The organism is Castellaniella caeni NBRC 101664, assembly GCF_001592225.1.
In the GTDB taxonomy this organism is placed as follows: domain Bacteria; phylum Pseudomonadota; class Gammaproteobacteria; order Burkholderiales; family Burkholderiaceae_B; genus Castellaniella; species Castellaniella caeni.
The window spans coordinates 1-54,876 of the sequence record NZ_BCWN01000004.1 but is presented as its reverse complement, the minus strand read 5'-3'; the positions used below and the strand labels follow the sequence as shown (position 1 = coordinate 54,876).

53 protein-coding genes and 1 tRNA gene (1 of these 54 only partly in view) are annotated in these 54,876 nt (G+C 65.5%); 22 read left to right on the top strand and 32 right to left on the bottom strand.

Translation table 11 applies throughout. The features are described from left to right. The 4 genes in view from fliI to fliF are tightly spaced (each overlapping or abutting the next) and all read right to left on the bottom strand, a layout consistent with a single transcriptional unit that may run on beyond the window. Positions 1–1,174: the 5' portion of a flagellar protein export ATPase FliI gene (fliI, locus tag CCA01S_RS03635; RefSeq protein WP_066454253.1), read on the bottom strand. It extends 290 nt beyond the left edge of the window; 1,174 of the gene's 1,464 nt are visible here — the first part of the coding sequence; its start codon is at positions 1,172–1,174; its stop codon lies off the left edge, out of view. Next, positions 1,171–1,944: a flagellar assembly protein FliH gene (locus CCA01S_RS03630; protein ID WP_146030653.1), complete on the bottom strand. Its 774-nt coding sequence runs from the start codon at positions 1,942–1,944 to the stop codon at positions 1,171–1,173. Before CCA01S_RS03630 ends, fliI begins: the two co-directional genes overlap by 4 nt. Then, complete coding sequence (gene fliG / locus CCA01S_RS03625) at positions 1,928–2,932, bottom strand: flagellar motor switch protein FliG (protein WP_066454243.1); 1,005 nt, start codon at positions 2,930–2,932, stop codon at positions 1,928–1,930. Before fliG ends, CCA01S_RS03630 begins: the two co-directional genes overlap by 17 nt. After that, complete coding sequence (gene fliF, locus CCA01S_RS03620) at positions 2,919–4,562, bottom strand: flagellar basal-body MS-ring/collar protein FliF (protein ID WP_232304964.1); 1,644 nt, start codon at positions 4,560–4,562, stop codon at positions 2,919–2,921. The genes fliG and fliF overlap by 14 nt, the downstream gene beginning before the upstream one ends. Positions 4,563–4,931: 369 nt before the next feature. Between fliF and fliE the strand changes: the two genes are divergently transcribed. Continuing rightward, on the top strand, positions 4,932–5,267 hold the full coding sequence (gene fliE / locus CCA01S_RS03615; RefSeq protein WP_373278685.1) for a flagellar hook-basal body complex protein FliE: 336 nt from the start codon (positions 4,932–4,934) through the stop codon (positions 5,265–5,267). Between the two features lie 46 nt (positions 5,268–5,313). On the opposite strand, the gene CCA01S_RS15970 is transcribed toward fliE, so the two are convergent. From CCA01S_RS15970 to CCA01S_RS03585, 6 genes are all read right to left on the bottom strand, one after another. Beyond that, the gene (locus tag CCA01S_RS15970) at positions 5,314–5,640 is read right to left on the bottom strand and encodes an EscU/YscU/HrcU family type III secretion system export apparatus switch protein (protein ID WP_066454236.1); all 327 of its coding nucleotides are present in this window, start codon (positions 5,638–5,640) and stop codon (positions 5,314–5,316) included. Next, positions 5,637–7,058 (bottom strand): flagellar hook-length control protein FliK, encoded by a 1,422-nt coding sequence (fliK, locus tag CCA01S_RS15965; RefSeq protein WP_066454234.1) that lies wholly within the window; start codon positions 7,056–7,058, stop codon positions 5,637–5,639. The genes CCA01S_RS15970 and fliK overlap by 4 nt, the downstream gene beginning before the upstream one ends. A gap of 3 nt (positions 7,059–7,061) precedes the next feature. After that, the gene (gene fliT, locus CCA01S_RS03600) at positions 7,062–7,397 is read right to left on the bottom strand and encodes a flagellar protein FliT (protein WP_084386439.1); all 336 of its coding nucleotides are present in this window, start codon (positions 7,395–7,397) and stop codon (positions 7,062–7,064) included. A gap of 18 nt (positions 7,398–7,415) precedes the next feature. Continuing rightward, on the bottom strand, positions 7,416–7,847 hold the full coding sequence (fliS, locus tag CCA01S_RS03595; RefSeq protein ID WP_066454230.1) for a flagellar export chaperone FliS: 432 nt from the start codon (positions 7,845–7,847) through the stop codon (positions 7,416–7,418). 8 nt (positions 7,848–7,855) lie between these two features. After that, positions 7,856–9,226 (bottom strand): flagellar filament capping protein FliD, encoded by a 1,371-nt coding sequence (gene fliD / locus CCA01S_RS03590; protein WP_066454228.1) that lies wholly within the window; start codon positions 9,224–9,226, stop codon positions 7,856–7,858. An 88-nt stretch (positions 9,227–9,314) separates the two neighbouring features. Then, on the bottom strand, positions 9,315–9,722 hold the full coding sequence (locus CCA01S_RS03585; RefSeq protein WP_066454225.1) for a flagellar protein FlaG: 408 nt from the start codon (positions 9,720–9,722) through the stop codon (positions 9,315–9,317). 262 nt (positions 9,723–9,984) lie between these two features. Between CCA01S_RS03585 and CCA01S_RS03580 the strand changes: the two genes are divergently transcribed. From CCA01S_RS03580 to trmD, 7 genes are all read left to right on the top strand, one after another. Next, entirely contained in the window at positions 9,985–10,731 is a 747-nt protein-coding gene (locus tag CCA01S_RS03580; protein ID WP_066454213.1) for an RNA polymerase sigma factor FliA, read from the top strand. Between the two features lie 178 nt (positions 10,732–10,909). After that, positions 10,910–11,338, top strand: a complete 429-nt coding sequence (locus CCA01S_RS03575; RefSeq protein ID WP_066454207.1) for a hemerythrin domain-containing protein — start codon at positions 10,910–10,912, stop codon at positions 11,336–11,338. 166 nt (positions 11,339–11,504) lie between these two features. Next, entirely contained in the window at positions 11,505–14,129 is a 2,625-nt protein-coding gene (gene alaS, locus CCA01S_RS03570) for an alanine--tRNA ligase (RefSeq protein WP_066454206.1), read from the top strand. Further along, the gene (locus tag CCA01S_RS03565) at positions 14,129–14,383 is read left to right on the top strand and encodes a sulfurtransferase TusA family protein (RefSeq protein ID WP_066454203.1); all 255 of its coding nucleotides are present in this window, start codon (positions 14,129–14,131) and stop codon (positions 14,381–14,383) included. Before alaS ends, CCA01S_RS03565 begins: the two co-directional genes overlap by 1 nt. Before the next feature lie 131 nt (positions 14,384–14,514). Then, entirely contained in the window at positions 14,515–14,775 is a 261-nt protein-coding gene (gene rpsP, locus CCA01S_RS03560; protein WP_066454200.1) for a 30S ribosomal protein S16, read from the top strand. A 5-nt stretch (positions 14,776–14,780) separates the two neighbouring features. Beyond that, on the top strand, positions 14,781–15,428 hold the full coding sequence (rimM, locus tag CCA01S_RS03555) for a ribosome maturation factor RimM (RefSeq protein ID WP_439951496.1): 648 nt from the start codon (positions 14,781–14,783) through the stop codon (positions 15,426–15,428). A gap of 8 nt (positions 15,429–15,436) precedes the next feature. Then, positions 15,437–16,231, top strand: a complete 795-nt coding sequence (gene trmD / locus CCA01S_RS03550) for a tRNA (guanosine(37)-N1)-methyltransferase TrmD (protein WP_066454195.1) — start codon at positions 15,437–15,439, stop codon at positions 16,229–16,231. A 74-nt stretch (positions 16,232–16,305) separates the two neighbouring features. On the opposite strand, the gene CCA01S_RS03545 is transcribed toward trmD, so the two are convergent. The 3 genes from CCA01S_RS03545 to CCA01S_RS16185 form a co-directional block, all read right to left on the bottom strand. Next, positions 16,306–17,229: a PIG-L family deacetylase gene (locus CCA01S_RS03545; RefSeq protein ID WP_084386438.1), complete on the bottom strand. Its 924-nt coding sequence runs from the start codon at positions 17,227–17,229 to the stop codon at positions 16,306–16,308. Positions 17,230–17,292: 63 nt separating this feature from the next. After that, entirely contained in the window at positions 17,293–18,774 is a 1,482-nt protein-coding gene (locus CCA01S_RS03540; RefSeq protein WP_066454190.1) for a methyl-accepting chemotaxis protein, read from the bottom strand. Between the two features lie 114 nt (positions 18,775–18,888). Then, complete coding sequence (locus CCA01S_RS16185; RefSeq protein WP_066454185.1) at positions 18,889–20,937, bottom strand: methyl-accepting chemotaxis protein; 2,049 nt, start codon at positions 20,935–20,937, stop codon at positions 18,889–18,891. 277 nt (positions 20,938–21,214) lie between these two features. Here CCA01S_RS16185 and CCA01S_RS03530 point away from each other — a divergent pair, with 277 nt between their 5' ends. Further along, entirely contained in the window at positions 21,215–21,646 is a 432-nt protein-coding gene (locus CCA01S_RS03530) for a PAS domain-containing protein (protein WP_066454182.1), read from the top strand. A gap of 66 nt (positions 21,647–21,712) precedes the next feature. On the opposite strand, the gene CCA01S_RS03525 is transcribed toward CCA01S_RS03530, so the two are convergent. Genes CCA01S_RS03525 through CCA01S_RS03515 form a run of 3 tightly spaced genes read right to left on the bottom strand, consistent with a single transcriptional unit; the run spans position 21,713 to position 26,288 of the window. Then, positions 21,713–23,104 carry a SpoVR family protein gene (locus CCA01S_RS03525; RefSeq protein ID WP_232304963.1) on the bottom strand — a complete coding sequence of 464 codons (1,392 nt, stop codon included), beginning with the start codon at positions 23,102–23,104 and terminating at the stop codon, positions 21,713–21,715. 1 nt (position 23,105) lies between these two features. After that, positions 23,106–24,302 (bottom strand): DUF444 family protein, encoded by a 1,197-nt coding sequence (locus tag CCA01S_RS03520; protein ID WP_066454179.1) that lies wholly within the window; start codon positions 24,300–24,302, stop codon positions 23,106–23,108. 33 nt (positions 24,303–24,335) lie between these two features. Then, positions 24,336–26,288: a prkA protein gene (locus CCA01S_RS03515; protein ID WP_066454176.1), complete on the bottom strand. Its 1,953-nt coding sequence runs from the start codon at positions 26,286–26,288 to the stop codon at positions 24,336–24,338. Between the two features lie 320 nt (positions 26,289–26,608). Between CCA01S_RS03515 and CCA01S_RS03510 the strand changes: the two genes are divergently transcribed. The 3 genes from CCA01S_RS03510 to CCA01S_RS03500 all read left to right on the top strand — a co-directional run bounded on the left by CCA01S_RS03510 (position 26,609) and on the right by CCA01S_RS03500 (position 29,783). Continuing rightward, complete coding sequence (locus CCA01S_RS03510) at positions 26,609–28,693, top strand: hypothetical protein (RefSeq protein ID WP_066454173.1); 2,085 nt, start codon at positions 26,609–26,611, stop codon at positions 28,691–28,693. Positions 28,694–28,950: 257 nt separating this feature from the next. Next, the gene (locus CCA01S_RS03505; RefSeq protein WP_066454170.1) at positions 28,951–29,280 is read left to right on the top strand and encodes a type II toxin-antitoxin system PrlF family antitoxin; all 330 of its coding nucleotides are present in this window, start codon (positions 28,951–28,953) and stop codon (positions 29,278–29,280) included. Continuing rightward, positions 29,277–29,783 carry a type II toxin-antitoxin system YhaV family toxin gene (locus CCA01S_RS03500; RefSeq protein ID WP_066454167.1) on the top strand — a complete coding sequence of 169 codons (507 nt, stop codon included), beginning with the start codon at positions 29,277–29,279 and terminating at the stop codon, positions 29,781–29,783. The genes CCA01S_RS03505 and CCA01S_RS03500 overlap by 4 nt, the downstream gene beginning before the upstream one ends. A 221-nt stretch (positions 29,784–30,004) precedes the next feature. On the opposite strand, the gene CCA01S_RS03495 is transcribed toward CCA01S_RS03500, so the two are convergent. From CCA01S_RS03495 to CCA01S_RS03480, 4 genes are all read right to left on the bottom strand, one after another. Then, positions 30,005–30,361: an XRE family transcriptional regulator gene (locus tag CCA01S_RS03495; protein WP_066454159.1), complete on the bottom strand. Its 357-nt coding sequence runs from the start codon at positions 30,359–30,361 to the stop codon at positions 30,005–30,007. After that, positions 30,342–30,731 (bottom strand): type II toxin-antitoxin system RelE/ParE family toxin, encoded by a 390-nt coding sequence (locus CCA01S_RS03490; RefSeq protein WP_066454157.1) that lies wholly within the window; start codon positions 30,729–30,731, stop codon positions 30,342–30,344. Before CCA01S_RS03490 ends, CCA01S_RS03495 begins: the two co-directional genes overlap by 20 nt. Positions 30,732–30,980: 249 nt before the next feature. Next, positions 30,981–31,223: a hypothetical protein gene (locus CCA01S_RS03485; protein WP_066454155.1), complete on the bottom strand. Its 243-nt coding sequence runs from the start codon at positions 31,221–31,223 to the stop codon at positions 30,981–30,983. Between the two features lie 126 nt (positions 31,224–31,349). Next, positions 31,350–31,425, bottom strand: a tRNA-Ala gene (locus CCA01S_RS03480). A 162-nt stretch (positions 31,426–31,587) separates the two neighbouring features. Here CCA01S_RS03480 and argG point away from each other — a divergent pair. Then, positions 31,588–32,931, top strand: a complete 1,344-nt coding sequence (gene argG, locus CCA01S_RS03475; protein WP_066454153.1) for an argininosuccinate synthase — start codon at positions 31,588–31,590, stop codon at positions 32,929–32,931. Positions 32,932–33,022: 91 nt separating this feature from the next. Here argG and CCA01S_RS03470 read toward each other — a convergent pair whose 3' ends face one another. Continuing rightward, positions 33,023–33,346 (bottom strand): DUF3579 domain-containing protein, encoded by a 324-nt coding sequence (locus CCA01S_RS03470; RefSeq protein ID WP_066454145.1) that lies wholly within the window; start codon positions 33,344–33,346, stop codon positions 33,023–33,025. A 133-nt stretch (positions 33,347–33,479) separates the two neighbouring features. Between CCA01S_RS03470 and argF the strand changes: the two genes are divergently transcribed. Next, positions 33,480–34,421, top strand: coding sequence for an ornithine carbamoyltransferase (argF, locus tag CCA01S_RS03465; RefSeq protein WP_066454143.1), 942 nt, complete (start codon positions 33,480–33,482; stop codon positions 34,419–34,421). Positions 34,422–34,553: 132 nt separating this feature from the next. Here argF and rpsT read toward each other — a convergent pair whose 3' ends face one another. The 9 genes from rpsT to CCA01S_RS03420 form a co-directional block, all read right to left on the bottom strand. Further along, positions 34,554–34,817 carry a 30S ribosomal protein S20 gene (rpsT, locus tag CCA01S_RS03460; protein WP_066454141.1) on the bottom strand — a complete coding sequence of 88 codons (264 nt, stop codon included), beginning with the start codon at positions 34,815–34,817 and terminating at the stop codon, positions 34,554–34,556. A gap of 67 nt (positions 34,818–34,884) precedes the next feature. Further along, a complete protein-coding gene (murJ, locus tag CCA01S_RS03455) occupies positions 34,885–36,441 on the bottom strand; it encodes a murein biosynthesis integral membrane protein MurJ (protein WP_066454138.1) in 1,557 nt (518 codons plus the stop codon). Positions 36,442–36,458: 17 nt separating this feature from the next. After that, entirely contained in the window at positions 36,459–37,217 is a 759-nt protein-coding gene (locus CCA01S_RS03450; RefSeq protein WP_066454136.1) for a 3-hydroxyacyl-CoA dehydrogenase, read from the bottom strand. 12 nt (positions 37,218–37,229) lie between these two features. Beyond that, positions 37,230–37,898, bottom strand: a complete 669-nt coding sequence (gene adk, locus CCA01S_RS03445; protein ID WP_066454133.1) for an adenylate kinase — start codon at positions 37,896–37,898, stop codon at positions 37,230–37,232. A gap of 74 nt (positions 37,899–37,972) precedes the next feature. Continuing rightward, positions 37,973–38,743 (bottom strand): 3-deoxy-manno-octulosonate cytidylyltransferase, encoded by a 771-nt coding sequence (kdsB, locus tag CCA01S_RS03440; RefSeq protein WP_066454130.1) that lies wholly within the window; start codon positions 38,741–38,743, stop codon positions 37,973–37,975. Beyond that, positions 38,740–38,928 (bottom strand): Trm112 family protein, encoded by a 189-nt coding sequence (locus tag CCA01S_RS03435; protein ID WP_066454127.1) that lies wholly within the window; start codon positions 38,926–38,928, stop codon positions 38,740–38,742. Before CCA01S_RS03435 ends, kdsB begins: the two co-directional genes overlap by 4 nt. A 37-nt stretch (positions 38,929–38,965) precedes the next feature. After that, complete coding sequence (gene lpxK, locus CCA01S_RS03430; RefSeq protein ID WP_084386436.1) at positions 38,966–40,057, bottom strand: tetraacyldisaccharide 4'-kinase; 1,092 nt, start codon at positions 40,055–40,057, stop codon at positions 38,966–38,968. Continuing rightward, positions 40,054–40,467: an ExbD/TolR family protein gene (locus tag CCA01S_RS03425; protein ID WP_066454124.1), complete on the bottom strand. Its 414-nt coding sequence runs from the start codon at positions 40,465–40,467 to the stop codon at positions 40,054–40,056. Before CCA01S_RS03425 ends, lpxK begins: the two co-directional genes overlap by 4 nt. Next, positions 40,464–41,072 (bottom strand): MotA/TolQ/ExbB proton channel family protein, encoded by a 609-nt coding sequence (locus CCA01S_RS03420; RefSeq protein ID WP_066454122.1) that lies wholly within the window; start codon positions 41,070–41,072, stop codon positions 40,464–40,466. The genes CCA01S_RS03425 and CCA01S_RS03420 overlap by 4 nt, the downstream gene beginning before the upstream one ends. 376 nt (positions 41,073–41,448) lie before the next feature. Here CCA01S_RS03420 and xseA point away from each other — a divergent pair, with 376 nt between their 5' ends. Then, on the top strand, positions 41,449–42,819 hold the full coding sequence (gene xseA, locus CCA01S_RS03415; RefSeq protein ID WP_066454120.1) for an exodeoxyribonuclease VII large subunit: 1,371 nt from the start codon (positions 41,449–41,451) through the stop codon (positions 42,817–42,819). Positions 42,820–42,867: 48 nt separating this feature from the next. Then, positions 42,868–43,446 (top strand): superoxide dismutase [Fe], encoded by a 579-nt coding sequence (gene sodB, locus CCA01S_RS03410; protein WP_066454119.1) that lies wholly within the window; start codon positions 42,868–42,870, stop codon positions 43,444–43,446. A 51-nt stretch (positions 43,447–43,497) separates the two neighbouring features. On the opposite strand, the gene CCA01S_RS03405 is transcribed toward sodB, so the two are convergent. Both CCA01S_RS03405 and CCA01S_RS03400 read right to left on the bottom strand, forming a co-directional pair. Beyond that, positions 43,498–44,010, bottom strand: coding sequence for a DUF192 domain-containing protein (locus tag CCA01S_RS03405; RefSeq protein ID WP_232304962.1), 513 nt, complete (start codon positions 44,008–44,010; stop codon positions 43,498–43,500). A gap of 63 nt (positions 44,011–44,073) precedes the next feature. Then, complete coding sequence (locus tag CCA01S_RS03400) at positions 44,074–44,313, bottom strand: cold-shock protein (RefSeq protein WP_066454117.1); 240 nt, start codon at positions 44,311–44,313, stop codon at positions 44,074–44,076. 133 nt (positions 44,314–44,446) lie between these two features. Here CCA01S_RS03400 and clpS point away from each other — a divergent pair, with 133 nt between their 5' ends. From clpS to putA, 6 genes are all read left to right on the top strand, one after another. Next, positions 44,447–44,773: an ATP-dependent Clp protease adapter ClpS gene (clpS, locus tag CCA01S_RS03395; RefSeq protein WP_066454569.1), complete on the top strand. Its 327-nt coding sequence runs from the start codon at positions 44,447–44,449 to the stop codon at positions 44,771–44,773. Positions 44,774–44,908: 135 nt separating this feature from the next. Continuing rightward, complete coding sequence (gene clpA, locus CCA01S_RS03390; RefSeq protein ID WP_066454115.1) at positions 44,909–47,227, top strand: ATP-dependent Clp protease ATP-binding subunit ClpA; 2,319 nt, start codon at positions 44,909–44,911, stop codon at positions 47,225–47,227. A 95-nt stretch (positions 47,228–47,322) separates the two neighbouring features. Beyond that, positions 47,323–48,462, top strand: coding sequence for a paraquat-inducible protein A (locus CCA01S_RS03385; RefSeq protein WP_232304961.1), 1,140 nt, complete (start codon positions 47,323–47,325; stop codon positions 48,460–48,462). After that, on the top strand, positions 48,452–50,137 hold the full coding sequence (locus CCA01S_RS03380) for a PqiB family protein (protein ID WP_066454109.1): 1,686 nt from the start codon (positions 48,452–48,454) through the stop codon (positions 50,135–50,137). The genes CCA01S_RS03385 and CCA01S_RS03380 overlap by 11 nt, the downstream gene beginning before the upstream one ends. Before the next feature lie 23 nt (positions 50,138–50,160). Then, positions 50,161–50,811: an ABC-type transport auxiliary lipoprotein family protein gene (locus CCA01S_RS03375; protein ID WP_180984218.1), complete on the top strand. Its 651-nt coding sequence runs from the start codon at positions 50,161–50,163 to the stop codon at positions 50,809–50,811. Positions 50,812–50,949: 138 nt separating this feature from the next. Beyond that, positions 50,950–54,735: a trifunctional transcriptional regulator/proline dehydrogenase/L-glutamate gamma-semialdehyde dehydrogenase gene (gene putA, locus CCA01S_RS03370; RefSeq protein ID WP_066454105.1), complete on the top strand. Its 3,786-nt coding sequence runs from the start codon at positions 50,950–50,952 to the stop codon at positions 54,733–54,735. Positions 54,736–54,876: the final 141 nt, after the last annotated feature.

The window sequence follows — 54,876 nt, the reverse complement described above, 5'->3', positions numbered from 1 at the left end:
CCGGGTAGTGGCCGGATTCCGCCAGGGTTCTGGAGAGCACGATGTGGCCGTCGAGAATGGCGCGGGCGGAGTCGGCGATAGGGTCTTGCTGGTCGTCGCCTTCGGTCAGCACCGTATAAAACGCCGTAATCGATCCTGCGGCCCGGCCTCCTTGCGGGGCGCCGTTGCCGGCGCGTTCGACCAGCGCGGGCAGCTTGGCGAAGACCGAGGGCGGGTAACCCTTGGTGGCGGGCGGCTCGCCGATGGCCAGGGCGATTTCACGCTGGGCCATGGCGTAACGGGTGAGCGAATCCATGATGAGCAGCACGTGCTTGCCCTGGTCGCGGAAATATTCGGCCAGCCGCGTGGCGTATACGGCCCCCTGCAAGCGCAGCAGCGGCGAGACGTCGGCGGGCGCGGCTACCACCACTGAGCGCGCCAGGCCGTCGCTGCCCAGGTTCAGCTCGATGAATTCCTTTACTTCACGGCCACGCTCGCCGATCAGGCCGACGACGATGATGTCGGCTTGCGTGTAGCGCGCCATCATGCCCAGCAGCACACTCTTGCCCACGCCCGAACCGGCGAAAAGCCCCATGCGCTGGCCGCGGCCCACCGTCAGCAGGCCGTTGATCGCGCGCACGCCGACGTCCAGCACGGTATCGACGGGGGCGCGCGCCAGGGGGTTGATGTGGATGGCGCTGAGTGGCGCGAGGTCGAGGTCGGTGGGCAGGGGCTTGCCGTCGAGCGGGCGACCGGCCCCGTCCAGCACGCGTCCCAGCAGCGCCCAGCCCACGGGCAGGTGGCGGGCCTGGTCGGTGCCCACGGGGTGGCTGGGTTCGGGGCTGGCGCTGGAGGGCAGGGCGACCGGATCGAGCTGCAGCGTTTCAGCGGGCACCAGGCGGGCGCCAGGCCGCAGCCCCGTGGTATCACTTTGCGGCATCAGGTACAGGGTGTCACCGTAAAAGCCCACGACTTCGGCGTCGGCCCAGAGGTCGCGCCCGGGGGAGACCTGCACCTTGCAGGCGGCGCCCACGGGCAGCTGCAGGCCGGTGGCTTCAAGCACCAGACCCGTGGCGCGCGTCACGCGGCCCTGGCTGCGCGTCGCCTGGCGCGCTTCGATGCGTTCTTCGCACAGGCCCAGCTGGGCGCGCCAGCGCGCGCCGACCGAGTCCAGGGGCTGATCCGGGGCGCTCATGGCTTGGCGGGTTTCTGGCCCAGTGCCGAGATGATACGGTGCCAGCGGGTTTCGAGGGTGGCATCGACCGAGCCCAGCGCGGTTTCGGCGATGCAGCCGCCGCGGGTGATGCGTTCGTCAGCCACCAGGCGATAGCCGGCGAAGTCGGGATTTTGCGCGAGAAAAGCCTCGACCAGCGCCACGTCGTCCGGGTGCAGGCGCAGGGTCAGCGCGGTGCCCGGTTCGGGGCGGGCCCGCATGACGTCCTCGACGAGTGCCAGAACGTGCCCGGGGTGCGCTTGCAGCTGGGTATGCAGCACCTGTTCGGCAATGCGGGTGGCCAGACTGATGAGCGACTGGCCGACTTCGGCTTCGAGCTGGTTGAGGGCCGTGGCGCAGGCTTGCGCCAGGTGGGCCAGCTGCGCCGCCTGCTCTTGCACCAGAGCCCGACCTTCGGCCTGTGCTTGCGCCAGACCCAGGGCATGGCCTTCTGCGCGCCCTTCGTCCAGGCCCTGGGCGTGTCCCTGCTGGCGCCCGGTTTCCTGCCCCTGGACGCGGCCTTCGCGTTCGCCCTGTTCGAACCCGGCCTGGTAGCCCTGGCGCAGGCCTTCTTCGCGCGCCTCGGCCAGGGCCTGGGTGCGCTGGCGGGCGAGTTCGGCCCGGTGCGCTTCGCTGTCGGTGACTCGCCGGTTCTGCGCGCGTTGGCGGGCTTCCAGTGAATCCATCTCCCAGCGCTGCCAGCGGGCGCGCGCCTGGAGACTGCTGGAGGGCTTTTCAGACGTACTGGTCATTGCCCATGCTCAGATTGATCTGCCCGGCATCGGCCAGTTTGCGCGCCACCATGAGAATGGCTTTCTGCTCGGTTTCCACGCGCGACATGCGCACCGGGCCCTGGGCTTCGAGGTCGTCGCGCAGGATTTCGGCGGCGCGGTTGGACATGTTCTTGAAGAACTTGGCGCAGAGTTCTTCGCTGGCACCTTTGAGGGCGATGGTGAGCGAGGCGGTGTCGATCTCTTTGAGAATGAGCTGGATGGCGGCGTCTTCCACGTCGGCCAGATTGTCGAAGACGAACATCTCGTCCACGATGCGCTGCGCGAGATCGGCGTCGATTTCGCGCAGGCTGCTGACCACGGCTTCTTCCTCGGTCGTGTTCATGAAGTTGAGGATCTCGGCCGCGGTGCGCACGCCGCCCATCTTCGAGCGCTTGGCGCCCTGGCCCGAGAGCACTTCGTTGAGCACTTGAGTCAATTCGTGCAGCGCCGAGGGCTGTACGCCGCCGAAGGTGGCGATGCGCATCATTACGTCGTTGCGCAGGCGTTCGTTGAGCAGCGCCAGGATGGCCGAGGCGCGGTCGCGTTCGAGGTGCACCAGAATGGTGGCGATGATCTGCGGGTGCTCGTCGGCGATGAGTTCGGCCACGTTGCTGGGTTCGAGCCAGTTCAGGGCGTCGATGCCTGTGCTGGTGCCTTCGCTGCCCGATTCGAGGATGTCCTCGATGAGGCCCGCAGCGCGGTCGGTGCCCAGCGCCTTGGTGAGCACCGAGCGGATGTAGTCGTCCGAGCCCAGCGTGACCGCCATGAACTGGTCAGCCTCGCGACGGAAGTCTTCGAGCACCTGATCGACGTCGGCGCGCGTGACCTGCTTCAGGTTGGCCATGGCCGAGCCGATCTGCTGCACCTCGCGGGATGACAGGAACTTGAAGACCTCGGCGGCGGCGTCCTCGCCCAGCGACATCATGAGAATGGCGCAACGGGTGAGATCAACTTCAGGATTTGGCATTTTTGGGGTCCATCCAGGATCGCAGAACCATGGCGACGGCACGCGGATCGCGCTGTGCCAGCTCGCGGGCGGTGTCCAGGTTTTCCTCGTAGCGGTTCATTTCGGATTGGCGCAGCTCGTCCTGGCGGCGCTGCTCGCGCATGGTCTCGAGGTGCGCCTCGTTCTTCACCCGCTCGACCTGCGCGTTGGCAAAGCCTTGCACGATGGGCCGGATGACCGAACGCCAGATGAAGAACAGGACGGCCAGGATCAGCAGCACCTTGCCGATTTGCAGGGCCAGGTCGCGGTAGACCGGATCTTCCCAGGGCTTGACGACGGGTTCCTGGCTGGTGAATTCGCTGTTGACCACGCTGAGCGTGTCACCGCGTTCGGCCGAGTAGCCCATGGCCTGTTTCACCAAGGCGTTGATGTTGTCGATTTCGGCGGGGTCGAGCGGCTTGGGCTCGCCGTCCTTGTCGCGATAGTTGACGACCACGGCGACGGACAGGCGCTGCAGCGTGCCCAGCTCGTGCTTGACGTGGCTGATCGTGCGATCGACTTCGTAGTTGACGGTGGCGTCGTTGCGCGCCGAACCGTGCGCGGCGCTGCTCGTGCCAAGGGTGGTGTTCTGTGCCGCGCCAGCGGCATTGGCGCCGTTGTTGGCCGCGCCGGGGGCGGGCGGATTGGCGGGCGCGGTCTGGATGGGCGCGGTGGCGTTGGCCGGCGCCTGGTTGCTCAGCGCGCCCGGCACGCCCTCGGGCGGATTGACCCCGTTTTGCAGGGAGTCGCTGGTCTGTTTGCTGCGCACGGCGGCGGTGCCCGGCGTTTCATTGGGCTTGTAGACCTCGGAGGTCTGCTCGCGCTGCGAGAAATCGACGTTGGCGCTGACCTGGGCGCGCACGTTGCCGGGGCCGACGATGGGGTTGAGCAGCGTGAGGATGCGCTGGGTGGTGCGCTGCTCGATGTCGCTGATGAAGTTGCGCCGGGTGCTGTCCAGGCCGGCTTCGCCCCCGGGGTTGGACAGCAGACGGCCATCCTGATCGACGATGGAGACGTTTTCCGCGTTGAGCTTGGGCACGCTGGACGAGACCAGCCAGGTGATCGCCGAGACCTGGGCTTCGCTCAGGCTGCGCGAGGGATAGAGGGTGACGAGCACCGAGGCGGTGGGCGCCTCGTGGTCGCGCACGAACAGCGACTGGCGTGGGATGGCCAGGTGCACGCGCGCGGACTTGACCGGCTGCAGGCCTTCGACGGAACGCGCGAGTTCGCCTTCCAGCGCGCGCTGGTAGGTGACTTGCTCGGTGAACTGGCTGGCGCCGAACTGCGGCTTGTCGAGCAGTTCGAAGCCGACGCTGCCGCCGCGCGGCAGGCCTTGTTCGGCCAGCTGCAGGCGCAGGGTGTAGACCTGATCGGCGGGGACGAGGATGGTGTTGCCGTTGTCGGCAAATTTGTAAGGAACGTTGCGCTGGTTCAGCACGGAGACGATGGCGCCGCCGTCGCGCGATTCGACGTTCGAGAACAGGGTCTTGTATTCCGGCTCGCGCATCCACAGGCTGGCGACGACCAGGACGGCGACGAGCGCGGCGCCCAGGCCGAGCAGCACGGGGCGCGGGAGGGCGGTCAGTCGCGCCAGGGCGGGATTTTTGTTCATCCAGTCGGCAATCGGGTTCATCGGGCAGGCAGTGCGGAAAAGGCCGTCAGGCGGTGCCCTGGCCAGAAACCGGGGATCTGGATGGTGTGCATGCTCATGCGGCAGGAATAGGGATTCAATGGCCGCCATTATGGCGGTGATTAGCGTGGAGGCAAGCGCCAAAAAGCGCGGCTTTTGGGGCTTAGTTGTCGGATATCGATGGTTACACCGCGGCCCGCAATCGGCCAAACTACCTGGCTTTGAGCCCGTTATTGGCCCGCTGCCCGGCGCGCGGCGCAGCGTATATTACTGCAGAGGCCTCTCGTGCGCCTGCCGCCCCGTGAGGCCTTCCCGGATTCCGCCTTTCTATTCTTTTGCCCCTTGACCATGATCACCTCGCAAGCCCTGGCCAGTGTCGAAAACCTGCTTTCCCAGATGCGCGCCGTCGCGCGCGCCTCGCAAGGCATGACGGCGCAGCCCCAGACGGCTGCGCTCGAGGGGCAGGGCAGCTTCGCCGCCGAACTGGCCCGTTCGCTCGATCGGGTTTCGCATGCCCAGAACGCCGCCAACGCCCAGGCCCGCGCCTTCGAACTGGGCGACCCCGACGTGTCGCTCAGCAACGTGATGATCGACCTGCAAAAAGCGGGGCTGTCGTTCCAGGCCACGGTGCAGGTGCGCAACCGCCTGGTCGATGCCTACAAGGAAATCGCCAATATGGCCGTCTAGCGGCCCTGCGTCTGGCCGGGGCCCCCCGGCCCCGTGTCTTTGTGTTTCAGGCGCCGGTGTCCGGCGCCGTTTTTTTGCTGACGCCCTGGCCGTCGTTGTCCAGGGCGTACAGCCAGGCCAGCAGTTCGGCGATGGCGACGTAGAGTTGCGGCGGAATGTGGGCGTCGAGATCGACTTGCATCAACAGCCCCACCAGCTCGGGCGATTCGTGCACGTACAGGCCGTGTTCCTGGGCGGTACGGACGATCGTGTCGGCCAGGTTGCCGTAGCCCTTGGCGACCACGCGGGGCGCCTGGTCGCTGGGGTCGTAGGCGATGGCCACGGCGCTGGCACGCTGTGCGTCGGCCGCGTGGGACGTGGTCGGTTGCGTCATGGGGTGTTGCCTTCGAACGTATCGATGCTGGACATGGCGTGGGCGGCTGCGATGTCGTCGGCGCCGCCCCTGGCCGTCGGCGTGTTGCGCCCGGCGTGCGCCGTATCCGGGTCGGCGGGGTCGTGCGCCATCACCGACAGCTGGCTGGCTTGCAAGCCCTGCGCGGACAGGCGCGCGCGCAGGGGTTCGATGGCCTGGCTCAGGCGCGCCGCCGATTGCGGCGCGGTGATGCGCATCACCAGCTGCGTGCCCGACAGGCTCAGGCGCGCCTGAACCTCGCCCAGCGTGGGCAGCCGCAGCTTGAGCTGCGTCGCCCAGTGTTCCTGGTCGGCCTGGGGCATCTTGCCGTCGTCGGGCTGGCGACGCTGTACCTCCCAGTGCATGTCGGCGCCGGGCCAGGCCTCGCCCTGCCAGACGAACCCCTGGTTGGCCAGCACCTCGAGCTGCTGGCGCACCAGCAGCTGGGATTGCGGATCGATGCCCGGGACGGGAACCGGAGGCGGGGCATTGCCGACGGCGGCGTTTTGCGTGCCCGCGGTGCCGCCCGCCGTCGCCGTGCTGGCGGCATCGGGCGCGCCCTGGCCCTGGCCGCCGACCGTGTCCGGCTGGGCCTGCTGCACCAGCGCGGCCAGCGAATTGGGCGGTGCACCCGCGGGGCGGGCGGCGGTATCCGCCCCGCCGGCGGGATCGGCCTGTGGCCGGATCTGCCCCTGTGGTTCTTGTTGCAGGGCCTGCGCGGTGGTCTTGCCGGCGGCCAGTTGCGCCAGGTGCGACTCGTAGAACAGGCCGCTGGTCTGGATCGACTGCGACAGCGCCTGGGCAAACTGCGCGCTGAGTGCGCCGGGCTGGTTCAGGGCGCTGGCGAGCTGGGCCCAGAGCCGGGTGGCGCTGCCCAGCGGGCCGGGCGAGCTGGCCGCCGCGGACTGTGCCGCCGGGGGCGGCGGCAGCTGGCCCGTGGCCTGTGCGCCGCCGCTGGCGCCGGTGCCGCCGCCTGTATTGCCGCCGGATTGCTGCACGAGCGGGTTGCGCCCCTGGATGGCCTGATTGGCTTGCGGGAATTCGTTGAGCAAGGCCAGGATGATGCGGGCGGCGTAGCCCAGCGTGGTGGGCGCCGACTGGGTGGCCCCACGAAACGTCGTGGCGCGCCCCAGCAGGTTGTCCAGCTGCATCTCGCGCACGGCCTTGCCCACTGCGGCGCGCTGTTGTCCCTGGCTGCCGGCCCGGTCGACCGATTCTTTCGGGTCGCGCTGGGCCGGGTTCCGCAGTGCGGTGGGGTTTTCCGGAGTGCCTGGCTGAGGTACGGCCTGCGGCCCGGCGCCCGATACGACGTTGGCTTGCTGGCTCAGCGTGGTGCCCAGCGTCTGGTCGAGCCGCTGGATGAGCAGAGTGCCGAGGTTGGAGGGGGCCCCGATACTCATGGCTTACCGGGGCCGGACGGTACTGTAGTAGGTTTCCAGGACGGTGCGTTGGCGCTTGATCGTGCCCAGCAGGTGGCTCAGCCGGTCGAGCTCGGGGGCGACCAGCTGACGGATGTGGGCGTCGTCGTCGAGGATGCGCGCGAGCAGGTCGCGTCGTGCGGCTTTTTGCTCGTCGTCGAGTGGCGCCATTTTTTGCAGCCGTTCGACGGCCTGGTGGTAGTGCGTGCCCAGCTCGACGAGTTCGTCCCAACGCTGAGACTGGGCCAAGGCGCGCATGCGCGACGAGATGTCAGCGATCGCCTGGTAGTGCTGCAGGAGAGTATCAGGTGGCGCGCTCAATGGCTGTACCCCTATGGATTAGTGGTTTGCAGAAGGGGTCTTGAATTGGGGATCGACTGCGGTGTACCAGGCGTCGGCCAGGTCGCCGAGCTGCTTGGTGGCCGCCGCCAGCTTGTCCGCGTCGTTGTGCAGGTTGGCCAGCATCAGGTCGCGGGTGATGACTTCGTATGAGGCGATCAGCAGTTTCGCGACGTCGCCGCCGCGTTCGGTATCGACGCCGGCCTTCAGGCCGGAGTCGATGATGTCGATCGCCTTGGACAAGGCCTTGCCGCGTTCGGCGATGTTGCCGCTTTCCAGATGGTAACGTGCCTGGGACAGCGCCGTCAGCGCCCCGCGAAACAGCAGCGAGATGAGGCGCTCGGGCGAGGCGCTGAGCACCTCGGTTTCGAGGCCGATGGTGGCATAAGAGCCGGTGGCCCGCGCCGTGCGGGAGCGAGGTACGTAGGTCATGGCGTGTTTCAGCCCTTGCTGGCGCTCAGGGCGCTGAACTGCTGCGACAGATAGCTGGTGAGCGAATTCATTTGCGACACCATGGTGTCAAGCTGGGTGAATTGCGCCCGGTAGGTTTCCATGCGCTGGTCGATGCGATCGGATTCTTGATCGTATTGTTTCTTGATGTCGGCGATGGTCTTGTTCAGGCCGTCGGTGGCGTTGGTGAGCTTGCCGTCGAACTTGATGAAGGAGTCGGCGGCCTGGCTGACCCGCTTGCCTGCGCCCAGGTCGCCCGAGAACAGGGACTTGACCGCGTCGGGGTTGTCGCTCAGGGCCTTGTCCAGCTTGGCGTCGTCCACCGAGAGCCGACCCGTCTTGGGGTCGGTGGTGATGCCGGCCTGGCTGAGGTTGAGGCCCTGTGTGGGGTCGAAGGCCCCGGAGATTGCGTCGCGCATGCTGGTTTGCACCGAGCGGGTGACGGAATCGCCCGTGAGCGGTTGCGAGGTCTGGCTGGTGGTGTCGTACTTGGTTTGCGCGTCGATGGTGTCCAGCAGGCTGTTGTAGGCCTTGACGAAATCGCTGACGGCCTTCTTGGCAGCCGTGTTGTCTTGCGTGAGGTTGAGGCTGGTAGCCTCGGTGGTGGTCTTGTTCAGCGTCAGTTTCACGCCGTCGATGACGTTGTCGATGACGTTGCTGCCGCTGTGGATGGCGATGCCGTTGATGGTGAGTTCGGCGTCTTGCGCCGCCTGGCCCTGGGTGACCGTGGCGGTGTCGCTGCCGTTGTATTGCAGGAACGTGTTGAGGTCGTCGTTGCCCGTCACGGAAATGGACGTCGCGGCGTTGTCGGCCCCGGTTTCGCGGCCGGTGAGCAGCAGGCGATAGGGCGTGCCGCTGCCGTCGTTGACGATGGTGGCGTTGATGCCAATGTCTTTATCGGCATTGATGGCCTTGGCCAGGCCATTGAGCGACGTGTCGTCGCCTAGATCCAGTGTTTTGGTTTCGCCGTTTGCCAGCGTGACCGACAGCGTGCCGCCTGTGCCGATGCTGGTGGTGCGGTCGGTTTGCCCGGCATACACCAGGGTTTGCGAAGTGGCGAGCTGATTGACGTTGACGGAGTACTGCCCGGCGATGGCCTGGGGGGTGGTCGTGACGGAGAAGGCGTCCGACCCCGTGGTGGCGGCCATCGCGCCGAAGGCTTCGGGTTTGACCACGGCGTCGGCGGTTTTCTGGAAGGCGGAAATGGCGTCTTTGAGCTTGCCGTAGGCCGAGAGCTTGTTCTGGGCGTCGGTCTGGCGGTTCTTGATCAGTACCAGCGACTGGCTTTCGTTGTTCTGCAGGTTGGTGAGCAGATCGGTGAGGGGCAGGCCCGAAAGGCCGAGCGAAGAGACTGTTGCCATGGTGTGTACTCCGTTTGAGCCATTATGATCTGGAATCGCTTGCGGCAAAACCGGTGAGTGTGGCTCGATTCAATTACTGTTTGGTTTTTCAGGCCTGGGTATCGACGCCGGTGCCCTGGAACTGGGCGATCATCCGGGCGATGCGCAGCATGGCCTCGGAGGGGATCTTGCGCAGCACTTTGCCCGTTTCGCTGTCGACGATGGACACCACCAGCTGGTGGGCGTCTTCATCCATGTCAAAGCGCATGCCGGTGGACCAGGCCTTGAGGCTGTCGTTGACCGCGTCGAGCGCCTTTTCCAGTGATGACTTCGGGGGCTCGGGCTGCTGCTTCAGCAGCGAGTTGTCCTGGCTGGCGTCCTGAAACAGGCTGGATTGGGTGTCGCCGGGGGGCGCGACCTGCTGGGCCGCCGGGGCCCGGACGGCGGGGTAGTCGGAAGCCGCGGGATTCAACCCCAGATTGGCGGGGGTGAGCTGGTTGCCGATGGGGTTGATCATGTGCGTTCCTTTGCGGAATTCGTTGCTGTGTCCTGAAAAGAATGGCTGGAACAGACGCGTCGAGCCATTCGTCTGAAATGCTCCTGCACCTGTAACGGCAGGTCTGGACAAAAGTTTAGGGCTTGTTTGGGGGCTTGTTCGCGGCTTTCGTCCAGGTGGGAAAGCCCGTGAAAACCCAGGTGAAAGCCGGTCTTCTTCGCGGGACGCGGGCAGGCGAGCTGGTGCATACTGCTGCTTTGAATCGTTCGTCACGGGTTGTCTGATGTTTCCGTCCGAGGGCCAGCTGATCGCTCAGTATGCACCGCTCGTGCGCCGTCAGGCGCTGGGCCTCATTGGCCGCCTGCCCGCCAGCGTCGAGCTCGACGACCTCATGCAGGCCGGCATGATCGGCCTGCTCGATGCCGTGCGCCGCTACCAAGAGCAACCCGAGGCCCAGTTTGAAACCTATGCCATCACGCGCATCCGGGGCGCCATGCTCGACGAGCTGCGCGGCCAGGACTGGCTGCCGCGCAGCGTGCGCACCAAGGCGCGCAGCATCGAACAGGCCGTGCAGGCGCTGCACCACCAGCTGCTGCGCCCGCCCACCGAGACCGAGATCGCGCAGGAAATGGGGGTCGGGCTGGCCGAATACCAGACATTGCTCGAAGAAGCCCATGGCGTGCAGGTGCTGATGGTCGAGGACCTGGTGCAGCACCGCGAGGGTCTGGACGGCGGCGCGCTGCTCGACGCGGCGGGCGGCGAGGGCAATCCGCTCGACTGGCTGATGCGCGATGGCTTGCGTCGGGTGCTGGTGCAGGCCATCGAAAACCTGCCCGAACGCGAACAGCTGCTGCTGTCCCTGCAGTTCGAGCAAGACCTCAATCAAAAGGAAATCGCCGCCGTCCTGCAGGTGACGGAAGGGAGGGTGTCGCAATTGCGCTCGCAGGCCGTGGCGCGCATCCGGGCCTGGCTTGCCAGCCACTCCTGGGAACCCGAGGCAGGCCAGGAAAATTACGAAAATCTGCTGTGACCAGCCCCTGCGACGGCTTGACAGCGCGTGTTGCTTGCCGTGATTGGACAATATAAGCACTTGAATATCAATTGCTTAGGGTTTTCACTGATTATTTTGTTGTCGGCTTTAAAAGATTCATTTAATATGCATCTTATCCGGCTGAAACAGCCGGGCCGTTCGACGAGGGAAACTCACCATGAATATCGATCGCTTCAAGAATCATCACGTTGAAATCCTCAGCGGCATTGCCACGCTGCGCAAGCTGACTCACCAGGGGGTCGCCGATTACGCGGTCGATATCGCCCACGAGCTGAAGGCGTTGGCGCAGGTGGTCACCCAGCACCTGGCCATCGAAGACCGCATCCTGTATCCGTCGCTCGAGCGCAGCGGCGACGACCACATGGCACGCATGAGTCGCGCCTACCAGGACGACATGCAGGGCATCGCCACGTCCTTCATCAACTTCGCCCGCCGCTGGAGCAACGCCACGCTGCTCACCAAAGACCCCGATGGCTTTCGCGCCGACGCCAATACGGTGCTGAAAAGCGTACATACCCGGATGGTGCGTGAAAATCACGAGTTCTATCCCGCCATCGAAGCCATGCACGAACCCGCCTACGCCTGATGCGCGGTGGCACGCGGCCCGGCGCAGTGGCCGGGTCGGCGGGTGGTGGGGCACAGCCATTGGTAACGCGGGGCGGCGGTGCGGCAGCAGTGCGGCAACGACCGCCCAAGCGCTGGTGCAAAAGCCATTTATAATGGCGGGCTGGTTTCCCCTTGCGGTCAAACGAATGAAAACCTCCGAAATCCGTCAGAAGTTCCTGTCCTTTTTTGAATCCAAAGGGCATCAGATCGTGCCGTCGTCGCCACTGGTGCCGGGCAACGATCCCACCCTGCTGTTCACCAACGCGGGGATGGTGCAGTTCAAAGACGTCTTCACCGGCAAGGACACCCGGCCTTACCATCGGGCCACGACGGCGCAGCGCTGCGTGCGCGCCGGGGGCAAGCACAACGACCTCGAAAACGTGGGCTACACGGCCCGGCACCATACGTTCTTCGAGATGCTGGGCAATTTCAGCTTCGGCGACTACTTCAAGCAAGACGCCATCCGCTACGCCTGGACGCTGCTCACCGAAATTTACGGTCTGCCCAAGGAAAAACTGTGGGTGACCGTCTACCAGGAAGACGACGAGGCCTACGACATCTGGGCCAAGCAGGTGGGGGTGCCGGTCGAGCGCATCATCCGCATCGGCGACAACAAGGGCGCGCGCTACGCGTCCGACAATTTCTGGCAGATGGCCGACACCGGCCCCTGCGGCCCCTGTTCGGAAATTTTCTACGATCACGGCCCCGACATCTGGGGCGGCCCTCCGGGTTCGCCCGAAGAAGACGGCGATCGCTACATCGAAATCTGGAACCTCGTGTTCATGCAGTTCGAGCGCGACGCCCAGGGCAACATGAACCCCTTGCCCAAGCCCTGTGTCGATACCGGCATGGGGCTGGAACGCATTGCCGCCGTCCTGCAGCACGTGCATTCCAACTACGAGATCGACCTCTTTCAGAACCTCATCCGCGCGGCGGCGCGCGAGACCGGTGCAACCGACCTTGGCGACAATTCGCTCAAGGTCATCGCCGATCACATCCGCGCCTGCAGCTTCCTGGTGGTCGACGGCGTCATTCCCGGCAACGAGGGGCGCGGCTACGTGCTGCGCCGCATCATCCGCCGCGCTCTGCGCCATGGTCACAAGCTGGGCCAGAAAGGGGTGTTCTTCTATCGTCTGGTGGCCGATCTGGTTGCCCAGATGGGGGCGGCCTATCCCGAACTCGCCGCCCAGCAGGCGCGCGTCGAGCAGGTGCTGCGCCAGGAAGAAGAGCGCTTTGGCGAAACCCTCGAAAACGGCATGCGCATCCTCGAGGCGGCCCTGGCCGAACTGCCCGTGGGGCAGGCGCTGGATGGCCAGACGCTGTTCACCCTGTACGACACCTACGGCTTCCCGGTCGACCTCACCGCCGACATCTGCCGCGAGCGCAAGATCGCGGTCGATCTCGACGGCTTTGAACACGCCATGGCGCATCAGCGCGAGCAGGCCCGCGCCGCAGGCAAGTTCAAGGCGGCCGCCGGCCTGTCCTACGACGGAGTGGCCACGCGCTTCGACGGCTACGAACACCTGCAGGGGCAGGCCAGCATCACGGCGCTCTACGTCGATGGCACGGCCGTGCCCTCGATCGCACAGGGCCAGGATGCCGTCGTCGTACTCGACGCCACGCCGTTCTATGCCGAGTCGGGCGGCCAGGTGGGCGACACTGGCCTCATCAGCAACGCCGCGGCGCGCTTCCAGGTGGCCGACACGCAAAAGATTCAAAGCACGGTCTTCGGGCACCATGGCAGCCTGCTCGAAGGCACGCTCTCCGTGGGTGACGTCGTCGGTACACAGGTCGATGAACAGCGCCGCGCCGACACCATGCGCAACCACTCGGCTACGCACCTGATGCACAAGGCTTTGCGCCAGGTGCTGGGCGAACACGTGCAGCAGCGCGGCTCGCTGGTCGATCCCGAAAAAACCCGCTTCGACTTCGCCCACGACGCGCCCATGACGCCCGAGCAGATCGCGCGGGTCGAGGCCATCGTCAATGACGAAGTGCTGGCCAACCAGGCGGTGCGTACGCAGCATCTCAGCTACGACGAGGCGGTCGCGGGCGGGGCGATGGCCTTGTTTGGCGAAAAATACGGCGACGTCGTGCGTGTGCTCGACATCGGCTTTTCGCGCGAGCTGTGCGGCGGCACCCACGTGGCGCGCACGGGCGACATCGGCCTGTTCAAGATCGTCTCCGAGGGCGGCGTGGCCGCCGGCATCCGCCGTGTCGAGGCTATCACCGGGCGCAATGCGCTGGCCTGGGTGCAACATACCCAGGGGGTGCTGCACGCGGCGGCGGGCCTGCTCAAGACGCAGACGGAAAACGTGCCCGACCGCATCCAGGCCTTGCAGCAGCAGGCGCGCCACACCGAACACGAGCTCGCGCGCCTGCAAGACAAGCTGGCCGCGGCGGCCGGTTCCGACCTGGCGGGGCAGGCGGTCGATGTGGCGGGCGTCAAGCTGCTGGCCACGCGCCTCAATGGGGTCGATCCCAAGGCGCTGCGCGGCATGATGGATCAACTGAAGTCCAAGCTCTCCAACGCGGTCATCCTGCTGGCGGCCGTCACCGACGACAAAATCAGCCTGGTGGCCGGGGTCAGCGCCGAACTCACCTCGCGCGTCAAGGCGGGCGATCTGGTGGGCGCCGTGGCGGCCCAGGTGGGCGGCAAGGGCGGCGGGCGCCCCGACATGGCCATGGGCGGCGGCTCGGACGTCGCCGCGCTCGATGGCGCGGTGGCGGGGGTGGCGGCCTGGCTGCGCGCGCGGCTGGGGGCGGCCTGATGGCCGACGCCCTGCCGCAGGCCGACCAAGAGGTCGATGCGCGGGGGCTGAACTGCCCCCTGCCCATCTTGCGCACCAAAAAAGCCCTGGCGCGTCTCGAGGGCGGCCAGGTGCTGGCCGTGCTGACCACCGACGCCCATGCCGGGCGCGATTTCCAGGCGTTTTGCCAGCAGACGGGCAACCCTCTGCTGGCCCAGCATGCGCGCGACGATGGCGTGACGGTGCACTACGTACAGCGGCGTCCGGCCTCTTGAGGCCCGGCTCGAAGCGCTGTTCTGTTGTTTTTCATGGCCTGGCGCCAGGTGTATCCAGACAAGCCATTGCGAAGTCTGGATGCGAGGTGCTAGAATTTCGTGTTTTACACCGATTTATCAAAGGATTATCAATGGTTGTGATTCGTCTGGCCCGCGGCGGCTCGAAGAAGCGTCCCTTCTACAATGTCGTTGCTGCTGATTCGCGCAATCGCCGCGATGGTCGCTTCATCGAGCGTGTGGGTTTCTATAACCCGGTGGCCGGTGAAGGCCAGGAAGGCCTGCGCATTGCGCTCGATCGCGTGCAGCACTGGGTGTCCAACGGCGCACAGCTGTCGGGCACGGTCGATCGTCTGGTCAAGGAATACTCCGCCAAGGTCGCGGCCGCTGCTTAAGCGGCATGCCGAGCATGGTCAGCCACGCGTCTTCCGGCCCGCTCGTCCCTGACGATCTGGTCGAGGTCGGGCGCGTGACGGCAGCACACGGCGTGCGCGGCGAGCTCAAGGTGCAGGCCTATTCGCCGCAGGCGGATGCCCTGTTCAATGCGCCGACCTGGTGGCTCAAGGCGCCCGATTCATCATTGGATCCGGGCGCTTTGTCGCGTGCGCACGAAAACCCGCGCGCCCTGACCATCCGCAGCTGCCGCCACCAGGGCGGCCAGTTTCTGGTGGTGCAGGCCGAAGGGTTGGCCGATCGCGATGCGGCCGAGGCGCTGCGCGGCCAGACGGTCTGGGTGCCGCGGACGGCGTTTCCCGCCGCCGAAGCCGATGAATACTACTGGGTCGATCTGATCGGCTGCGACTTCTACGGCCTGTCGCAGGCTGGCGCTCTGACGCTGCTGGGGCGGGTCGACCAGGTGCTGGACAACGGCGCGCATGCCCTCTTGCAGGTGGTGCGCGGGCAGCTCGATACGGCGGGCCAGTGGCAGGCGCAAGCGGATGCCAAGGGGCGTCCGCTGCAGGTGCTGGTGCCATTCGTCGCCGCCCACGTCCAGCACGTGGACATCGCCGGGCGGCGCATCGAGAGCGACTGGCCCGCCGATTTTTGAGTCGCGGCATGCGCTTTGATCTGATCACCCTGTTTCCCGAAATGTTCGCGGCGCTGTGCGACCACGGCGTCACCGGGCGTGCGCATCAGCGGGGCCTTTGGGCGCTGCACACCTGGAACCCGCGCGATTTCACCACCGACGTGCATCGCACCGTGGACGACCGCCCCTTTGGTGGCGGGCCGGGCATGGTGATGATGGCCGAGCCGCTGGCCCAGGCCATCGAGGCCGTGCGCCAGGCGCGCCTGGCCGCGCGTGCCGACCCCGATGCGCACGCGGCGCCCGTGGTGCTGCTGTCGCCCGCGGGACAAACCCACGATCAGGCGCGGGCCCAGGTCTGGGCCCAGGGCAGCGGGGCCATTTTCATCTGCGGCCGCTACGAAGGGGTGGATCAGCGCCTCATCGACCAGTACGTCGATCTCGAAGTCTCCCTGGGCGACTTTGTCCTGTCGGGGGGGGAGCTGGGTGCCATGGTGCTTATCGACAGCGTCGTGCGCCTGCTGCCCGGCGTGCTGCACGATGCCCAGTCGGCGGTGCAGGATTCCTTCAATCCCGCGCTCAACGGCTTGCTGGACAGTCCGCACTACACGCGTCCGGAGGTCTGGCGCGACCTGCCCGTGCCCGACACCCTTTTATCGGGCCATCACGCGCGCATCGCCGAATGGCGTCGCGCGCGCTCGCTGCAGCTGACGGCGCAGCGCCGCCCCGACCTGCTCGAAAAAGCCCGGCAGGCGGGCGAACTGAGCCGCAAAGACCTGGCCGTGCTGACGGTGTGTCAGCCGCCCGGCCAGGACAAGCCCCTTTAAGCAAGCTTTAAACAAACCCCTTTAAACAAACCCCTTTGACTTGCCGCTGTCTCGCGGCCGCAGCCACAGCCGCTTCAGCGGGGCGGCTTGCTTGCCGGGATGGGGTACTGGCGCCAGACCCAGGCGGCTTCGGGCCCTTTGGGCCGCGAGCAGGGTGCCTGGGGCCGACAGTAGCGCGGGTCGTTGGCCATGTAGTGCAAGAACGTGCCCGTTTTCAGCGCCTTTTGCGTGGCGCGCAGATTGGCCGGGCGTTCCTGGCTGGGGTAGCCCAGGTAGGCCTGGGCGCGGTACGGGCCCGGCGCCTGGCGCATGGCGTCGATGACCAGGCGGGCGCTGGCGATATGGTCTGGGTGATCGTGGCCGACGCAGCGCCAGCACAGCTGGGTATACGGAATCGCGATCGAGGCGTCCATCAGACGTATGACGCTGGGCTGCTGCGCGCGGATGAGGCCCGCCAGCAGATCCACCAATGCTGCGCGTGTGTAGTGCTCGGGGTAGGGCGCGTAGGCCCGCACCTGGGTTCCGGCGACGGATTCCAGGCGGCTGAGCGGCGTGAGGCTGCCCCAGCCGCGGCCCAGCCAGGGGTCGGGGATGCGCAGCATGATGAGCTGCACCTCGGGGTGGGCCCGCAAGGTATGGCGCACCAGGTGGTGGCCCGCGACGTCCAGGCTGTCGGTCGTCCAGCGGTTGGCCGCGCCCGCCATCTCGGCGTAGGCGGCCATGAGGCCGCGTTCGCGCGCCCGTGTGTACGGCAGGCCTTCGCCCCGATCGCCCGCCGTCAGGTACACCGTGTGCAGGCATTGGTCGCGCGCGATGCTGGCCTGCTGATCCGGGTTCATGAACAGCAGGTCGTCGTCCGCGTGGGCCACGAAGGCCAGCACCGTGCCCGCCGCGCAGTGGGCCGTCGCCGAGGCTGGCGCGCCCGCGGCCAGCAACAGGCAGGCCAGCCCCCAGAGCGCGAGGCGGCGAATCGACAAATGGAGGGACGTGGGTGTCATGAAAGCGACCTTTGAGGCCGCTATTCTAGAACCGATTGGATACGCGCGTTTACATCGTTGCGTTCATACTGCCATCCGGCCCACGGCCAGCCTTAGCCGCCGGGCGCCCAGGCCCAGCTGTTGCACCTGCTCTTCGGCGTCCTGCGCCTCGCGCAGATTGTCTTGGGCGATGGTCTGCACCTGGGACATCGATTGTTCCAGCTCCAGAATCTGTTCGCCCTGGTCGCGGTTGGCCTGGAGAAATTGCGACAGCGTGTGCGACAGCCCCTGAACGCCTTCGGCAAGCTGCTGCATGATGCCGCCGCTGCGCTCGATGAGCGCCGTGCCTTCGCCGACCTGCTGGCTGCTGGAACTGATCAGCTTGCGAATCTGCTGCGAGGCCTCGGCACTGCGTTGGGCCAGCGTGCGCACCTCGCCCGCTACGACGGCAAAGCCTCTGCCGTGCACGCCCGCGCGGGCGGCTTCCACCGAGGCGTTGAGCGCCAGGATGTTGGTCTGGAACGCGATACCGTCGATGAGCGTGGTGATGTCCTCGATCTGTCGGGAGAGTGTTTCCATGGCGTGCATGCTGTCCACGGACTGGCGCATGATGCGGCTGCCTTCCTGGGCCAGAACCGTGGTCTGCAGCACGGCCTGCTCGGCGCTTTCGGTGCGTTCGCGGTCAGCGCTCAATGAGTCGGTGAGTGCGCGGATGGATTCGACCGCCTGGGCGATGGCGTCGGCCTGGTGGTCGGCACCCTGGCTGACGGTTTCGTTGCCGTCGCGCAGGCGCCCCAGCGCCTGGTCGATGGACAGCGCCTGGGCCTGCACATTGGCGACTGCGGCGGCGATGGCCTGCAGCACCTGATAGAGTACTGTGGCAGCCGGGCTGGCGGGCGCCTGTTCAGACAGCGCGAGGCGGATCTGCCCGGCGTCCATCAGCTGGCTCACCATCTGGGTCAGTTCGTCGGCCTGGCGGGCGTCCTTGCGCATCCAGTGGGCGATGTAGCACAGGAATCCGGCTTCCACCACCACGTAGGCGGCGTGCGCCAGGACGCGGCCCAGGCCGGGCTGCGTGAAGCAGTAAGTCGGGTAGCCCAGCGTCTGCAGGGTGTTGAAGCTGAGGTGGTGCAGCGCGACCACCGCAGCGGCGATCAGGATCACCGACCAGTCGCGGTAGCACAGCAGGACGGCCAGCAGTACGAAGATGCCGAAGTGCAGCTCGATGGTGCCCATGGACTGATGAATTTGCAGAGCGCAGAACAGCATGAAGACGACGGCCACGGTGACGCGGGTGGCCTTGTGTCCCGGCAGCCACAGGATGAGGGCGGTGGGCACGAGGGCCAGTGGCAGGCCGACCAGCAGGGCCAGCGTCCAGGTATCGTGCCAGGGGGCCAGGCCCAGCGACGTGGCGAACAGCACCCACAGTAGCGGCAGCATGACCCGGTCGGCATGATGGGCGCTGCGGTTGATGGAAAAAGACTCTGGGTGCGGTTGATTCATGTCGTCGTGCGGGGAGGGTCGGGGCGTGGATGCGATGAAGTCCATGGAACCGGGCGGATCCATGGACTTCAATCAAACGTCTGTTTGATTTTTAAAAATTATAGAATTTAAGGGTAAACCCTGTATCAACCCCTGGTGTTTCGCCCGTGATCGACGCTTGAATCCGTTGCGATTTTGTCACACGGCCTCGGCGCTGAGGGCCAGCCGCGCCGTGGCCCTGGTGGCGGGTGCGCGGACTGCGTCGTCGGCCGCGTGGGGCTCGTCCAGCCCGCCCAGATGGAAGAAAGCCATCAGCCGCGCCAGGTGCTCGGCCTGGTCTTTCAGGCTGGCGGCGGCGGCCACGGATTCTTCCACCAGGCTGGCGTTCTGGCGCGTGACGTCGTCCATCTGAGTGACGGCGACGTTGATCTCTTCGATGCCGGTGGTCTGCTCGCGGCTGGCCGCGCTGATGTCTCCCATGATGTGGGTGACGCGCTGAACGTCGGCGACGATCTGCTCCATGGTGCTGCCCGCCTGGGCGGCCTGCTGGTTGCCCAGGGCGGTTGCCTGCACCGAGGTGTCGATGAGGCCCTTGATTTCTTTGGCGGCCGCCGCACTGCGCTGGGCGAGCCCGCGCACCTCCGCGGCCACCACGGCGAAGCCGCGGCCCTGTTCGCCCGCGCGGGCCGCCTCGACCGCCGCGTTGAGTGCCAGGATGTTGGTCTGGAAGGCGATGCTGTCGATCACGCTGATGATTTCAGTCACCTGGGCCGAGCGGCTGTTGATGTCCCGCATGGTGGCCACCAGCTGGTGCACGATGGCCCCGCCTTCGGTGGCCGACTGCGCCGCCGCCGCGGCCAGCGTGTTGGCCTGCTGGGCGTTCTCGGCGTTCTGGCGCACGGTGGATGTGATCTGTTCGGTGGTGGCGGCGGTCTCAGTGAGCGAACTGGCCTGCTGTTCGGTGCGCGAGGACAGATCGAGGTTGCCCGCCGATATCTGCGCCGAGGCGCTGGCGATGGAATCGGCCCCGTGGCGCACGTTGCCGACGATGGCTGCCAGGTGGTCGCGCATGTCCTGCATGGCAAAGAGCAGGCTGGATTGGTCTCCCGTTTGCAGGGTGATGGGGACGGCCAGATCACCCTCCGAGATGCGGTTCAGGATCGAGGCGGCGTAGGCGGGTTCACCGCCCAGCTGGCGCAGCAGGGCCCGCGTGATGCGCCAGTTGACATAGGCGGCGATGAGGCTGAGCAGGACGATGAGCCCGCCCAGCAGGTAGCGACTGGCGACGAGCGCGTCGGCGCGGCTGGTGAGCAGGGCCTGCAGCTGCACGAGCACGGCCTCGTTCAGCTGGAATTGCGCGTCGATGGCACTCGTGAACTGCCGCATGTAGTCGTTGGCGGGAAATTGCAGCGTGCTGGCGCGGATGATCTGTGCCTGAGCCAGGGCGATCGCCTGCCTGGCGCTGTCGAGCGCCGCCTGGCTGCTGGGTTTGAGCGTATCGCCCAGGCTGGGGTTCAGTCGGCCTGCGTTGGCCAGTGCGTTGCTCAGGGCTTGGTAGTGCTCTTGCGCGCGATCCATCAGCACACGCAGCTCGATGCGCTGCTCGGGCGAGGCCTGGTGTTGGGCCAGCAGACCGACGCCAAACCCGCGCGTCTGGCCGAACAGCTCGGTCAGACGAGGGGCTTCGTCCAGCGCCGCCGTGATGAGGTAATAGCCTTGGGCATCGGGATCGAAGCTCAGGCCGTAATCCTGCATGAGCAGCGACTTCAGCTGCAGCAGGTCGGCGTTGAGTTGTGTATGGGCCGCGTAGCTCTCCGCACTCGAGATCTGGCCTTGGTCGATACCGCCCTTGAGGTACTGCCAGTTGTTGCGCACAACCTGCCAAACCGCATCGAGCATCGGGTTGTGTTTGACTTGCTGCAGCGACTGGTTCAGCGTGTCGAGGGCCTGATCAACCTCGCGCTGCTTGCTCTGGCGCGCGGCGCGCGCGCTGGCGTCGCCATTGAGCGCCAGTGCCGACAGGCCGCGGTGCTGTTGACTCAGCTGCAGCAACGTGAGTGTGTCATGCAGCGGCCGCAGGCCTTGCGTTTCGAGCCGGGTTGCGTCGATGACTTTGCCCGATTCGTGCAGATAGAGGATGGAGGGCGCGGCGACCAGCACGACCCCGAACAGGGCCAGGACGGCGAATTTCTGCCAGAGGCGCAGGCGGTTGAGATAGGTATCGATGCGATTGGGAGCGGGCGACATTGTCATCCTGATCAGGGTGGCGTTTGCTTGACGAAAGGCGCATGCCCGGATGGGGCTTGCTGCCGTCATCGTACGGGTAGCGGCAAACGCCCGATTTGTCTTACATCAAGAATCAGCGGCATCCCTTTGTCGCATTCGCTGCGTGGCGCGCCGCGCGTGGGTGGGGAGACACAGCGATTTGGTGTACCGGGAGGGCGGCGGTATAAAGAGAGGGAGTGTCGGCCAGCGTCGCGCAGGGGCTGTGTCGGCGTCCCTTTCTTCTTTCGGAGCCCCGACCATGCATGAATCCCCCCAGCTGGCTGAATGGATCATCGAGCAGACCACCGATGCGCTCATCTATGCCGACCGGGCAGGCGACATCCAGCGCTGGAACGCGGCGGCCACTGCCTTGTTCGGTTTCCCAGCCAGCGAGGCACTGGGGCAAAACCTGGATCTCATCATCCCCGAGCACCTGCGCGCGGCCCATTGGGCGGGGTTCGAGGCCGCCATGGAGCGCGGCCGCCTGAAGCTGGGGGGGCGCCCCACGCTGACGCGCGGCCTGCACAAGGACGGGCGCAAGCTCTATGTGGAAATGACTTTCGCCCTGGTGTGCGATTCCGCGGGTGAAGCCGTGGGTGCCGTCGCCATGGCCCGGGACGTCACCGAGCGCACCGAGCGCGAGCGCGCGGCGCGCAAGGCCGCGCAGGGTGGCGCATCCGCTCAGGTTTGATGTCTGAAGAGGCTGGGCGGGGCGCGCACCGGGGTGCGGCGCTGGCCCGTGGCCTGTCTGGCCCGCTTAGCGCGTGCTCAGCGTCTTGGGTTTGCCCTGTGCGTCGATGGTCTCCAGGGCCAGGGGGCGCCGCCAGACCCGCCCCAGGTATTCCAGCACTTTCTGGGCGCGTTCCAGATCCAGGCCGCGCCCGTCCGACGCGTGGTCGTGGCGCAGGGCGAGGCTGCCGTCGTTGCTCAGGCTGACGGCCTGGATGCGCGGTGCGGCGAAATTGAATTTCGGCGCGATCAGCTGTTCGCGCAGCGTCTTGATGTCGGCGTTTTCGATGCGGATGCGCGTGCCCGTCGCGGGGTCGTCGCGTACGCGGTAGCTGAGCAGCTGCAGCTTCTCGGCCAGGGCTTCGTCCAGGTGGTTGCGGATGAAGCTGAAGTCATCTTCTTCGCTGCGGATGCGCAGGGCCGCTTCCAGACCGTGGCGCTCGATGATGTCTTCCCACATCGTGAAGCCGACGTGGTAGGGGTTGAGCGACAGCGAGAGTTCTTTGCCCTGCGCGTAGGGGCGGATCACGTCCGAGTGCGACTTGATGGCGTCCAGGTAGAGGTCGTTGGGCAGGAAATCGGCCTCGCGCAGCAGTCGCGCGTGCCAGTAGCTGGCCCAGCCCTCGTTCATGATCTGGCAGGCAAAGACCGGGTAGAAATAGAACGACTCTTCGCGCACGGCCAGGAAGATGTCGCGCTCCCAGCCGTCCATGTCGGGTGCGTAGCGCGCGATGAACCACAGCAGGTCGGATTCCGGGTAGGGCGGAATGGGCGCGCGCGTGCGCCGCCGGATGGGGGGCGCCTGCTCGCCGGGCAGCGCGGCGTAGCGCGAGCGAAAGCCCGAGGGCTTGGGGCCGGACTTGGGCAGGATGTGGGTCGGATAATCGGGCCGGTGAATCGGCTGATTGATGTCGATGTGTTGTTCCAGCGCCAGCGCGGCGTCCAGCACGGCCTCGACGCGCTGCTGGCCGTGCTCTTCGATGGCCGCCTGGATGTTGCGCGCCCGTTCCGCCGCCTCGGCGACGATGTGGTAGCCCACCTGCTGCTGCATGCGGGCGAACAGGGCGTTGTTCTTGGAAAAATCGGCATGACCCAGGACGTGGGCCGTCACCAGGGTGTTTTGCGCCAGGCCGTTGTCGGTGACCAGGTAGGCGCGGTTGGGGTTGCCGGGAAACACCACCTCGAAGATGTGCGAGCCGCCCATACGGTGCTGCACCTGCTGGTGGATGTAGCGCACGCCGAACGACCAGTGCGGCATGCGGATCGGCAGGCCGTAGACGGCCACCTCCATCATGAAGGTGTTGGGCACCAGCTCGAAATCGACCGGATCATAGTCCAGCTTGTTGCGCGCGGCCAGTGCCTCGATCTTGGGCATATAGCGTGTCAGCTGCTCCATGCCCTGGGTATGAGCGGCTTGCATGTCAGGCCTCCTGGCGCAGGGCCGCGCTGGCCTCGTGCTGGAAGAAGCGGCGCACGGCGTTCCAGACGTCGCCGCGTTCGTGCATGGTGTAGGTGCCGACCGGGTAGTTGCGCGCGGCCAGCGCATGAAACAGGCGGCCCGTTTCGGAGAGCCCCGCTTCGTTCGGGTTTTGCGGCGTCTCGACGAAGCCCATGAAGTTGACGATGTCGCCCAGCTGGCACAAGAGTTTGTCGGCCTGGTTGCGGTCTTCGGGGAAGTTTTCGCCGTCCGAGGCGTAGAACAGGTAGTGGTTGTAGCGCCGCGTGGGATAGCGCTTGGCGAACACGTCCAGCGCCAGCTTGAAGGCGCTGGAGGCGGTGGTGCCGCCAGTGGCGGTCACCTGGAAGAACTGTTCTTCGGTGATTTCCCACGCCTGGTCGGTATGCGCGATGAAGACGATTTCCAGTGCGCTGCCGTACTGGCGCCGCAGGCCTTGCACCACCCAGAAGAAGAACGACTTGGCCAGCTTGCGCCGCTCTTCGTCCATCGAGCCCGAGACGTCCAGCACCAGCGCCACCACGGCGTCGGTAGCGGGGCGCTGGCGCCGCGCCAGCTGGCGAAAGCGCAGGTCTTCGTCGGAGAATGGGGCGGCGTCTTCGGCCTGGGCGTGGCGCCGCTTGATGGCTTCTTTCAGGGTGAGGCGGCGATCCAGGCGCGAAATGGGGCCGTGGTGGCTCCAGCCCTCGCGCACCAGGTCTTCGTCCTTGAGGGCGTCGCTGGTGCGCGGCTTGAGATCGGGCAGGTGCAGCTCTTCCCAGATCCAGTCAACGATGTCCTCGATCTTGAGTTCGAGCAGGAAGCGCAGTTCGCCGCCGCCGTTGCCGCCCGCACCGGCCTGGCCGCCTTCGCCGGGCTGGCCCTGACCTTGCTGGTATTCGTCGCCCGGCTGGCCGCCGCCCTGGCCCACGCCGGCGGCCTCGTCCGGCGTGTTCAGGCGGAAGCGGTAGTGTTCAAGAAAACGTACCGGCACTCGCACCGTGTGGCTGGACGGGCGGCTGAGGATGTCCGCCCCGGCGATCATGTCGGGCAGCTGCTCGCGCACGGCCTCGCGCACTTTCTCGTTGTGCCTGAGCCAGTCGCGCGCCCCGCGCGAGAACAGGTCGTACCAGTGGTGCGCCTGGGCCAGGTTGGACAAAGGCCGTTTGGCTGGCTTGGTCATGATGGCGACCTCGCAGGTAATGGCTACTCTCGGCTACTCTTGCGCCAGCAGCGTCGTGACGTAGTTGAGCGCTTCGTGCGCGCTGTGGGCGTCGTAGCCGTAATCGTTGACCAGCCGTTCTTCCACCGCCGAGATTTTCTTCAGGGTCTCGGAGTCGGCGCGGGCGCTGGACGTGACCAGGCGCAGCACGTCGCGGCGTTCTTCGAACAGGTATTGTTCGATGGCTTCGCGCAGGCGCCCGTGTTCGGCCAGCGTGAACTTGGTGCCGCGCTTGTAGGCGTTGAGTGCCTTGCGCACGATCTCCTGGCGGAAGGACGTCTTGCCGGAGTCGGAAATGCTGATCTTGGTCTCGACGCTGCGCAGGAAGCGCTCGTCGGCGTCGTGTTCTTCGCCGGTGATGGGGTCTTCGACCTTGCGGTTTTCGAGCACGGCCTCGACTTCGTCGAGGTATTTGTCGAGCAGCTCTTGTGCCTCGTCCTGAAACGAGACGAACAGGGCCTTGTGCACGTCTTCCTTGACCCAGCGGTTGTAGAACTCTTTGCGCGTGGTGACGAGGAAGTCGGTCCATTGCTTCTTCACTTTGGCGTCCATGCGGGCGTCGAGCTCGATGGCGTCTTTCAGCGCCAGCATGACCTCCATGGCGGTGAGGCTCTTGCTTTCGGACTGGCTGATGGCCCCGGCCAGGGCGTTGACGATGAAGCGCGGCGAGACGCCGTCCATGCCTTCGTCGGGTTGTTCGCGGATGATGCGTTCGGCTTCGGTGTCGGAGATGCCCTCGACGGCCTCGTGGGCGTGGATGCGCAGCTTTTTGCTGAGGTCGAGGTCGGGCCGCTCGGACGGCTTGAGCCGTGTGAGGATGGCGAAGACGGCAGCCACCTGCAGCGCGTGCGGATCGAGGTGTACCTGGCGAAAGGACGGCGTGGCCGACGTGAGCTTGTGGTAGATGCGGGCTTCGTCGGTGTAGCACAGCGTATAGGGCACTTGCACGATCACCATGCGGTCGAGCAGGGCCTCGTTTTCCTTTTCCTGCAGGAAGCGGCGAAATTCGGCCATATTGGTGTGCGCCACGATGGTCTCGTCGATGTAGATGAGCGGAAAACGCGAGACCTTGACCACCTGTTCTTGCGTGAGGGTGAGCAGCAGGTAGAGAAATTCGCGCTTCACCTTCAGGATTTCGATCATCTCGAGCAGGCCGCGGTTGCCCGCGTAGACCGCCCCCGACCACGACCAGGCGCGCGGGTCGCCCTCGTCGCCGTATTCGGCCACCCGCGAGAGATCGACCGAACCCACGAGGTCGGCGATGTCGGCCGTGGTGGGGTCGTGCGGCGCATAGGTGCCCACGGCGCGGCGGTCGGCCTCGTCGATGAAGATGCGGTGCACGGGTACGCGGGTGAAGTCGCCGCCGTACTTTTCGTCCAGCAGGGTGCGCGTGAAGGGGGAGAGCTCGCCATTGAGCTTGACGCCGTAGAAGTCCTGGAATTCGGCCTGCTTGCCGTGCGGGATGAGCAGCAGGGGCGATTCCTGGATGGGGCTTTCCTGGATGGCGTACAGCGCGCCTTCGTCGGTACGGCTGTAGGCTTCCAGCCCGCGCTTGAGCAGCGTCACCAGGCTGGACTTGCCGCCCGACGGGGGGCCCAGCAGCAGCAACAGGCGCCGCCCGACTTCGGAGCCCTCGCTGGCCGCCTTGAAGTAGTTGGCAACGCGTTCGAGCGCCTGGTCGATGCCGAAGAGTTCGTCTTCGAAGAGCTTGTAGCGGGTGGGCGCGTCGGCCTGCTTTTGCACTTCGAGCCCGCGCCAGCAGATCATGTCCCAGATGTACTGGTGGCTCGAGCGGGCGGCTCGGGCGGGATTGCTGGCGACGACGTCGCGCAGGTAATCGTTGAAACTGCCTTCCCAGCGCTGTGCCTGTTGCTTGCGTGAATAATCGACCAGCGACTCGACGAACTCCGAGCGTTGCCGCTCTGTGTTTTGATTGTGATCGGCCACGGCTTTCTCCCGACGTGCTTTGAGCGAGCTGCCGACAGACAGGCTGGCTGCGAACCGGTCTACGTCAGTCGCTGTCTTAACGGTAGTCGCTTGGCGGCGAAATGTCCAACCTCGCTGACCATCTTTTGACGGCTGAAGTTGTTCCTGTCGTTCAGGACAAAGTCAGGAATCAAAAAGGACACTGAAATTGCAAATATCCATGTTTGAAACATAGGTATCCGGCCGTGGAAAGCTGGTACGCGCCCGCAACCGCTGCCTGACGGTTTCATCAGTCGTCTTGCCAGGAAACTCCAAAGTTGCTCCATCACCAGGAGAACGCAATGGACGTGTCATTCACCACCAAAATGAGTCTGCTGGCCGGTGGCCTGCTGCTCACCTTGTCAGCCTGCAGCGATCCACAACAGGCTGCCCAGAAATCACTGCAGAAAATCGCGGCATCTTTGCAGCAGGAAAAAACCGACCTCGACCCGCAAAAGCAGCTGGCCGCCTATCAGCAGATGGTCACCGACGTGCAGGCCATCACCAAAGACTATGCCGACTCGGCAACGGGCAAGGCGCTGGCGGCGGGCCAGAGCGTGGACGGCATCTCGGTGGCAGGCCTGACCAAGCTGCGCGATGCCATGGCGGAGCGTGCTCCGTGCTATGCCAGCCCCACCTCGGCCTGCCTGCGGCCCTTTTCACATCATCCATCCGGCCCGACGCAAGCGCGGGGCGGGGCCGCCGCTTCGGGCAGTGCGCAGCAGGCGGCTGAGCAAATCTGCTCTCAGGGCTTTGCCGCGGCCGACAAAGCGCTGGAGGGCATGAAGATCAACAAGCCCGCCTACGCCAAAGAGGTCATTCAGCTGGGGTTGGCGGCCGGACAATGCCAGCGCCCGGACGACGTCAAGGCGGCGGTCAATGCGTTCATGGCCATTTATCCTGGCGCGGACGAGCAGCAGGTCAATTCGCTGCTGAGCATCCTGGCCACCCCTGGGCTGCAGGCAGCCTGGCCAGAAGTCATGGCCCAGCTGGAAAAGGGCTTGCAGTCGGGACAATACGGCAAGAACGCGACAGCTTCGGTGACGCTGAACCTGGCCCTGGGCTACGCCAACGCGGGCAACAGCGCAAAGGCTTTGGAAAAATATCGTGATTTCACCGATACGCTGCATTACCGGGCCGATCCATCCACGCAGCAGCAGCTTGCCGCAGCCATCATGGCCAGTGGCGATATCGATTCCGGCTTGAAGATCATGGGAGCCACCGCCAACCAGGACGTCCTGGCCGTGGCTCTGAACCAGGGGATCAACGCGCTGGCGACCCGGTTGGGCCTGTTTCAGCCGGGCATCACGACCCGCTTGCCGTTCAATGAGAACACCACGCTTCACGATTACCTGTCTGCCGTGTCGGCTGATGTGAAACCCGCTTATCAGTCGGCCACCCAGGCGTTCGAGGGCCAGATCGACAACATGGCACCTACCGTCAGGCGCAGCAACCAGACTGTGGGGCTGATCGGCCTTGATCGGGACTATGCGCTGCTGGCCTTGATCCACCAAAAGCTGGGTGAGCCACAGCTGGCGACGGCAGCCTTGAAAAAAGGGCAGGCGTATGGCGCCCGCATGCTGGGCCAGCCAGAGAACAGTCCAGACTACCCCAGCATTGCCGCCCCCGGTGCGGTCGTCCTGATCGCGCAAGGTGACTATGCCGGGGCCGCCCACCTGATCCAGGCCGGCAATCTGTCTTCGGATGCCTATGGAGCCTTGCTGATGAAGGCGGCGGGGCAAACGATGAATGCGGAACAGACGCTGGACATCGCCAACACCATCAGTCGGCAATATGGCCTGTACAACACGTACACCGTTGTGATTCCCGAAATGGCCCAGGCCGGGCGCATGGACGACATCGACAAGCTGATTGCGGCCTGGGCGGGAAACCCGGCACAGAAGCGACTCTTCTACGGCCTGATTTTGGATGGTCTGGTTGCTCATGGCGATGCGGATGCCGCCAAAGAATACGCCCAGAAGCAGCACTTGGCCGACGACGATCTGGGCAAGCTTCGCCTGGACGCGCAGCTGTTGAAAATTCCTGCGATCGCCACCAGCCAGGCCAAGGCCGAGCCCCTGATTCGTGAGATGTTCCAGATCGGCCAGACGCTGGACAAGGGGCAGGGCGTGCAGTATAGCGGGGGCTCCGACCGGATGATTGCCCAAAACGCGGCTGCCGCCGCATTTCGCAATGGCTATGTCGATCTCGGGATCGAACTGTACCGGGCTGCCGCCAACAAAGATCAGCGCCCCTTGCTGGCGGCATTCGAGAAAAAGATTGCTCCGCAGGACACGACCCGGGTGTTGATGCTGGCTAATAACCAGCTTTCTGGAGATCGCATGAAGACGGTCGTTGACCACGCCATCCGGGCCTTGGACAGCTGATCGGGACTGGGCGGGCCCTTGATACGCCGGCCCAGGCTTTCGCGAACGAAATCCGCAGCTACGTCGGCCAGGTGGATTTGCCCCGGGGCTGCCATGTGCTTGCGCCCTGGCGGGGCTGGGCCGAAAGTGGCGGGCGAAAAAAGCCGACTGAAGCGTTAGGTGATTTTTGGGTAATTCAAGACAATGCATTTGCATTGGAACGATAAGGAAATTGCATTATCATGCAAAGCATCCTCCATCCTTAACCGGAGCGCGCCATGTCAGCCATCTTTGAAGTCGAATCCACCCTGACCGACCGCTATCAGACCACGGTGCCGGAAACCGTGCGTCGCGCTCTTCGCCTCGGCAAGCGCGACAAGATCCATTACATCATCCGCTCCAGCGGCGAAGTTGTGCTGACACGCGCCGATGCCGCCGAAGTTGATGACCCGGTGCTTGGTCAGTTCTTGGGCTTCCTGGCACGTGACATCGCCAGTCACCCGGAGCGCCTGCAGGCCATCGACGCCACCTTCGTGCGTCGTCTCCAATCCTTGACCGGCGACATCGAAGTCGATCTCGATGCCGCCCTGCCAGCAGACGGTGAATGAGCGTGAGCAAGCCCGCGCCTTTGGTCATTCATGGCTGGACGGTTTTCGCTCATCCGCTGTTCCTCGCGCAGATTGAAGCGCTGGCGCGGCAAGTCGAAGCTTTCAAGCAGAAAGATCCGGTCGGGTATGTAAAGAAGAACGCCAGCAAGCGGCTGGCGGCAATCGCCAAGCTGGCTTTTGACGTCATCCCGCAAGACCCGGCACGGCAGGAGTACCGGCAAGGCAACACCTTGGGCGACGAGCATAAGCACTGGTTTCGGGCGAAGTTCTTCCAACAGTACTGGTTGTTCTTCCGCTACCACGCGCCCAGCAAGGTAGTCGTGTTTGCATGGGTCAATGATGAGGACACCAAGCGTGCCTACGAGAGCAGCGGCGACGCCTACCGGATGTTTCGCAAGATGCTGGAAAGCGGCCATCCTCCAGACGACTGGAACCAGTTGCTGGTCGAAGCGCGAGCCGAAGGCCAGCGCCTGCAGCAGTTCGCTGCGGGCATTGCACCGTAACACTTTTCTTGATGGCGAGATTCGACAGCGGCCGTTCGATCTCCCGGTCAGACAGTCTGCTGCCCTCGATACGGGGGGGCAAATGCCCGAATCCGCGCCAGCACTGGCGTTTCGAGCAAAAAAATCCCAACCGATAAGGGTTGGGATTTTGGGTATTGGTAGCAAATCCGAATATGAAGCTACGTCCGCGTTTTGCCGGAAACGTATCCGCAATCGTGGCTTTAAATCGCCGCTTGGGCCCTGCGCCCAGCGCCAGCGGGCTTGTGCTCAGGAGTGGCATCCACACCCAGATGCTCTATCACTACAGGGGGACGGTTTGGGAACTGCGCTACCAGCTCGAGCTTGCCGCCCATGCTTTCAATGTAGTGACGCAGCGTCGAGAGCAGCATGTCACTGCGCTTTTCCAGACGAGAAATGGTGTCCTGACGCACGCCCAAGGTGGCGGCCAGTTGTTCCTGCGTCTGCTGCACGGCCTGGCGCAGGTCTTTGAGGGTGGCGAGCTCCATGGCGCGTGCTTCTACCCGCTGCTGGCGGGCTTTGGGCAGCGCGGCCATAACGTCATCGAGTTTTCTTGCCATGATGGCTCTCCTTGCTCTGCTGGGCCAAGCCGCCCACGTGTTCGTCGTAGCGTTCATCAGCGACCTGAATCAGGCGCTTGTAAAACCTGCGCTGATCCGCACCGCCTTTGTCACCGCCTGCCAGCAAGATGGCTTGCCGCTGCGGGTCGAAGGCAAACGCCACTCGCCAGACCTGACCGCTCCAGGAAAAGCGCAACTCTTTCATGTTGGTGTGGCGCGACCCCTTGAGCGTATCGACCGTGGGTCGACCCAGGTTTGGCCCGAATTCCGCCAACAAATGTGCGTGCGCCAGCAACTCGTCCTGCAGATCTTCTTTCAGGTCGCTGAACTCTGCGTCAAAGGCGTCATGAAAGAGAACGATCCAAGCCATGTGCGTATTATGGATTCAAAGTCATATGGGGTCAAATCCATATTTCGTTCTAGCTCTGGCTGTCCACTGCGGCCTCTGGAATGATGCTGTTTATGGATGCTGAAATCACCGACTCCGCCAAGAGCACCGTATTGCGCCCACTGTGCTGCGCGATGTATGTGCGCGTGCCGGTAGAGGACAAGCAGGATGCACAGATGCCGTCCATCGAGGAGCAAGCGATCGGCGAGCGCACGCGCGGGAAATTGACGGCTACCCGGCCTTTTCTTTGCGGGAGGGGGTTGCCCTCGGCATGTCATCGAGAAGATCGCGAAGCTTGAACTTTGACAGTGGGCGAACATCCACAAAGTCTTCTGCGGTGACTTCAGCCTCTACCGCGGTCGCCCAATCTTCTGCTGCCTGTCTTGTCGTGAAAGTCTTGCTGATGAGCTTCTCGCCCTTTCTGATGACGCGTGCCTGCCACTGGAATTCGCCGCGCTTGCGAATAGATGCCATGTCTTTTCTCCTGTTTGTTGCTGACTCACTGGTTATAGTGAGTTGGACAAAAATTGGACAAAAAGACCGTGATAGCAAAAAAGCCCTTGGCATGTATGTGCCAAGGGCTTTTTTGCTGGATTTTCTTGGTGGAGACAAGGAGGATCGAACTCCCGACCTTCGCATTGCGAACGCGACGCTCTCCCAGCTGAGCTATGTCCCCGAAAGCACAGAATTCTAGCATAGAAATTTGTCTGGTGCGGCGGCCCCAGAAGAAAATGTCGCTGCGCCTGCCGGGCGGTGGGCACGCGGTGCGTGGGGACAGCTTTCCCAGGCGCAACGATATAATGGCGGATTGTTCTTACTCTGGCTAAAGTCACGTCCCATGAGCACAACCATTCTAGAAAACCTGCCGGTCGGGCAGAAGGTCGGCATCGCCTTTTCCGGCGGCCTGGACACCAGCGCTGCCCTGCTGTGGATGAAGAACAAGGGCGCGATCCCGTTTGCCTACACGGCTAACCTGGGCCAGCCCGACGAGCCGGATTACGACGAAATCCCCCGCAAGGCGCTGCGCTATGGCGCCCAAGGCGCCCGCCTGGTCGACTGCCGCGCGCAACTGGTGGCCGAAGGCATTGCCGCGCTGCAGTGCAATGCCTTTCACATCTCCACGGGCGGGGTCACGTATTTCAACACCACCCCTATTGGGCGCGCGGTCACGGGCACCATGCTGGTGTCGGCCATGCGCGAAGACGACGTGCACATCTGGGGTGACGGCAGCACCTTCAAGGGCAACGACATCGAGCGCTTCTACCGCTACGGCCTGCTCACCAACCCCGAGCTGAAAATCTACAAGCCCTGGCTTGACCAGCGCTTCATCGACGAACTGGGCGGTCGCGCCGAGATGTCGCAGTACCTGCAGGAAAACGGCTTCGACTACAAGATGTCGGCTGAAAAGGCCTATTCCACCGATTCCAACATGCTGGGCGCCACGCACGAGGCCAAAGACCTCGAGCACCTGAATTCAGGTATCCGCATCGTCGAGCCCATCATGGGCGTGGCCTTCTGGAAACCCGAGGTCGAGGTCAAGGCCGAAGAAGTCACCGTGCGCTTTGAAGAAGGCCATCCGGTGGCCCTCAACGGGGTGGAATACAGCGACGCGGTCGAACTGATGCTCGAAGCCAACCGCATCGGCGGGCGTCATGGCCTGGGCATGAGCGACCAGATCGAGAACCGCATCATCGAGGCCAAGAGCCGCGGCATCTACGAGGCCCCGGGCATGGCGCTGCTGCACATCGCCTACGAGCGCCTGGTTACCGGCATCCACAACGAAGACACCATCGAGCAATACCGCATCAACGGCCTGCGCCTGGGCCGTCTGCTGTACCAGGGCCGCTGGTTCGACCCGCAGGCCATCATGCTGCGCGAAACCGCCCAGCGTTGGGTGGCGCGCGCCATCACGGGCGAAGTCGCACTCGAATTGCGCCGTGGCAACGATTATTCGCTGCTCAATACGCAGTCGCCCAACCTGACGTATCACCCCGAGCGCCTCACGATGGAAAAGGGCGAGTCGATGTTCTCGCCGCTCGATCGCATCGGCCAGCTGACGATGCGCAACCTCGACATCGTCGATACGCGCGCCAAGCTGTTCACTTATACCCAGGTGGGCCTGCTCACCAAGACGGGGCAGTCCGACATCCCGCAGATCAAGCAGGATTCCAGCACCAAATAAAAGCGCGGCTGGCGGGCCCGCCGCCACAGGCGCGCGGGGGGGCTTCAAGCAAAAGGGCACGGAACCGGTTCCGTGCCCTTTTTGATCTTGCTCAGCGGCCGATGATGGGAGGTTTCGTCTCGACGACGGCGTCGGTCTCGCTGGTCTGCAGGTGGTTGCTTTCGGCAAAGTCGCAGGCAAACTTCCAGGCGAGGGGTTCCAGTTGGCGCAGGCGGTGGTCGATCTGCACGCACGGGAAGCCTTCGATGGTGCGCGGCATGGCGTAAGGAGAGTAGGACAGGTGGCTCTGGGGCGCGCCGGAAGGGCGGAACTGGGACAGGACGCCCGCCAGGCGTTCGGCCCAATCGCTGGGGCGGAACTTCTGGCCTTCCAGGGTTTTGCCATGGATGATCAAGTACTGGACTGGGTGGCTCATGTGGCTTCCAAAGACGGGGCACGCCCGTGTGGTACAGCCGCGCATCATCCCCTACGCCGCGCATTGTATCCGATCAGCGTTTTGCGCGTGCCGCGAGCACACGGTAATATGATCCCTTTACTTAGGGTTTGCCATGTCTTCAGCCACTTCTCCCGGGCCATTGCGGCATTTCTTGCAGTTGCGCGATTTCTCTGAAGACGAAATCCATTATGTGATCGATCGGGCGCGCCTCATCAAAGACAAGTTCAAGCGCTACCTGCCGCATCACACCCTGCACGACCGCAATCTGGCCATGGTGTTTGAAAAGGCCAGCACGCGTACGCGGGTGTCGTTCGAGGCGGGCATGTACCAGCTGGGCGGCTCGGTCATCTATCTCACCACCGAAGGCTCGCAATTGGGCCGTTCCGAGCCCATCGAAGACACGGCGCGCGTCATTTCGCGCATGGTCGATCTGGTGATGATCCGCACCTTCGAACAAACCCGCATCGAGCGTTTTGCCGCGCATTCGCGGGTGCCGGTCATCAATGGCCTCACCAACGAATACCACCCCTGCCAGATCCTGGCCGACATCCTCACCTTCGTCGAGCATCGGGGGGCCATCCGCGGCAAGACGGTAGCCTGGATCGGCGACGCCAACAACATGTCCTACACCTGGCTGCAGGCCGCCGAGATGCTGGGCTTCACCCTGCACGTGTCAGGGCCCGCGGGTTATCGCCTCGACCCTCTGCGGGTGGGGCAGCAGCCCGACAACGTGCTCAAAGAATTCGACGATCCTCTCGAAGCCTGCAAAGGCGCGCACCTGGTCACGACCGACGTCTGGACCAGCATGGGCTACGAATCCGAAAACGAGGCACGCCGCCTGGCCTTCGCCGACTGGTGCGTCGATGCGCGCATGATGGCGGCAGCACAGCCCGACGCGCTCTTCATGCACTGCCTGCCAGCCCACCGGGGCGAGGAAGTCACGGGCGAGGTCATCGACGGGCCGCAAAGCGTGGTCTGGGACGAAGCCGAAAACCGCCTGCACGTGCAAAAGGCGCTGATGGAATTCCTGCTGCTGGGGCGCCAGGGTGTGTAGTGGGTGAGGCCAAGAAGCGGCAGCTTCTTGGTCGTTGGCCTGCCGGGCGGCCTTTCAGCTGCCTTGCAGCAGGCAATAAAAAAGGGTGTCTTGCAGACACCCTTTTTGCAGTTCAAGCCGCGTTTCGGAAGATCAGGCCAGCGCCTTGATTGCGGCCGACAGGCGGCTTTTATGGCGGGCGGCTTTGTTCTTGTGGATGATTTGCTTGTCAGCGACGCGATCGATCACGCTGCTGGCTTTGCGGAAGACGTCGTTGGCGGCAGCCTGGTCGCCGGCTTCGATGGCTTGGCGCACGCGCTTGATGGCGGTACGCAGCATCGAACGCATGCTGGCATTGTGCTTGTTTTGGGCAACGGCCTGGCGGGCGCGTTTACGGGCTTGTGCGGAATTAGCCATAGAGTGTTATCTGATTTCGTGAAGTGAAACGGCGGCTTGAGCTGCCAAGAAAGACAGTAAGTGTATCCTACGGTCGCCGACGTGTAAAGTCTCTTGGGCGAAAACCGAATAAAAACAAGGTGCTGAAGTAGACCAGCACCGTGGCCAGCAATACGCCCAGCAGCCAGAACGCGCGCTGTCCCGGGTGCTGGCCCAGGGCGAGCCAGTCCAGGTGCTGGTCGGCCCACAGCAGCACGACGGCGACGGCGGCCAGGGCGGGCAGCAGCTTCAGCAAAAAGCGCGTCCAGCCCGCCTGGGGCTGGTACAGGCCGCGCTTGCGCAGCAGCACCACCAGGCTGCAGGCATTGGCCGTTGCGCCCAGCCCGATGGAGAGCGCCAGCCCGGCATGCGCCAGCCAAGGCACCAGCACCACGTTCATCAACTGGGTGAAGACCAGCACGGCGATGGCGATCTTGACCGGGGTGCGGATGTCCTGCTTGGCGTAAAAGCCGGGGGCCAGGATCTTGATCGCCAGCAGCCCGAGCAGGCCCACGGCATAGGCCATGGCCGCGAGTCGCGTCTGGGCCACGTCGTGGGCCGAGAATGCTCCATAGTTGAACAGCGTGGCCACCAGGCCGTCGGACAGCAGCGCCATGCCCAGGGCGGCGGGCAGGCCCAGCAGCAGCACCAGGCGCAGCCCCCAGTCGAGCAAGGCGTTGTAGCCTGCGTGATCGTTGCGCGCGTGGGCCGCCGACAGGCTGGGCAGCAGCACCGTGCCCAGGGCGACCCCCAGCAGCGCGGTGGGAAACTCCATCAGGCGGTCGGCAAACGAGAGCCAGGTGACGCTGCCGGGCGCCAGCCACGTGGCGATGTTGGTATTGATGAGCAGCGACAGCTGCGCTACCGACACGCCCAGCGTGGCGGGCAGCATCTGGCGCAGGATGCGGTGCACCGTGGGGTCGCGCCAGGCGGCCCGCAGCCCGTCGCCGTAGCGCGGCAGCAGGCCCAGGCGCCCCAGGGCCACCCATTGCACGGCCAGCTGCAAGGTGCCGCCCACCAGCACGCCGATTGCCAGGGCGTGGATGGGCTCTTGCAACCGGTGGGCCAGCAGCAGGCTGGCCGCGATCATGGAGAGGTTGAGCAGCACGGGCGTGAAGGCCGGCACGGCAAAGCGGCTGAAGGTGTTCAGCACCCCCGACGCAAAGGCCACCAGGGACATGCAGATGATGTAGGGAAACATCAGCCGCGTCATCCAGATGGCTTCGCCGAACTCGTGCGCGCGCGAGGCTTCGCGCATGCCGCTGGCCATGGCGGTGACCACCCAGGCCGCCCCTAGCGTGCCCAGCGCCGTGACGGCGCACAGCGAGACGAACAGCATCAGCGCGACGCGGTCGAGCAGGCGACGCAGCGCCGTGTGATCACCGCGCTGGCGCACTTCGCCCAGGATGGGGACGAATGCTTGCGAGAAGGCGCCTTCGGCAAACAGCCGCCGCAGCAGGTTGGGAATGCGAAAGGCTACCCAGAAGGCGTCGGTCAGGGCCCCGGCGCCGAACACGCTGGCGATGAGCACATCGCGCAGCATGCCGGTGATGCGGGAGAACAAAGTAAGGCCGCTGATGGTAGCGGCCGATTTCAGCAGACTCACGACGGATTCACGCGGCCTTACTTGGGCGCCATGCGGATGGCGCCATCGAGACGGATGGTTTCACCGTTGAGCATGTCGTTGTCGAGAATGCTGATCGCGAGCTTGGCGTAGTCTTCGGGGCGCCCCAGGCGCGAAGGAAAGGGCACGCTGGCGGCCAGCGAATCCTGGACTTCTTGAGGCATGCCAAAGAGCATGGGCGTGCCGAAGATGCCCGGCGCGATGGTCATGCAGCGGATGCCCAGCTTGGAGAGGTCGCGCGCGATGGCCAGCGTCATGCCCACGATGCCGGCCTTGGAGGCCGCGTAGGCGGATTGCCCGATCTGGCCGTCGTAGGCGGCGACGGATGCCGTGTTGATGATGACGCCGCGTTCGCCGGTGGCTTGGGGGTCGTTGCTGGTCATGGCCTGCGCCGCCAGGCGGGCCATGTTGAAGGACCCCACCAGGTTGATGTCGATGACTTTGCGAAAAAGTGCCAGGTTGTGCGGTCCGGACTTGCCCACGATACGCGCCGCCGGGGCGATGCCCGCGCAGTTGATGAGCGCGCGCAGCGGCCCCAGCCGAGTGGCCGCATCGACGGCGGCCTGCGCGTCGGCTTCGGCGGTGACGTCGCAGTGCACGTAGGTCTGGCCTAGTTCGGTGGCCAGGGCCTGGCCGGCTTCGTCCTGCACGTCGGCCAGCACGACTTTGGCGCCCTGGGCGGCCAGGGCACGCGCGGTGCCCGCGCCCAGGCCCGAGGCGCCGCCGGTGACGAGGATGACTTGATGACGGATGTCCATGGTGGGCCTCTCTCAGGCAGCCTGGTGGGTGCGCAGGATGTTGAGAATGCGCTCGCGGATTTCTTCGACCGAGCCGACGCCGGAGATCTTGGCGTAGTGTGGCGCCTTGGCGTCGCCGGTGGCGGCCCATTGCGAGTAGTAATCGACCAGCGGGCGGGTTTGCTCGCGGTAGACCGACAGGCGATGGCGCACGGTGTCTTCGTGATCGTCGGCGCGCTGGATGAGGGGTTCGCCGGTTTCGTCGTCCAGGCCTTCGCGTTTGGGCGGATTGAACTTCACGTGGTAGGTGCGCCCGCTGGCGACGTGTACGCGCCGCCCGCTCATGCGTTCGATGATGTTGTCTTCGGGGACGCTGATCTCGATGACGTAGTCGAGCGGAACCTGCGCGTCTTTCAGGGCGTCGGCCTGGGGAATGGTGCGCGGAAAGCCGTCGAACAGGTAGCCCGCCTGGCAGTCGGCTTGCGTGAGCCGGTCGCGCACCAGGCCGATAATGATGTCGTCGGACACCAGCCCGCCTTCATCCATGATCTTCTTGGCCGCGATCCCCAGGGGAGTCTGCGCCTTGACTGCGGCGCGCAACATGTCGCCGGTCGAGATCTGCGGGATGCCGAATGCCTCGGTGATGTACGCGGCCTGGGTTCCTTTGCCTGCGCCCGGGGGGCCTAGCAGAATCAAGCGCATGATTTTCCTCCGAAAGTTCTTTTGAAATTTTTCCGATTATGCCGCAAGGCGGCCATGGGGGCGAGAGGCTCGGCTCATGGGGCCGACTCGCCCGGGAACAGGGCTCGCACGCGCGCCAGGTCTTCCGCCGTATCGACGCCGCGGGCGGGCAGGCTGGCCGCCCGGTGCACCACGATGGTGTGGCCGTGCTCGAGCGCGCGCAGCTGTTCGAGCGACTCGACTTGTTCGAGCTGGCCCGTGGGCAGTGCGGGAAAGCGCCGCAGAAAGGCCGCGCGGTAGGCGTACAGACCGATGTGGTGCCAGGCGGGCAGGCCGGGGGCCAGGCGCTGCCGGCCATCGGCCAGGGCGTCGCGCGCCCAGGGAATGGGCGCGCGCGAGAAGTACAGGGCGCGCCCCCGCTGGTCGCAGACGACCTTGACGGCGCTGGGGGTGAACAGCGTCTCGGCGTCGCCGATGGGCGCCGCGCAGGTGGCGATGGCCGCGTCGGGCCGGTCGCGCAGCAGCGCGGCCACGGCGTCGATGAGCGCTGGGTCGATCAGTGGTTCGTCGCCTTGCACGTTGACGACGATGGCGTCGTCGTCCAGGCCCAGGCGCTGGGCGACTTCCGCGAGGCGATCCGTGCCAGTGGGGTGGTCGGCGCGCGTCAGCAGCGCTTCGATGCCGTGACGGGCGGCCGCCTGGATGATGTCGTCATGATCGGTGGCAATGAGCACCCGGCTGGCGGATGACTGGGCCGCCTGGCGTGCCGTGCGCACCACCATGGGCAGGCCGCCGATGTCCAGCAGAGGCTTGCCGGGCAGGCGCGTAGAGGCCGCTCGGGCCGGAATGACGACCGTGAAGCTCATGCGGTGTGGTCGCTGCCGACCGTGTCGAGTGCGCGTGCTTCGCCCGGCAGCATGATGGGCACACCGTCGCGGATGGGGAAGGCCAGGCGGTCGGCGGGGCAGATGAGCTCGTGGTGCTCGCGATCGTGGCGCAAGGGGCCTTTGCACACGGGGCACACGAGGATCTGCAGCAAACGGGTATCCATGGAATCTGGTGTCGGGGTGAATGGCAAAGCAAACAGTTTAATGCCTGTTTCCCTGCTTGTGCGGGCGTGTTTCAGCAATTCTGCTTATATCGTTCTCCAGCGCGGTGAACCAATGCGGGTCGGAAAATTGCGCGCTGGGGTAGACCACCCAGAGACGCGGGTCGATCGGTGCCGTGTATTTGATCCCGTCCTTGGCCGTGATGAGGATGGGGCCGGGGGGTAGTCGCCGCAACGCGGCGGTGCCGGGCGCCTGGTGGTCGGGAGCACTGAGCGTGGCTGCCAGTCTCAGCCCTGCCTGGCGGAGCATGCCGAAAAAGCGCTCGGGCTGGCCGATGCCGGCCGCCGCGCTGCAGGGGCTCTGGCCGTGTTCGGCGAACCACTGCGCCCAGGTGCGGGATTGGTCGCTGGCCAGGTGCACCAGCCGTTCAGGCGCCAGGCGCAGCGTCAGGCAGCGGGCGGGGTCGGTCAACGTGGCCTGGGCCGGGAGGGGCTCGCCGGGTGCCAGGTGGGTGATGAGCCAGTGGGCCTGGCGCAGCCGGGTGGCCGGTTCGCGCAGCGGGCCCGCGGGCAGCAGCCGCCCGTTGCCCGTGCCGCGCGCGTCTTGCACGATGATTTCCACATCGCGCGCCAGGGCCCTGTGCTGCAGGCCGTCATCGGCAATGAGCACGTCGGTTTCGGGGTGCGCCGCCAGTAGCGCCTGGGCGGCCTGCGCGCGGCGTGGGTGCACCGCCACCGGCACGCCGGTGGCGGCGTGCAGCAGGGCTGGTTCGTCGCCCAGATAGGCGCCGCTGGTGTCCGTGTCGCTCAACCGTGCCGTGGTGCCTGCGGCGATGCCGTAGCCCCGGCTGAGGACGCCCGGATGCCAGCCCTGGGCGCGCAGGTGCTGGCAGATAGCTGCCGTGACCGGCGTTTTGCCGGTGCCGCCCACCAGGATGTTGCCGACGACGACGACCGGGACGGGAGCCTGCCAGGCGTGCCGTGCCTGACGGCGCAGGCGTCGGGCCGACAGGCAGCCGTAGAGCCAGGCAAAGGGCGTGAGCAGGGCGCTGGCCAGGCCCCGGGTGCGCCAGACTGCCTGCAGCCAGTCTTCGCCGCGGCGGCGCAGCGAGGGGCGGGCCGCCTGGCTCATGGCTGGAACTGCGTGAGGAAGTGGATTTGACCGATGCCGGCCACGCGTGCGGCTTCGAGGGCCTGCACCACCGTGGCGTGCGGCGTGCGGCCGTCGGCGTCGATGTTCAGGGCCGCGCCGGGCTGCGCCGCCGCGGCTGCGCGCAGCGCCTGAGCGAGCGACTGGCCGTTGCCCTGCTCGATATAGTGGCCGTCCAGCGCGAACTGGCCGTCCTGACTGATGGCGAGCGTGAGCGCGGGGCGCGCGTCCAGCGCTTCGGCCTGGGCTTGCGGCAAGGCCACCTGCAGCTGCCGGGTGCGGGTGAACGAGGTGGAGGCCGCCAGGAAGATGAGGATGACCAGCAGGACGTCGATCAGCGGGATGAGGTTGACCTCGGGCTCGTCGTCGTGGTGGCGGTGGTCGAAGTTCATGCGGCGCCGCGGCGGCTGATCAGTCGGCTCAGGGCGCTGGCCTCGCGTTCCATGGTGTGCAGGAAGTATTCGACGCGGGCGCGGAAGTAACGGTGGAAGATGAGCGCCGGGATGGCGATGAGGATGCCAAAGCCGGTGTTGTAGAGGGCCACCGAGATGCCGTGGGCCAGCTGGGCGGGGTTGCCGCCCGAGGGGTCGTAGGCCCCGAAGATGTCGATCATGCCCACGACGGTGCCAAACAGCCCCAGCAGCGGGGCGACCACCGAGATGGTTGCCAGCCCGGCCAGATAGCGGTTGAGCCGCCAGGAGACGTCGCGCCCGACGGCTTCGATGGCGGCTTCGCGCGCGGCGTCGTCCAGCTGGCGCTGGGTGGCGACTTCGGCCAGAATGCGTCCCATGGCGCTGCCGCGGGCCAGGCGCAGAATCGCCTCGGGCTCGTCTTGCTGGCGGCGTACGAGTTCGAGCGCCTGCTCGGGCAGGCCCTTGGGCATGACTTGGCTGGCGCGCAAGGCCACCAGGCGCTCTATGATGATGGCCAGCGTGATGACGGAAGTGGCGATCAGCAGCCAGATGGGCCAGCCGGCGGCGTGAATGATGTCCTGCAAGATCGAGTCCTTGGTGGGCGTGTGGCGGCGAGGCCGGTGTCAGCCGCCCATTTTATCCCGTGCCTTCGTTCGCGTGTGCGAGAGGCGGGTGGCGCCGGGCGCCAGGCTTCAGGGGCGACAGACGGGCTGTCTGCCAAAGAGTTCGCCAAGTATCCACAGATTCTGTGGATAATTCTGTGTACAAAGCTCGCCAAGCGCTGGTTTTACGCCTTCTGGCGGTTCATTGGACATTTTTTGCACGTTGGCGATATACAATGGAAATTGTCAATTATCAATGACTTACGACGCTTTCTTCATGTGATGTTGCATAAGGTTGCTGTGAGCGCCCGAAAATGCGTCGGTTTGACAAAAGCAAATTCTCTGTGGATAGGTTTTCATGAATTTTCCTGATCAGGAGGCCGCGGGACGTGGCCAGGCGGCGGAAGACCCCGTACTGAGCGTGTCGGCGCTCAACCGCCAGGTAGCCCGCCTGCTCGAGGCCGGCATGCCGCGCGTCTGGGTGGCGGGCGAGGTGTCCAACTTCACCCGCGCCGCTTCCGGACACTGGTATTTTTCCATCAAGGACGAGTCGGCGGTCGTGCGCGCGGTGATGTTTCGCGGACGCGCCCAGAGTGTGGGCTTCGTGCCCGAGGTCGGCGGGCGCTACGAGTTTCGCGTGCAGGTCACCCTCTACGAGCCGCGCGGCGACTACCAGGTGCAGGTCGAAGCCGTGCGTCGGGCGGGGCGCGGCGACCTGCACGAGGCGTTTTTGCGGCTGAAAGACCAGCTCACGCGCGAAGGCCTCATCGACCCGCAGCGCCGCCGCGCGATCCCCGCCATGCCCCGCGTCGTGGGCGTGGTCACGTCCTTGGCCGCCGCGGCGTTGCGCGACGTGCTGTCGGTCATGGCCCGGCGCGCGCCCCACGTGCGCGTGATCCTCTACCCGTCGCCGGTGCAGGGGCGCGAAGCGGCGGCTCAGCTGTGCGCGGCGCTTGAGCAGGCCGCCGCGCGCGCCGAAGTAGACGTCCTGCTGCTGGTGCGCGGGGGCGGCAGCCTCGAAGACCTGTGGTGCTTCAACGACGAGCGCCTGGCCCGCTGCGTGGCGGCCAGCCCGGTGCCGGTCATCAGTGGCGTGGGCCACGAGACGGACTTCACCATCGCCGATTTCGTGGCCGACTTGCGCGCGCCCACGCCGACGGCGGCGGCCGAATTGTGCTGCGACAGTCGTGAGCAGATGCTGGATCGCGTGCAAGGGGCTGGGCAGCAGCTGGCGCGCGCGCAGCGCCGCCGCCTGGAACACGCCGCCTTGCGGCTGGATCGCGCGGCGGCGCAGCTGCTGTCGCCCGCGCAGCGCGTGCAGCTGCACCGCCAGCGCCTGCGACATGCCATCGAACGCTTCCTGCCGCCCGTGCAGCAGCGGCTGCTGGCGGGCCGTCAGCGTGTGCAGCACAGCATCGAGCGCCTGCCGCCGCTTGCGCGGCAGCAGCTGCAGCGGCGCGCCCTGGCGCTACAGACGGTGGGCCAGCGCCTGCAGGCCGGGATGGGGCGCACGCTCGAACGCCGTCAGCGCCGCCTGGCGGTTGCCGACGGCACGCTGCAGGCGCTCGATCCGCGCGCGGTGCTGGGCCGCGGCTACGCCATCGTCCATGCCGCCAACGGGAGCATCGTCAAAAATGCGTTAGACTTAAACGTTGATGAACGCATCGATATCGAGTTCGGCCAGGGTCGGGCTCAGGCCAACGTCACTCGCACCGATGCGCTGCTTTAGGCCCGCGACCCCTCCGGTTCATTCAAACGTTTTATAAAAGGAAATGTCATGGCTTTCACTCTGCCGCAGCTTCCGTACGCGCTGGACGCGCTTGCTCCCCACATCTCCAAGGAAACCCTCGAGTTTCACTACGGCAAGCACCACCAGGGCTACGTCACGAACCTGAACAAGGCCATCGAAGGCACCGAGCTTGCTTCCCTCAGCCTCGAAGACATCATTCGCAAGTCCACGGGCGGCGTGTTCAACAATGCGGCGCAGGTCTGGAACCACACCTTCTACTGGAACAGCCTGTCGCCCAACGGCGGTGGCGAACCCAGCGGCGCGCTGCGCAGCGCCATCGAAGCCAAGTGGGGCAGCGTCGATGCCTTCAAGGATGCCTTCTCCAAGTCGGCCGCGGGCAACTTCGGCTCCGGCTGGACGTGGCTCGTCAAGAAGGCCGATGGTTCGCTCGACATCGTCAACACCAGCAATGCCGGCACCGTGGTCAACACGCCGGACACGGCCCTGCTCACCTGTGACGTCTGGGAACACGCCTACTACATCGATTACCGCAACGCGCGTGCCACCTACCTGCAGCACTACTGGAATCTCGTCAACTGGGATTTCGCCGCCAAGAACCTGGGCTGATCGGTAAAGCCTCGCCGGGCAAGGGCAGTTTCGGCTGCCTTTGCCCGTTTTTTATCGCAGGCCGGGCAGGCCCTTGATTTTTGTGCCGATGGCGCTGCCGGTTTGCGCGAACCAGCCCTGGTTCATTTCCAGGGCCGCGGTGACGGGGGTGGGCGGGCAGTGCGGGTCGAGCGCGCCGGGCCGCATGTCCTGGATCGAGATGATGTGCCCCTGGGCGTCGATGAAGGCGATGGACAGCGGGATGAGCGTGTTCTTCATCCAGAAGCAGTAGATGTCGGGTGCGCCCAGCATGAACAGCATGCCTTGGTCGGCCGCCAGCGCCTTGCGGTGCATCAGCCCTTCTTTGAGCGTCTGCGGTGTGTCGGCGAGTTCGGCCCGAACGGTGTGCTGCCCGACGCGCAGCTGCACGGTGGGCAGCGCCGGGCCCGCCAGGGCGGCGCAGCCCAGCAGGGCTGTCGCCAGGCCGACCAGCAGCGGGACGCGGCGTCGTTGGCGAAGCGGGCGGGCGGCCCGCTGTGGGCCGCAGGCGGAAATGGGGGTAGAAATATCACTGGAGTGCATCATAAAAACAGGGCCCTTGTAGGGCCCTGCATCGCGGTAAAATGAGGTGCGGATGCCGCTGAGGTGTCAGGCGGCGGTAATATTCAAGGCTTGCTTGCCTTTCGGACCCTGCGCGATATCGAAAGCGACCTTCTGACCCTCTTTCAGGGTTTTGAAGCCGTTCATCTGGATGGACGAGAAGTGGGCAAAAAGGTCTTCGCCCCCATTATCGGGGGTAATGAAGCCAAAACCCTTGGCATCATTGAACCATTTAACCGTGCCGGTCAGTTTTTGTGATTCTCCGGTGTTTTCGATGGATTCCGACATGCAAACTGCCTCTGTGTGTATGGAGTTTAACGGCGCCGGCCAGCTTTATCGTGTGTTGGCCCGCCGGACACAAGGATCATGCTGAATTCTGCGCCGTTCAGTCAACTATGGAAACCACTAGGTTTTGCTCACCATGCCACCCGTGATCGAGAACCAGCATGAACTGGCCCACGCCCCCGTGCCGGTGCGGCTGGCGCCACCGCCCATGTATCAGGTCGTTTTGCTCAACGACGACTACACGCCCATGGACTTCGTCGTGCACGTCTTGCAGCAGGTATTCCACAAGGGCGGGGAAGAGGCCGAGCGCATCATGCTGCAGGTGCATCACAAAGGGCGCGGCGTCTGTGGCATCTATACCCGGGACGTCGCCGCCACCCGGGTGGACGCCGTGATGCGCCTGGCACATGCCGATCAGCACCCGCTGCAGTGTCTGATGGAGCCCATTCCTCCGTCATCCTGAGGCGGCCCGTCCTCGCCGCCCGGCTCTGGCAGCACACTAGGGACTCTCCCAAGCCTCATCAGGCAAACGTCCGGCGGTTTTAGTCATAGAATAGACCCAACGGATTGCTTGATCCGCTCCGAAGAAGGAGGAAGCGTGATTTCCGAAGAACTTGAAGTCAGCCTGCACATGGCGTTTGTCGAGGCCCGCGCGGCCCGTCATGAATTCATCACCGTGGAGCACCTGCTGCTGTCTCTGCTGGATAATGCTTCAGCCGTCGAAGTCCTGCGTGCCTGCGCGGCCGATGTCGAATTGCTGCGCCAAGATCTACGCAAGTTCATCGCTGAGAACACGCCCGTGTTCCCCGGCGATGGCGAGGTCGATACCCAGCCCACGCTGGGGTTCCAGCGGGTCATCCAGCGGGCCATCATGCACGTGTCGTCCAACGGCTCCAACAAGATGGCGGTCACGGGGGCCAACGTGCTCGTGGCCATGTATGGCGAGAAAGACTCGCACGCCGTGTATTTTCTGGTGCAGCAGGGGGTCTCCCGGCTGGATGTCGTCAACTACCTGTCGCACGGCATCACCAAGACCTCCGAGGAATCCGCCGCGCCGGAAAGCGCCCGGGCCGAACCCCCGGCAGCCGACCCCAAGTCCGAGCAGCAGAAGTCGCCGCTCGAAATGTACGCCACCGACCTCAACGCCGAGGCCCTGAAAGGCCACATCGATCCCCTCATCGGGCGCGAGGACGAGGTCGAGCGCGTCATCCAGGTGCTGTGCCGCCGTCGCAAGAACAACCCGCTGCTGGTGGGCGAGGCCGGGGTGGGCAAGACCGCCATCGCCGAAGGCCTGGCCTGGCGCATCACGCAGGGCGACGTCCCCGAGATCCTCAACGAAACCCAGGTCTATGCGCTCGACATGGGCGCCTTGCTGGCCGGCACCAAGTACCGGGGCGACTTCGAACAGCGCCTCAAGCTGGTGCTCAAGTCGCTCAAGGACAACCGTCACGCGGTGCTGTTCATCGACGAAATCCACACCCTCATCGGGGCCGGGTCGGCCTCGGGCGGCACGCTGGATGCCTCCAACCTGCTCAAGCCCGCCTTGTCGTCGGGCAACCTGAAGTGCATCGGCGCCACTACCTACACCGAATACCGCGGCATCTTTGAAAAAGACCACGCGCTCGCGCGCCGCTTCCAAAAGATCGACGTGCCCGAACCCTCGGTCGAAGAAACCATTCACATTCTGCGCGGGCTCAAGGCGCGCTTCGAGGCCCACCACCAGGTGCGCTACTCGGGCGCGGCCATCACGGCCGCCGCCGAACTCGCGGCGCGCCACATCAGCGACCGCTTCCTGCCCGACAAGGCCATCGACGTCATCGACGAGGCCGGAGCCGCCCAGCGCCTGCTGCCCAAGTCGCGGCAAAAGAAGCTCATCGGACGGGCCGAGATCCAGGCGACCGTGGCGCGCATTGCCCGCATTCCGCCGCAAAACGTCTCGTCCGACGACCGCAACAAGCTCGCCACGCTCGAGCGCGACCTCAAGGCGGTGGTGTTCGGCCAGGATCAGGCCATTTCGGCCCTGGCCGCCTCCATCAAGATGGCCCGCTCGGGGCTGGGGCGGCCCGACAAGCCCATCGGCTGCTTCCTGTTCTCCGGCCCCACGGGCGTGGGCAAGACCGAAGTTGCGCGCCAGCTGGCCTTCGTGCTGGGCATCGAACTCTTGCGCTTCGACATGTCCGAATACATGGAACGCCATACCGTGTCGCGCCTCATCGGCGCGCCGCCGGGCTACGTCGGTTTCGACCAGGGGGGGCTGCTCACCGAGGCCGTCACCAAGCAGCCGCACTGCGTGCTGCTGCTCGACGAAATCGAAAAAGCCCATCCCGACGTCTACAACATCCTGTTGCAGGTCATGGATCACGGCACGCTCACCGACAACAATGGCCGCAAGACCGATTTCCGCAACGTCATCCTGGTCATGACCACCAACGCGGGTGCCGACACGCTCAACCGCAACACCATTGGTTTCGCGGCACCCGAACGCACGGGCGACGAAATGGCCGAAATCAAGCGCCAGTTCACGCCCGAGTTCCGCAACCGGCTCGACGCCATCATCGGCTTTGCGCCGCTGCCGCGCGACATCATCCTGCGCGTGGTCGACAAGTTCCTCATGCAGCTCGAAGACCAGTTGCACGAGAAGCACGTCGAGGTCATGTTCACCACCGCGCTGCGCGAGCACCTGGCGCATGCCGGCTTCGACCCCACCATGGGCGCGCGTCCCATGCAGCGCCTCATCCAGGACACGATCCGCCGCGCACTGGCCGACGAGCTGCTGTTCGGGCGTCTGGCCCACGGGGGGCGGGTGCAGGTCGATCTCGATGCGCAGGGACAGGTCGTGCTCAATTTTCCGGATGATCCCGTGGGCAAGGGGGCGGTGCCTTCACCGTCTCACCCCGAGCCCGAACTCGTGGATTGATGGCGCCTTTAATCGCCTGCCCGCATTGCGATACCTTGCATCAGCGGCTGGATCCCGGTTCCCGGGGTCTGGCCGCGTGCCGTTGCTGCGGTACGGTGCTCTATCGTCGTGGCTGGTTCTCCTTGCGCCAGTGGGTGGCCTTCGGCTGGGCGACGCTCATCGTCTTCGCGGTGGCGCAGGGCTTTCCCATCGCGCAGCTGTCGGTGCAGGGGCTGGACGTCAGCCTGACCTTCTGGAGCGCCCTGCGCCTGTGCTGGGATCGCGGCTATTACGGCGTCTCGGTCATGACCGGCCTGGTCGGCTTCTGGTTTCCACTCGTCCAGATCGCGCTCACCGTGTGGGTCATGCAGGCGCTGGCCGCCCGGCGCCTGCCGCCTGATCTGGCGCGCATCCTGCGGCTGCTGCAGCGGCTGACGCCGTGGTCGATGGCGCCCGTGCTGGTGCTGGCCCTGCTGGTGGCCATCGTCAAGGTGGCGGGTATGGCGCAGCTGCAGGCAGGCCCTGGGCTCGTCGGTTTTTTCGTGCTCAGCTTCATGATGTCGGGCCTGGGGCGCTGGGATGCCCATGCCCTGTGGCGCGAGGCCGAAGATGCCGGCATGGCGTCGATCTCGGGGGCGCATGGCCGCGGGGCGGTGTGCGCGGCCTGCGGCTGTGTGCAGGCGCAACCGGCCTCGGGGCATTGCCTGCGCTGCGGGGCCGCGATGCGTCACCGGCGCCATGGCCACGACCTCGAAGTCTGGGCCCTGGTGCTGGCCGCCGTGATTTTCTACATTCCGGCCAATACGCTGCCGGTGATGCGTGTACAAACCCTGCTGGGCTCGAGCAGCCATACTATTTTGGGTGGCGTGGTCGAGCTGTGGCAGATGGGCTCCTGGGATCTCGCCGTGATCGTCTTCGTCGCCAGCGTGCTGGTGCCGGTGACCAAGCTGCTGGCCCTGTCCTTTCTGTTGCTGCGCAAGCACGTCGATGATTCCCGGACGCAACAGCAGCGTACGCGGCTGTTCACGGTGGTCGAGTTCATCGGCCAGTGGTCCATGCTGGACGTGTTCGTGGTGGTGCTGATGACGGCCATGGCCAATTTTCCGGGCCTGTCGCGCATCGACGTCGGGCCCGCCGCGCTGAACTTCGGGGCGGTGGTGGTGCTCACCATGTGGGCCGCCATGCGGTATGATCCGCGTCGAGGCTGGGATCGGCTGCGCCTGGCCCGGCAAGCAGAGGATTCCCATGCCCGTTGACGACCCATCCAGCACTCCAGCGCCCACGTCGGCTGCGGACGACGCGGTGCCTGCGCCCGTCATCCGGCCCGGGCGTTCCATCCGCTGGTCGTGGGTATGGCTGGTGCCACTGCTCGCCCTGGCGGTGGCGCTCTCTCTGCTGGCTTCCGTGTGGGTGCGTACCGGGCCCGTCATCACCATCAGCTTCCAGTCGGCGGCCGGCGTCGAGGCCGGGCAGACCAAGCTGCGTTACCGGGACGTGGTGGTCGGCGAAGTGAAAAACGTGCGCGTCGCCAAGGATCGCGAGCACGTCCTGGTGGACGTGCAGCTGCAGCGCCAGGGGGCGTCGTACATCACCCAGCAGGGCGCCAAGTTCTGGATCGTGCGCCCTCAGGTCAGCCTGGCGGGCGTCTCGGGCCTCGATACGCTGCTGTCAGGGGTCTATCTCAGCGTCGATGCGCCGATCACCGCGCCCAAGGGCGGCGCCGTGTACGCCTTCGAGGGGCTGGCCAATCCGCCCGAGGTGCTGAGCGGCCAGGTGGGCACGCGCTTTCGTCTGACGGCCAAGTCGCTGGGTTCTTTGGGGGTCGGGTCGCGCGTCTATTACCGGCGCATCGAAGTAGGCCGCGTTGTCAGCTATAGCATGTCGCCCGATGGGCGCGAGGTTGATCTGCAGATTTTCGTCCAGGCGCCATATGACCGCTACGTCACGCCGGACACCCGCTTCTGGAACGACAGCGGCGTGGACATGTCGCTCTCGGCCGACGGCGTGCAGCTGCGCACCAGCGGGCTGGCCGCCATCCTGAACGGCGGGGTCACGTTCGCGCAGGCTGACGAATCCACTTCGTTCGACGGCGTGCTCGATACCTCGCCTGCCGCGCCCAACAGCAGTTACGCCCTGTTCGACACGCGCGAGCAGGCGCTGGCCGACCCGGATGGCGACCCGGTGGACATCGAACTGCGCTTCGATCAGTCGGTGCGAGGTTTGCGCGTGGGTGCCGAGGTCGATTTCCGTGGCATGGCCATTGGCAAGGTGATCGACATCGATCTCGAATTCGACCCGGCGATCAAGCGGTTCTACTCGCGGATACGGGCCCAGGTCTTTCCCATGCGCTTCAGCCAGGCCTATCGCGAGCTGGTCACGTCCGTCAACGGGGCGCAGGGCGAGGCGCTGCTCGGGCCGCTCATCCGGCGCGGCCTGCGCGGCCAGCTGCGCACGGCCAGTCTGCTCACCGGCCAGCAGTATGTGGCCCTCGACTTCTTCCCTGAACAAGAACGGGCCAAGATTCAGATTCCGGGGGCGACGGCGCCCGCGACCGGCTATCTGGTGCCTACCGTGCCGGGCGACTTCGACCAGCTGCAGCGCCAGTTGAGCAACATCGTCACCAAGCTCGACCGCCTGCCGCTCGACGATATGGGGCGCGAGCTCCAAGGCAGCCTCGCCAGCCTGCACCGGCTGCTCAGGCGCACCGATACGCAGCTGGCGCCGGAAGCAGGCAAGACCCTGAGCGCAGCCCGCCAGGCGCTTGACCGGGTAGGTGCCGTGCTGGGGCCCGATGCGCCGGTGCTGAGCGGGGTGCAGGATACTCTGCGGGCGCTGGATGGCGCGGCGCGGGCCTTGCGCCTGCTGACCGATGCGCTGCAGGCGCATCCCGATACGTTGTTGCGCGGGCGGCCCGCCGACCGCTTGCAATGAGGCTCTTGATGGACGGATCTTTCATGCGACGAGCGATGCTGCTGTGTGGGGCGCTGGGCCTGCTGGCCGGATGCACCACGACGCCCAGCCGTTATTACAGCCTGTCGGAGGCCGCGTTTGACGCGGGCGGCGCGCAGGTCGCGCCCGCGCTGTTGGCGGCGGAGCACGTGCAGTTGCGGGTCGTGCGGATCCCCGCCGAGACCGAGCGCCCGCAACTGCTGGTGCGGGTGCCCGCCCAGGCGCCCGCCGTGGAGGTGCTGAACGATTCTTTGTGGGCCAGCCCGTTGGCTGACGAAATCCAGGCGGCCCTGGCGGCGCGGCTGGCGGCGGCTGGGTCGCCCGCCGACGCGCCGCGCGCAGCGGCGGCGTCTGGTCGGCCTGGCCAGCCAGTGCGGCGCGTGGACGTGCGCGTGACGCGCTTTGACCTCGTCTGGGGGCTGGGCGCGGGTCTCGATGCGTCGTGGACGGATCGCCTGACAGGCGCACCGCGAACCCGCGTCTGTCAGGCGCGGCTGCGCGTGCCTGCCGCCCAGGAAAGCGTGGCTGCGCTGGTGGAGGCCCAGCGCCAGGCGGTGCGGGCGCTGGGACGGGTAATGGCCGCGAGCGATACCCTGGATACGGCTGGTTTACCGCCTGCCCCCGAGCTGCGGCAGTATGGTTGCACCTTAATGTAATTTCGGGTTAACCATAATGGCAGCAAAAGGTACAACCTCGTAGTATGCTCGGAGCGGGCGTCCGATCCGGTTTTTGCCGACGGGCGCCAATGTGCGTTGTCATCGTGGCAGCGCGTGCACTTCTCCGAGAGCCCGATCATGGCGACTGTTACCCTGGGTGTAAAGGTCGATGAGACCCTACGCGAACGTCTGCGCGCGCAGGCAGAAAAACTGGGGTGTACGCCCCATTGGCTGCACAAGCAGGCCTTGTTGAGCTACATCGAAGCCATCGAGCGCGGGCAGCTGCCCGCCGAGATCGACCATCGCGCCGACGCGCCCGAACCCGACGCGCCGCCCGAACCCGAGCTGCAGACGCCTTTCTACGAGTTTGCCCAAGAGGTGCAACCACAGTCGGTGCTGCGCGCCGCCGTCACGGCGGCCTATCGCCGTCCGGAGCCCGAGTGCGTGGCCATGCTGGTCGATCAGGCCGAGTCCAGCCAGCCGGCCGAAGTCGAGACCCTGGCTCGCCGCCTGGTACAAACCTTGCGCGACAAGCGCAAGGGGGGCGGGGTCGAAGGCCTGATTCAGGAATTTTCCCTTTCCAGCCAAGAAGGCGTGGCCCTGATGTGCCTGGCCGAGGCCTTGCTGCGCATCCCCGATCAGGCGACGCGCGATGCCCTCATCCGCGACAAGGTCAGCCGCGGCGACTGGCGCGCCCACGTGGGCGAGTCGCGCTCGCTGTTCGTCAATGCCGCCACCTGGGGCCTGCTGGTCACCGGCAAGCTGGTCAGCGTGAACAGCGAACAGAACCTCTCCCAGGCGCTCACGCGCCTGATCGCCAAAGGGGGCGAGCCGCTCATCCGCCGTGGCGTCAACATGGCCATGCGCCTCATGGGCGAGCAATTCGTCACGGGGCAGACCATTTCCTCGGCGCTGGCCAACAGCCGCAAATTCGAGGAAATCGGCTTCCGCTATTCCTACGACATGCTGGGCGAGGCGGCAACCACCGCGGAAGACGCCGCCGACTACTATCGCTCGTACGAGCAGGCCATCCATGCCATCGGCAAGGCTTCGCAGGGTCGGGGCATCTACGAAGGCCCGGGCATCTCCATCAAGCTGTCGGCGCTGCACCCGCGCTATGCCCGGGCGCAGCGCGACCGCGTCATGGGCGAACTGCTGCCGCGCATGATCGAACTTTCTGTGCTGGCGCGCAGCTACGACATCGGCCTGAACATCGATGCCGAAGAGGCCGACCGGCTCGAGCTGTCGCTCGATCTGCTCGAAGCCTTGTGTTTTGAAGAACGCCTGCGTGGCTGGAACGGCATCGGTTTCGTCATTCAGGCCTACCAGAAGCGTGCGCCCTTCGTCATCGATTTCGTCATCGATCTCGCGCGGCGCAGCAAGCACCGCCTGATGGTGCGCCTGGTGAAAGGCGCCTATTGGGATGCCGAAATCAAGCGCGCACAGGTCGATGGCCTGGAGGGCTATCCGGTGTACACCCGCAAGGTACACACCGACCTGTCCTACCTGGCCTGCGCGCGCAAACTGCTGTCGGCGCCCGAGGCGGTGTTTCCGCAGTTTGCCACGCACAATGCACAGACGCTGTCTTCCATCTATTATCTGGCGGGCGAAAACTACTACCCCGGCCAATACGAGTTCCAGTGCTTGCACGGCATGGGCGAGCCGCTGTACGAAGAGGTGGTCGGCCCGTTGTCCAAGGGGCATCTCAACCGTCCCTGCCGCGTCTATGCGCCGGTGGGCACGCACGAGACCTTGCTTGCCTACTTGGTGCGCCGCCTGCTCGAAAACGGCGCCAACACGTCGTTCGTCAACCAGATCGGCGACAAGAACGTCCCCATCGACACTCTGATCGAAGACCCGGTGCACAAGGCACGGGCCATCCAGCCCCTGGGGGCGCCGCACGATCGCATTCCGCTGCCGCGCGACCTTTACCAGGCGCGCGACAACCGTGCCAATTCGGCGGGGCTCGACCTCAGCAACGAACATCGCCTGGGTTCGCTGGCCGCGGCCCTGCTGGGCAGTGCCGAGCAGCAGTGGCGCGCCGCGCCACCGGGCGACTGGCTGGCCGAGCGGGCGCAGCCGGTGCTCAACCCGGCGGATCACCGCGACGTGGTGGGCGAGGTCATCGAGGCCGACGAGGCGGCCGTGCGGCAGGCCTTGAAACGCGCCGAATACGCGGCGCCCATCTGGCAGGCCACGCCGGTGGCCGAGCGCGCCCAGTGCCTGCGCCATGCGGCGCAGCTGCTCGAAGACGAGATGCAGATGTCGATCGGGCTCATTGTGCGCGAGGCGGGCAAGTCGTTTCCCAACGCCATCTCCGAGGTGCGCGAGGCGGTCGATTTCCTGCGCTACTATGCGGCGCGCATCGAAAGCGAATTTTCCAACGACAGCCACCGCCCGCTGGGGCCTGTGCTGTGCATCAGCCCCTGGAACTTCCCGCTGGCGATCTTCACCGGGCAAGTCAGCGCGGCACTGGCCGCGGGCAACGTGGTGCTGGCCAAACCCGCCGAGCAGACCAATCTCATTGCGGCCTACGGGGTGTCCGTGCTGCATCGCGCGGGCGTGCCCGCCGATGCGGTGCAGCTCTTGCCGGGCCGGGGCGAAACCGTCGGCGCGGCGCTGGTGGCCAGCCCGATCGTGCATGGCGTGATGTTCACGGGCTCCACCGAGGTCGCCAAGCTCATTGCCGCCACCTTGGCCGAACGTCTGGATGGGGCTGGCCATCCGGTGCCTCTCATTGCCGAAACGGGCGGGCAAAATGCGCTCATCGTGGATTCTTCCGCGCTGACCGAACAGGTCGTCTATGACGTGCTCAGCTCAGCCTTCGATTCCGCGGGCCAGCGCTGTTCGGCCCTGCGCGTGTTGTGCGTGCAGGAAGACTGCGCCGACCGCACTTTGACGATGCTGCGCGGCGCCATGGACGAACTGCGGGTGGGGCGCCCCGAGCTGCTGTCCACCGACATCGGGCCGGTGATCGACGCCGAAGCGCAGGCCATGATCGAGCGCCACGTCCAGGGCATGCAGGCCGCCGGGCACGCCGTCAGTCGGCGCGCACTGGATGCCGAGCAGGTGCAGTTCGGCACGTTCGTGGCGCCCACGCTCATCGAGATCTCGGATGTCGCCGAGCTCGAGCGCGAGGTCTTCGGGCCGGTGCTGCACGTGCTGCGCTATCAGCGCGAAAACCTGGACGCGGTGATCGACGCGGTCAATGAGCGCGGCTATGGCCTGACGTTTGGCGTGCACACGCGCCTGGACGAGACGGTGCACCACGTCACCGAGCGTGTCCACGCGGGCAATATCTACGTCAACCGCAACATCGTCGGCGCCACGGTGGGGGTGCAGCCTTTTGGTGGCGAAGGCTTGTCGGGCACAGGCCCCAAGGCCGGCGGCCCGCTGTACCTGCATCGCCTGTTGGCGGCGTCGGCCAGTACCTTGCCGGTCAAGGGGGTGGTGGGCAAGGACGCACCAACGATCGAGCTGCCGGGCCCCACGGGCGAGAGCAATCAATACCGCCTCAAGCCGCGTGGCGCGGTGCTGTGCCGGGCAGTCAGCGCGGCGGGCGCACAGGCGCAGTGGCAGGCCTGCCAGCAGACGGGCAATGCGATGCTGTGGGTGGATCATCCCGAGGTGCGGGCCTTCCACCGGCAGCAGGGCACGGAAGCCTCGCTGTCGTGGCTGGCGCCGGAAGCTGTCGATGCCGCCGATTTCCAGGTGGTGCTGTTCGAGGGGGATGGCGACGATCTGCTGACGCTCAACCGCGCCGTGGCGGCACGTCCAGGGCCGGTGGTGCCGGTGCTGGCGCGCCGCTCGCACGAGCTGTCGAGCGGGGTGGGCTATCCGCTGGAGATGCTGGTGCGCGAGGTGTCGGTATGCATCAATACGGCTGCCGCGGGTGGTAATGCGACGTTGATGATGGTGGGATAAAACAGGACACGGGAGAGCCCCTGCGGGCTCTTCCGTGCCTGTTTTATCGGAGCGGCCTGCGGGCCGCGACGTGGGGGTGGGCTGATGCCAAGGCTGTTCTTTCCGTTTTGGCCGACGCAGGCGTACCGAGGCTGCTGGTTT

What these genes read in the sequence shown, in the direction of transcription:
- rpsT (WP_066454141.1), bottom strand. Translation starts at nt 34,817, where the DNA reads ATGGCTAATTCCGCACAAGCCCGTAAACGCGCCCGCCAGGCCGTTGCC.
- CCA01S_RS03585 (WP_066454225.1), bottom strand. Translation starts at nt 9,722, where the DNA reads ATGATCAACCCCATCGGCAACCAGCTCACCCCCGCCAATCTGGGGTTG.
- CCA01S_RS03525 (WP_232304963.1), bottom strand. Translation starts at nt 23,104, where the DNA reads ATGCAAGCCGCTCATACCCAGGGCATGGAGCAGCTGACACGCTATATG.
- CCA01S_RS03405 (WP_232304962.1), bottom strand. Translation starts at nt 44,010, where the DNA reads ATGATGCACTCCAGTGATATTTCTACCCCCATTTCCGCCTGCGGCCCA.
- CCA01S_RS03500 (WP_066454167.1), top strand. Translation starts at nt 29,277, where the DNA reads ATGAGCGTGAGCAAGCCCGCGCCTTTGGTCATTCATGGCTGGACGGTT.
- argF (WP_066454143.1), top strand. Translation starts at nt 33,480, where the DNA reads ATGTCTTCAGCCACTTCTCCCGGGCCATTGCGGCATTTCTTGCAGTTG.
- sodB (WP_066454119.1), top strand. Translation starts at nt 42,868, where the DNA reads ATGGCTTTCACTCTGCCGCAGCTTCCGTACGCGCTGGACGCGCTTGCT.
- CCA01S_RS03470 (WP_066454145.1), bottom strand. Translation starts at nt 33,346, where the DNA reads ATGAGCCACCCAGTCCAGTACTTGATCATCCATGGCAAAACCCTGGAA.
- CCA01S_RS03540 (WP_066454190.1), bottom strand. Translation starts at nt 18,774, where the DNA reads ATGGATCCGCCCGGTTCCATGGACTTCATCGCATCCACGCCCCGACCC.
- rpsP (WP_066454200.1), top strand. Translation starts at nt 14,515, where the DNA reads ATGGTTGTGATTCGTCTGGCCCGCGGCGGCTCGAAGAAGCGTCCCTTC.
- CCA01S_RS03400 (WP_066454117.1), bottom strand. Translation starts at nt 44,313, where the DNA reads ATGTCGGAATCCATCGAAAACACCGGAGAATCACAAAAACTGACCGGC.
- CCA01S_RS03510 (WP_066454173.1), top strand. Translation starts at nt 26,609, where the DNA reads ATGGACGTGTCATTCACCACCAAAATGAGTCTGCTGGCCGGTGGCCTG.
- CCA01S_RS03530 (WP_066454182.1), top strand. Translation starts at nt 21,215, where the DNA reads ATGCATGAATCCCCCCAGCTGGCTGAATGGATCATCGAGCAGACCACC.
- CCA01S_RS16185 (WP_066454185.1), bottom strand. Translation starts at nt 20,937, where the DNA reads ATGTCGCCCGCTCCCAATCGCATCGATACCTATCTCAACCGCCTGCGC.
- fliG (WP_066454243.1), bottom strand. Translation starts at nt 2,932, where the DNA reads ATGCCAAATCCTGAAGTTGATCTCACCCGTTGCGCCATTCTCATGATG.
- CCA01S_RS03375 (WP_180984218.1), top strand. Translation starts at nt 50,161, where the DNA reads ATGCGACGAGCGATGCTGCTGTGTGGGGCGCTGGGCCTGCTGGCCGGA.
- CCA01S_RS03565 (WP_066454203.1), top strand. Translation starts at nt 14,129, where the DNA reads ATGGCCGACGCCCTGCCGCAGGCCGACCAAGAGGTCGATGCGCGGGGG.
- fliD (WP_066454228.1), bottom strand. Translation starts at nt 9,226, where the DNA reads ATGGCAACAGTCTCTTCGCTCGGCCTTTCGGGCCTGCCCCTCACCGAT.
- CCA01S_RS03630 (WP_146030653.1), bottom strand. Translation starts at nt 1,944, where the DNA reads ATGACCAGTACGTCTGAAAAGCCCTCCAGCAGTCTCCAGGCGCGCGCC.
- clpS (WP_066454569.1), top strand. Translation starts at nt 44,447, where the DNA reads ATGCCACCCGTGATCGAGAACCAGCATGAACTGGCCCACGCCCCCGTG.
- adk (WP_066454133.1), bottom strand. Translation starts at nt 37,898, where the DNA reads ATGCGCTTGATTCTGCTAGGCCCCCCGGGCGCAGGCAAAGGAACCCAG.
- xseA (WP_066454120.1), top strand. Translation starts at nt 41,449, where the DNA reads ATGAATTTTCCTGATCAGGAGGCCGCGGGACGTGGCCAGGCGGCGGAA.
- putA (WP_066454105.1), top strand. Translation starts at nt 50,950, where the DNA reads ATGGCGACTGTTACCCTGGGTGTAAAGGTCGATGAGACCCTACGCGAA.
- CCA01S_RS03495 (WP_066454159.1), bottom strand. Translation starts at nt 30,361, where the DNA reads ATGGCAAGAAAACTCGATGACGTTATGGCCGCGCTGCCCAAAGCCCGC.
- CCA01S_RS03435 (WP_066454127.1), bottom strand. Translation starts at nt 38,928, where the DNA reads ATGGATACCCGTTTGCTGCAGATCCTCGTGTGCCCCGTGTGCAAAGGC.
- CCA01S_RS03580 (WP_066454213.1), top strand. Translation starts at nt 9,985, where the DNA reads ATGTTTCCGTCCGAGGGCCAGCTGATCGCTCAGTATGCACCGCTCGTG.
- fliF (WP_232304964.1), bottom strand. Translation starts at nt 4,562, where the DNA reads ATGAACAAAAATCCCGCCCTGGCGCGACTGACCGCCCTCCCGCGCCCC.
- fliS (WP_066454230.1), bottom strand. Translation starts at nt 7,847, where the DNA reads ATGACCTACGTACCTCGCTCCCGCACGGCGCGGGCCACCGGCTCTTAT.
- CCA01S_RS03575 (WP_066454207.1), top strand. Translation starts at nt 10,910, where the DNA reads ATGAATATCGATCGCTTCAAGAATCATCACGTTGAAATCCTCAGCGGC.
- alaS (WP_066454206.1), top strand. Translation starts at nt 11,505, where the DNA reads ATGAAAACCTCCGAAATCCGTCAGAAGTTCCTGTCCTTTTTTGAATCC.
- CCA01S_RS03380 (WP_066454109.1), top strand. Translation starts at nt 48,452, where the DNA reads ATGCCCGTTGACGACCCATCCAGCACTCCAGCGCCCACGTCGGCTGCG.
- CCA01S_RS03485 (WP_066454155.1), bottom strand. Translation starts at nt 31,223, where the DNA reads ATGGCATCTATTCGCAAGCGCGGCGAATTCCAGTGGCAGGCACGCGTC.
- CCA01S_RS03545 (WP_084386438.1), bottom strand. Translation starts at nt 17,229, where the DNA reads ATGACACCCACGTCCCTCCATTTGTCGATTCGCCGCCTCGCGCTCTGG.
- fliK (WP_066454234.1), bottom strand. Translation starts at nt 7,058, where the DNA reads ATGAGTATCGGGGCCCCCTCCAACCTCGGCACTCTGCTCATCCAGCGG.
- CCA01S_RS03425 (WP_066454124.1), bottom strand. Translation starts at nt 40,467, where the DNA reads ATGAACTTCGACCACCGCCACCACGACGACGAGCCCGAGGTCAACCTC.
- kdsB (WP_066454130.1), bottom strand. Translation starts at nt 38,743, where the DNA reads ATGAGCTTCACGGTCGTCATTCCGGCCCGAGCGGCCTCTACGCGCCTG.
- CCA01S_RS03520 (WP_066454179.1), bottom strand. Translation starts at nt 24,302, where the DNA reads ATGACCAAGCCAGCCAAACGGCCTTTGTCCAACCTGGCCCAGGCGCAC.
- rimM (WP_439951496.1), top strand. Translation starts at nt 14,781, where the DNA reads ATGCCGAGCATGGTCAGCCACGCGTCTTCCGGCCCGCTCGTCCCTGAC.
- CCA01S_RS03505 (WP_066454170.1), top strand. Translation starts at nt 28,951, where the DNA reads ATGTCAGCCATCTTTGAAGTCGAATCCACCCTGACCGACCGCTATCAG.
- lpxK (WP_084386436.1), bottom strand. Translation starts at nt 40,057, where the DNA reads ATGAGCCAGGCGGCCCGCCCCTCGCTGCGCCGCCGCGGCGAAGACTGG.
- CCA01S_RS03450 (WP_066454136.1), bottom strand. Translation starts at nt 37,217, where the DNA reads ATGGACATCCGTCATCAAGTCATCCTCGTCACCGGCGGCGCCTCGGGC.
- argG (WP_066454153.1), top strand. Translation starts at nt 31,588, where the DNA reads ATGAGCACAACCATTCTAGAAAACCTGCCGGTCGGGCAGAAGGTCGGC.
- trmD (WP_066454195.1), top strand. Translation starts at nt 15,437, where the DNA reads ATGCGCTTTGATCTGATCACCCTGTTTCCCGAAATGTTCGCGGCGCTG.
- CCA01S_RS15970 (WP_066454236.1), bottom strand. Translation starts at nt 5,640, where the DNA reads ATGACGCAACCGACCACGTCCCACGCGGCCGACGCACAGCGTGCCAGC.
- CCA01S_RS03490 (WP_066454157.1), bottom strand. Translation starts at nt 30,731, where the DNA reads ATGGCTTGGATCGTTCTCTTTCATGACGCCTTTGACGCAGAGTTCAGC.